Source organism: Micromonospora sp. MW-13, assembly GCF_003434305.1.
Taxonomy (GTDB): domain Bacteria; phylum Actinomycetota; class Actinomycetes; order Mycobacteriales; family Micromonosporaceae; genus Micromonospora.
The window spans coordinates 1-57,671 of record NZ_QKKX01000078.1 but is presented as its reverse complement, the minus strand read 5'-3'; the positions used below and the strand labels follow the sequence as shown (position 1 = coordinate 57,671).

The following is a 57,671-nucleotide window of genomic DNA, read 5'->3' as shown; positions in this document are numbered from 1 at the left end:
ACCTGGGTCGACACGGAGGGCGACGAGCAGGGCACGGAAGCGTATTGCCGCTGTGTACGGGGCGCTGCCACGATCGGCCCCATGGTCGACACAGTGGACATACGGCAGGGAGCCCGGGCACAGGCCGGGACCATGGTGGACCGACTCCGTCAGCTCGTGCACCAGGAGTCCCCACCCGGGGTGGTGCGGCAGCTGCACGCCTGCGCCGACCTGTTGGAGAGCTGGATCAGCCCGGTGCTGGGCCGGCCCGCCGTGCGGGTGGTGCGCGACGGGCTGCCGCACCTGCTCTGGCCGGCCGACGACCAGCGGGTGCTGCTGCTCGGGCACTACGACACGGTGTGGCCGGCGGGGACCACGCGGGACTGGCCGTTCGCGCTCGCCGACGGCATCGCCACCGGCCCCGGGGTGTGCGACATGAAGTCCGGCATCGTGCAGTTGGTCACCGCCCTGTCGCTGCTGCCCGACACCTCCCGGGTGGGCGTGCTGCTGACCTGCGACGAGGAGAGCGGGTCGCCGACGTCCCGGCCGCTGATCGAACAGCAGGCCCGGCGGTCGCGGGCGGTGCTGGTGGGCGAGCCGTCCACGGAGACGGGCGCGCTCAAGGTCGCCCGCAAGGGCGGTTCGAGGTACGAGATCACCGTACGCGGCCGGGCCGCGCACGCGGGCGTGGAGCCGCACCGGGGGGTGAACGCGGCCGTGGAGCTGGCCCACCAGGTCCTGGCGGTACGGGCGTTCGCCGCCGAGGGCACCAGCGTCACGCCGACCGTGCTCAGTGCGGGCACCATCAGCAACCAGGTGCCCGAGTCGGCGACGTTCTGCGTCGACGTGCGCGCCTGGACCCGGGAGGAGCTCGACCGGGTGGACCGGCTGATCCACGCGCTGACCCCCCGGCTGGCCGAGGCCGCGCTCGTGGTGGGCGGCGGGATCAACCGGTACCCGTTGCAGGAGGCGGTGGCGCTGCCGCTGCTGCGGATCGCCCAGCGGGCGGGCCGGATGCTGGGCCTGCCGCCGCTGGAGGCCGCGCACGCCGCCGGGGCGTCCGACGCGAACTTCACCGGGTCGCTGGGGGTGGCCACCCTGGACGGCCTGGGCGGGGTGGGCGGGGGGTCGCACGCCCGCAGCGAGTGGGTGGACGTCACCCAGTTGTCCGACCGCGCCGCCCTGCTCGCCGCGACGGTCGCCGGCGTGCTCACCCAGCCGCGCCGGGACCCCGTCGCCGCGGGCCGGGGCGTTCCCGCGCGCCTCTGACGCGCGTCGCTGCTCCCGACTGGCCGATACACCGTCCATAATGGTGCGTCTAGTCGGCGCGCCGCCCGGTCCCCGCGCCGCTGCCCATCCGCCGGCGGGTCCACGTTCGTGGCCGCCGGCGCAGCGAGCGGGAGGACGACCGCCCCATGACCCTCACCACGCGCCAGCCCACGTCCCCGCCACGCTTCGGCGTGGAGGAGGAGTTCCTGGTCGTCGACGCCGCCACCCGGGCCCCGGCACCCCGGGCCGCCGAGGTCGTCGGGGCGGCGTCCGCGCTGCTCGGGGAGCGGGTCTCCGGGGAGATCACCACCCTGCAACTGGAGACCCGCACCGACGCCTGCGGCACGGTCGGCGAGCTGGCCGCCCAGCTCGCCGAGGCCCGCAAGGTCGTCGCCGACTGCGCGCGGTCGGCCGGGCTGCGGGTGGTGGCCACCGGCACGGCCCCCGTCGCCGGGGTGGTGCCGCCGCCGATGACCGTCGGCCCGCGCCAGAGCAGGGGCACCGAGACGTACCGGGGCCTGCACGACGAGCTGGCACTGTGCGCGCTGCACGTGCACGTGGAGATGCCGAGCCGGCAGCAGGCGGTGCTGGTCGGCAACCACCTGCGGCCGTACCTGCCGCTGCTGCTCACCCTCACGGCGAACTCGCCGTACTGGGACAACCGCGACTCCGGGTACGCGAGCTGGCGCACCACCGTCTGGGGGCGGTGGCCGGTGGCCGGCCCGCCGCCGGTGTTCGACTCGGCGGAGCACTACGACGAGGTGGTGCAGCGGCTGCTGGACACCGGCGCCCTCGTCGACCGGGCCACCATCTTCTGGGACCTCCGCCCCTCGGAGCGGCACCCGACCCTGGAGGTCCGGGTCGCCGACTCCGCCGTCACCGCCGAGGAGTCGGCGCGGTACGCGGCGCTGGTGCGGGCGCTGGTGGTGCACCTGTCAGCGGCGGTGGACGCCGGCGAGCCGGCCCCGGACGTCGCCGGCGAACTGCTGCGGGTGGCCTACTGGCGGGCGGCGCGCGACGGCCTGGACGGCGCGGGCCTGGACCCGCGCACGGGCCGGCTGCGGCCCGCGGCGGCGCTGGCCCGCGACCTGCTGGACATGGTGGAGCCGGTGCTGCGCGCCCACGGCGAGCACGACCTCGTCGCGGGGTGGCTGGAGCGGCTGGGAGCCGAGGGCACCGGGGCGCGGCGCCAGCGGTCGGTCGCCCGCCGGGGCGGGACGCTCGCCGACGTCGTCGACCACCTCGCGGAGCAGACGGCGGGCTGACCCGGCCGGCCGATCTGGGCAATTCCGCGCAACCAGCGGCGGGCGGCGTGGGTGATGCTGGAGAAGCCCCCGACCTGCCGATGGAGGCTCTCCGTGAACCAGATCACGACCACCCCGTTCCACCTGGACCGGCTGGAACCCACGCTGATGAACCGCACCGCCCGGGCGTTCGCCGACCGGATGTCGGCCCGCCGGTCGGTGCGGCAGTTCTCGGCCGAACCGGTGCCGCTGGACGTCGTCGAGGAGGCCGTGCGGGCCGCCGCGACCGCGCCCAGCGGCGCCAACCTGCAACCCTGGCGCTTCGTGGTGGTCACCGACGCCGAGCGCAGGCGCCGGCTGCGGGAGGCCGCCGAGGCCGAGGAGATCGAGTTCTACAGCCGGCGCGCCTCGGACGAGTGGCTGGAGGCGGTGGCCCCGATGGGCACCGACTGGCAGAAGCCGTTCCTGGAGACCGCCCCCGTGGTCATCGTCGTGTTCGAGGTCCACCAGGGCCCGCACACCCCGAAGCCCTACTACGTCAAGGAGTCCGTCGGCATCGCCGTCGGCGTGCTGATCACCGCCCTGCACCTGTCCGGGCTGGCCACGCTCACCCACACCCCCAGCCCGATGCGGTTCCTCAACGAGATCTGCGAGCGCCCGGCCGAGGAGCGCGCCTGTGTGGTGATGCCGGTCGGCTACCCGGCCGAGGGGGTCACCGTCCCGGAGCTGACCCGCAAGCCGCTGTCGGAGGTCATGGTCCGCCGGTAGGCGTCACCGTCCCAGGTCCGCGGTGAAGAAGTCGAGCAGGGGCTGCACGTGCCGGTCCGGCCGGCGCCACTCGGCCAGCAGGTCCTCCAGCAGGTGCAGCTCCTCGACCAGTTCCCCGCCCCGGTACCGGCGCACCACCGGGTGGATGAAGGCGCTCTCGGCGGCCCGGTCCGGCTGCGGGTGCCGCTCGATGGCGAACACGTCGGCGTACGCGTCGCGACCCCAGCGCAGCGAGAACGTGTAGTAGTGGCTCTCGCCGCCGAACCGTTGCACCGCGTGGTCCTCGGGCAGGTCCTGGTAGTGGCGGACCCCGCCGGCACCGGGGTCGACGACGAGGACGTCGCAGAGGAACTCGAACTGGGTCCACAGCGCCGAGCTCCAGTTGACCCGGTCCAGCACCACCCCGGTGAGCGCCTCGGCGTCCGCCTCCACCTTCTCGTGCAACAGCGGCGCGCCCTCGTACCGCTCGCGCAGCAGGGCGGTGAGCGTGCGCAGGTTGTAGCGGAACCCGTCGATGAAGGCCGACGACGCCTTCTTGAAGTCGCGGTCCTGGGCGAGGGTGCCGGCGAAGTAGAGCCCGTCGACGTCGACCGACTGCCAGTCGTGCCGGGTGACGGGCAGCCGCCCGCTGGGCACCATGGCGGGGCGGCAGTTCTCGGCGAAGACCGAGGTGTCCATGGCGAAGCCGGTGCAGCGCAGCACGGTCTCGTACTCCATGACGGCCGTCTCGCCGTCGGCGTGGGTGTAGGTGAGGTGCACCTCGTACCGGTCGCCGACCGGGCGGATCTCGTCGATGACGCAGTCGAGCACCGAGTGCAGGGTCTTGAACTGGTAGCTGTCCATGACCGCGCCGTGGTGGCCCCGCACGTCGCCGGGGTGCTTGGTGTTCCAGGCCAGCCGCATGGGGCGCGGACTGGCCAGGTGGACCATGGCGGCGTGCCCGAGGATCGCCGAGGCGGTCTCGAAGGCGGAGTTGCCCTTGCCGAGGATGAGCACCCGCTGGCCGGCGTAGTCGGCCGGGTCGGTGCTCATGTCCTCGTAGCCGACGGCGTGCTCGATGCCCCGCACGTCGGGGACGTTCGGGGGACCCCAGCCGGCGGCAACCACGACACAGTCGGCGTGCAGCAGCCGGTCGCCGGCGTGCACGAGGAAGCCGTCTTCGGTCTTCTCGACCCGTTCGACCGTGGTGTCGTAGCGGATGGCCAGCCGGTGGTGCCGGGCGAAGTCGCCGAGGTAGCGGACGAGGTCGTCGGCGGAGGGGAAGTACTCGCGGCTGTAGTCGGAGAACGGCAGGTCGGCCGGCTCGTGCAGCAGCGAGTTCCAGTCCCACCGCAGCCGGATCTCCGGGTCGGTGCTCGTCGTGTGCACCTTGTTCAGGGAGATCAGCCGGCGGTGCCGGGGAAACCGGCGGAAGAACTCGCCGGGGCTGGTCGCGCGTTCCAGCGTCAGGTAGTCGCTGCCGGCCTGCTGGAGGTAGTAGCTCAGCTGTAGGCCGGCCGGACCTGCGCCGATGATCAGGTAACGGTGGTGCTCGATGCCTTGTGGCAGTTCGGTCATGGGTGCTCCCGCGTCGAGTACCCAAGACCATTGATGATAAATGCACTTAAGTCAATACATATCCGGGTTGAAGCGCGGAGCCGAAGGGCCGAGGCGCGACGCCCGGGCGGCGGTCCCACCCGGCGGCCGGGCGGCAGTCCCACCCGGCGGCCGACCGCCCCCGCGGGACGGACCCGGGGGCGGACGGCCGGCGCGGGCGGCGACTCAGGCGGGCTGGGTGGCCGGCTCGCGGTGGCCGCTGACCTTCGCGGCCGGCATCGGGCCGCCGCGGGCGGTGCCGGTCATCTCGTCGCCGTCGACCGTCACGTCGAAGACCAGGTCCATCCGCATCGGCCTCTTGATGGACTGGTACCACGACAACCGGTTGCCCTCCAGCTGGAGGTCGTTCAGGGTGAGCGTCTCCTTCTCACCACGGGAGATGCCCTGCAGGACACCGTCCTTGCTGAACAGCTCCAGCTCGGTGCGGCGGACGCCGAACGGGGTGGCCACGGCCACCTTCCAGAATCCCTCGACAGACACGGCGGCTTCCTCTCTTCCCGGGTCCCGGGCGGGGGTGATCCCTGAGCGGCGCGCCCGGGCGGCGCCTCGGGCGGCGCCGCCACCCACGCTAGCCATCGCGCGGTCGGCAGATAGTCGCCATATTGCCGTCTTCGGCCCGCCGGCCGGACACAGCGGGTCAACACGGCGAGATTGACCTAAATGGATTCGATGCGTCAAATCGTCCGCTAAACGTGAACTAAACCGTCGCCATCCTGCGAAAACCTCGGGAGCAATGTGAAAGAAGCGCAGTCCGGGGCCACCGTCGCACGATGAACCTGGGCCGGATCCGACCGCCCTAATCCGCTTTCCCCGCCCGTCGCAGGAGGAAACCAGGCACGCCAGGAATCACATTCGCCACGTCGGCGAAACGGCCGGACAACCGCTCACCGCCGGCCCGGCCCGACGCGCCGGCGAAACTCGCCCCATCAGGCGACACTCCCCCATCCCTTACCGCGCACCGCCCACGGCACCGCCCGTGGAACACCGCCGCGGTGCCGCCGTCTGCCCTGTTCACGCCATCGGCTTTGGCAGAAGCCGATGGCTCCGTCGTAAGGAGACCTTACCGTGCTGGGTCAACGCGCACGCTCGCTCAGTCCCGGAATAGTCGCGATTCTACTCGCGGCCTCGCTGTTTTTCATCATCGACAGCCGCGTGTCCGTCGCCGGTGCCGAGCAGGCCGCCACACGATACCGCTTCACCGAGCAGCCCATCGCCTATCCGGACGGCTACGACCAGCTACCCAAGAGAACGATCCGGGACGTCAACCCGTCGTACTACAAGATCCGGGCCTGGATCTCGTCCGTCGGCGCGAGCATCGCGCTCAACGACCTCACCGACCACGGCCGGGCCAACAGCCTGTGCTTCGTGGACGTGCGCACCAACCACGTGGTGGTCACCTACGCGCCCACGGCGCCGAAGGAGGACCAGTTCGCGCCGTTCACCCTCGACGCGGCGCCGCTGCCGATCGACGACACCATGGCGCCGATGGCCTGCGTCCCGGGCGACTACAACCTCGACGGCCGGATGGACCTGATGGTCACCTACTGGGGCCGGGTGCCGATCCTGTTCCTGCGTAAGGCTGACGCCACGACGGTGTCCAACGCCACGTACCAGCGCCAGGAGCTGCTGCCGCAGAGCTCGCCGGACGGCCGTTACCACGGGCCCAAGTGGCACACCAACGCCTCCCTGGTCAGCGACCTCGACGGCGACGGCAAGCCGGACGTGGTCATCGGCAACTACTTCCCCGAGTCCGACGTGCTCAACACCCGGGGCCAGGACAACGTCGAGATGAACGACACCCTGTCCAGCGCCACCAACGGCGGCGGCCTGCATGTGCTGCGTTGGCACTCGGCGACCAGCGGCGACAACCCGTCGGTGAACTTCGTGGCCGAGCGCGGGGCGGTCCCGTTCAAGAAGTCCACCGGCTGGACGCTGGGCCTGGGGGCGGCCGACCTGACCGGGCGGGGGTTGCCGGACGTCTATGTCGCCAACGACTTCGGCCACAACCACCTGCTGCACAACATCTCCGCCCCCGGCCGGATCAAGTTCAAGGCGGCGATCGGGGAGCGCACCCCCACCACGCCCAAGTCGTTCGTGCTCGGCAACGGCTCGTTCAAGGGCATGGGCATCGACTTCGGCGACCTGGACCGCAACGGCAACTTCGACATGATGGTCTCCAACATCACCACGGCCTGGGGCCTGGAGGAGAGCAACTTCGTCTGGATCAACAAGGCCCGCGACGAGCGCGACATGCTCGCCAAGCTGGGCAAGGGCGTCGCACCGTTCACCCAGGAGGCCCGGCCGCTGGGCATGGCCTGGAGCGGCTGGGGCTGGGACGTCAAGTTCGGCGACTTCCTCAACAGCGGCGACCTGGAGGTCGTCCAGTCGCTCGGCTTCGTCAAGGGCAAGATCGACCGGTGGCCGTGGCTGCAGGAGATGGCCATGATGAACGACGACCTGCTGTCCAACCCGGCCATGTGGCCGAACCTGCAGCCCGGTGACGACATCGCCGGCAGCCAGCCGCTGGCGTTCTTCGCCCGCACGGCCAGCGGCGAGTTCGCCAACATCACCAAGGAGATCGGCCTGGACGTGCCGATCCCCACCCGCGGCGTCGCCACCGCGGACACCCGGGGCACCGGGGCGCTGGACCTCGCGGTGGCCCGGCAGTGGGGCCCGCCGGCGTTCTACACCAACGACGCGCCCAGCAAGGGCAACTTCCTGAACCTGCGGCTGTACCGGCCGGCGGTCGGCGCCCCGGCGGGCCAGATGCTCTGCACCCCGGCGTACGGCGCCACCGTCACGGTGACCACGCCGGACGGCCGCAAGCAGATCTCCCAGCTCGACGGCGGCAGCGGACACGCCGGCAAGCGGAGCTTCGAGGTCCACTTCGGCCTCGGGGACAGCAGCGGCCCGGTCACCGTCGACCTGCGCTGGCGCGACATCAACGGCCAGCAGCACAGCACCAGCCAGCAGCTCACCGCCGGCACGCACACCCTCGTGCTGACCGACCGCGTCGAGGAGGTTCCGAACCGATGACCACGATCGCCCCGCCCCCCAGCATCAACACCGCGCCCGCGGCCCCCGTCGTCCCCGCGCCGGCCAAGCCGGAGCCGGACCGCCGCTACCTGGCCCTGCGCAACTTCGCCCTCTCCATCAGCGTCTTCAACATCTTCGGCTACACCCTGCTCGGCTTCGAGCAGCCGTGGCTGTGGCCCATCTTCGCGGTGCTCACCGGTTACGCCGCCGAGATCTCCTTCGAGCTGATCCGGGCCTGGGCCAAGAAGGAGGCCCCGCGGTTCCTCGGCGGCGGCGGCCGCCGGGTGTACGAGTTCCTGCTGCCCTCGCACATCACCGCGCTGGCCTGCAACATGCTCCTGTACGCCAACGACATGTTCCTGCCGATCGCGTTCGCCGTGATCGTCGGCGTCACCGGCAAGTACGTCCTGCAGGCCCCGGTCTACGGCCGGATGCGGCACTACATGAACCCGTCGAACTTCGGCATCACCATGGCGCTGGTCTGCTTCGGCTCCTGGATCTCCATCGCCCCGCCGTACGAGTTCACGGAGAACGCCAACACCTACTTCCGGGTGATGATCCCGATCATCATCGTCACCGCCGGCACCGTGATCAACGCGCTGCTGACCCGCAAGGTGCCGCTGATCGTGGGCTGGCTCGGCGGCTTCGCCATCCAGGCGTTCATCCGGCACTGGATCTGGGACGTCGCGCTGTTCTCCGCGCTCGGCGTGATGACCGGTGTGGCGTTCGTGCTGTTCACCAACTACATGATCACCGACCCGGGGACCACCCCGGCCAAGCCGATGAACCAGTTCATGTTCGGCTCGTCGGTGGCCATGGTCTACGGCGTGCTGATGCTGTTCAACGTCGTCTACACCCTCTTCTTCGCGGTGGTCGTGGTCTGCGGCATCCGCGGACTGGGCTGGTGGGTGGCGCACCTGCGCAAGAAGTCCCGGGAGCGGGCCGCGGCGCCCGCCCGGCTCACCCTCGGCACCCCCAGGAGCATCGCGTGAACCGGTGGGACGGTACGCGCCGCGCGAGCGGGCGCGCCGCGCCGGCCAACCACGTCGACCCCGTCCGGGCGGTCGACGGACGAAGCGAGGACCACAAATGAGCGAACACATCGCGGTCGTCGGGATCGCCTGCCGGTATCCCGACGCCGAGAATCCCAACCAGCTCTGGGAGAACGTGCTCACCGGCCGCCGGGCCTTCCGCCGGCTGCCCGACGAGCGGATGAACTCGGAGGACTACTACTCCCCCGACCCGGCCGCGCCCGACCGGTTCTACTCGGCCAAGGCCGCGGTGATCGAGGGCTTCGAGTTCGACCGGGTCCGGTACAAGATCGCCGGCAGCACCTTCCGGTCCACCGACATGACGCACTGGCTGGCCCTGGACACGGTCGCCCGGGCGCTGGAGGACGCCGGCTTCGCCGACGGCGAGGGGCTGCCGCTGGCCACCACCGGGGTGATCATCGGCAACACCCTCACCGGCGAGTTCAGCCGCGCCAACCTGCTGCGGCTGCGCTGGCCCTACGTGCGCCGCACGGTCGGGGCGGCACTGCGCGAGCAGGGCTGGGACGACGCCGAGGTCGGCACCTTCCTCGACGAGCTGGAGCCACGCTACAAGGCGCCGTTCCCGCCGATCGACGAGGACACCCTGGCCGGCGGCCTGGCCAACACCATCGCCGGCCGGGTGTGCAACCACTTCGACTTCAAGGGCGGCGGCTACACCGTCGACGGCGCCTGCTCGTCGTCGCTGCTCTCGGTCGCCACCGCCTGCACCGCCCTGGCCAACGGCGACCTCGACGCCGCCGTGGCCGGCGGGGTGGACCTGAGCATCGACCCGTTCGAGGTGATCGGCTTCGCCAAGACCGGGGCCCTGGCCACCGGGGAGATGCGGGTGTACGACCGCAACTCCAACGGGTTCTGGCCGGGCGAGGGCTGCGGCATGCTGGTGCTGATGCGCGACGAGGACGCCGTGGCGCGCGGGCTGCGCCGGCACGCCGTCATCGCCGGCTGGGGCTACTCGTCCGACGGCAAGGGCGGCATCACCCGGCCCGAGGCCAGCGGGCACCGGCTGGCCATCCGCCGGGCGTACGAGCGGGCCGGCTTCGGCATCGACTCGGTCGCCTACCTGGAGGGCCACGGCACCGGCACCGCCGTCGGCGACGCCACCGAGCTGACGGCGTTCACCGAGGCCCGGCAGGAGGCCGACCCGGCGGGCGCGCCCGCCGCGATCAGCACCGTGAAGGGCAACTTCGGTCACACCAAGGCCGCCGCCGGGGTCGCCGGGCTGCTCAAGGCGATCCTCGCGGTACGCCAGCAGGTCATCCCGCCGGCCACCGGGCACGTCGACCCGCACCCGGTGCTCGAGGCGGAGCAGCCCGCCGTTCGGGTGCCCGCGACGGCGGAGCTGTGGCCGGCCGACAAGCCGGTCCGGGCGGCGGTGTCCTCGATGGGCTTCGGCGGCATCAACGCCCACGTGGTGGTCGAGAGCGCGGAGAACGGTCGGCGCACCCGGATCGGGGCGTCCACGACCGCGCTGGTGCGCTCGCGGCAGGACACCGAGCTGCTGATGTTCGACGCGCGTACCCCGGAGGAACTGGGCTCGCGGCTGTCGGACCTGGCGCCGTGGGTCGGTCGGCTGTCGTACGCCGAACTGGGCGACCTGGCCGCGGCCCTGGCCGGGAAGCTGGCCGACCGGCCGGTGCGGGCGGCGGTGGTCGTCGCCTCGCCCGAGCAGGCGCGGCAGCGCCTGGAGCGGCTGGTCGAGCTGGTCGACGCCGGCGAGCAGCGGGTGATCGACGCGGCCGGTGGCGTGTTCCTCGGCGCGGCGGGTTCCGCCCCGCGGATCGGGTTCCTGTTCCCCGGCCAGGGCGCGGGCCGACGGGCCGACGGCGGCGCGCTGCGCCGCCGGTTCGAGGAGGTCGACGCCCTGTACCAGGCCCACCAGCCGCCGCCCGGCGCGGACCTGGTGGCCACGGCGGTGGCGCAGCCGCGGATCGTGACCGCGTCGGTCGCCGGCCTGCGGGCGCTGTCGATGCTCGGGGTGCGGGCGACCGGGGCCGCCGGGCACAGCCTCGGTGAGCTGACCGCGCTGCACTGGGCCGGCGCCATGGACGAGGCGACGCTGATCGCGACCGCCGGCGCCCGTGGCCGGATCATGGCCGACGCCAGCTCCGGCGACGGCACCATGGCCAGCATCTCCGCCGCCCCCGAGGTGGTGGAGCCGCTGCTGGCCGGCACGCCGGTGGTCATCGCCGGCTACAACAGCCCGCAGCAGACCGTGGTCTCCGGCCCGGTCGCGGCGGTGGAGCAGGTCGGCGCGCTGGCCGAGCGGGCCGGGCTGTTCTGGACCCGGATCGCGGTGTCGCACGCCTTCCACTCCGAGGCCGTCGCCCCGGCCGCGGTCGCGTTCGCCGAGCACCTGGGCGGCCTGTCCTTCGCGCCGCTGTCCGGCGCGATGGTCTCCACGGTCACCGGGGACGTGCTGCCGGCCGACACCGACGTTCCCGACCTGCTGCGCCGGCAGGTGCTGGACCCGGTGCGGTTCACCCAGGCGGTGCGCCGCCTGGCCGACGACGCCGACCTGCTGCTGGAGGTCGGTCCGGGTCGGGTGCTGCGCGGCCTGGCCGCGGACATCGCCCCGGAGGTGCCGACGATCTCGCTGGAGACCGACAGCCTGTCGCTGGCGGGCCTGCTCAGCGCGGTCGGCGCGGCGTACGCGGCGGGCGCGCCGGTGAACCACTCGGCGCTGTTCCAGGACCGGTTCACCCGGGCGCTGGAGCCGGGCCGGCCGCTGCGGTTCTTCGCCAGCCCCGCCGAGTCGGCGCCGGCCGGGGACTTCGCGGTGGCCCGTACCGGGGCCGAGCCGACCGCCGTCGCGGCGCCGGCCGGCGGGTCGGTCGCGGTCTCCGGGCCCGGCGCGACGGTCGACAGCCTGGAGTTGCTGCGCCGGCTCGCCGCCGAGCGGGCGGAGCTGCCGCTGGAGGCGGTGCGGCCCGACAGCCGGCCGCTGGACGAGCTGCACCTCAGCTCGATCACCGTCGGGCAGATCGTCAACCAGGCCGCCCGGGAACTCAACGTGGCCGCCCCGACGCTGACCTCCAGCTACGCCACCGCCACGGTGGCGGAGATCGCGCAGATCCTCGACGAGGCCGGCGGCGGCAACGGCGCGGACGAGCCGGAGCAGTCGATCGCCGGCGTGGCACCGTGGGTACGGGCGTTCGCGGTGGACCTGGTGCCCACCGAGGTCGGGCCGCGGGCCGGCGCTCCGGTCGACGGCGGCTGGCAGGCGTTCACCGCCGGGCACAGCCCGCTCGCCGAGCCGCTGCGCACGGCGCTGCAACAGGCCCGGGTCGGCGGCGGGGTGCTGCTGTGCCTGCCGCGTGACTGTCAGCCCGAGCACATCCCGGTGATGTTGCGGGCCGCCCGGGCCGCCCTGTCGCAGGGCGGCGCCGTCCGGTTCGTGGCGCTCGGCGACCGGCGCACCGCGGCCGGCCTGGCCAAGACGCTGCACCAGGAACACCCGGAGATCACCACCACGGTGGTCAGCCTGCCGCTGGCCGACGAGCCGTCCGCCGAGGACGTCGCGGCCACGGTGGCGCGGATCGTCGCCGACGTGGCGGCCACCGCCGGGTTCAGCGAGGTGCACTACGACGCCGACGGCAACCGGCACGTGCCGGTGCTGCGGCCGGCGACCCTGCCGCCCAACGGCGGGCCCGGGCTCGGGGTGGAGGACGTGCTCCTGGTCACCGGCGGCGGCAAGGGCATCACCGCCGAGTGCGCCCTGGCGCTGGGACGGGACACCCAGACGGCGGTCGGCCTGATCGGCCGCTCTGACCCGGCGGCCGACGCGGAACTGGCGGCCAACCTCGACCGGCTCACCGCCGCCGGGGTGCGCTTCCACTACGCCCGGGCGGACATCACCGCCCTGGACGAGGTGAAGGCGGCCGTCAACGACATCGAGCGGGTACTCGGCCCGGTCACCGGCGTGCTGCACGGCGCCGGCCGCAACGAGCCGACCGCGGTGGCCAACCTGGACGAGGCGACGTTCCGGCGGACCCTCGCGCCGAAGATCGACGGGCTGGAGGCCGTGCTCGCCGCGACCGACCCGCACACGCTGCGGCTGCTGGTCACCTTCGGCAGCATCATCGGCCGGGCGGGGCTGCGCGGCGAGGCGCACTACGCCACGGCCAACGACTGGATGACCGACCTGACCCGCCGGGTCGGCGAGGACTACCCGCACATCCGGTGCCTGGCGCTGGAGTGGTCGGTGTGGTCCGGCGCCGGCATGGGCGAGCGGCTCGGGGTGCTGGAGGCCCTCACCCGCGACGGCATCGCGCCGATCCCGGTGGAGGCCGGCATCGCCACGCTGAAGGAGGTGCTGGCCAGCCCGTCCGCGCCGCAGGCGCTGGTGGTGATGGGCCGCGCCGACGGCCTGTCGACGGTCACGCTGGAGCGGCGCGAGCTGCCGCTGCTGCGCTTCGTCGACCGGCCGCAGGTGCACTACCCGGGCGTGGAGCTGGTCGTGGACGCCGACCTGACCGCCGACGACGACCTCTACCTGCCCGACCACCTGCTCGACGGGGACCTACTCTTCCCCGCCGTGCTGGGCATGGAGGCGATGGCGCAGGCGGCGGCGGCACTCACCGGGCGCACCGAGGCGCCGGTGCTGGAGGACGTCGAGCTGCTGCGCCCGATCGTGGTGCCGCCCTCGGGCAGCAACACGATCCGGATCGCGGTGCTCGCGGCGGCCGACGGCGCGGTCGAGGCGGTGGTGCGCAGCAGCGACACCAACTTCCAGGCCGACCACTTCCGGGCCCGGCTGCGCTGGGACCAGCCGCTGCGGGTCGAGGCCCGGCCGGGGACCGCCGCGGCGCGGCTGTTGCCGATCGACCCGGCCCGCGACCTGTACGGCCCGGTGCTGTTCCAGGGACGGCGGTTCCAGCGCCTCCAGGGCTACCTGGACCTGGCGGCGACGAGTTGCACGGCGCGGGTGTCCAACCGGCCGGTCGACGCGTGGTTCGCCCGGTACCGCCCCGGCGACCTGGTGCTCGGCGACCCGGGCACCCGGGACACGGTGATGCACGCGTTGCAGTGCTGTGTCCCGGACGCGACCCTGCTGCCGGGGGCGATCGAGCGGCTGCACCTGGCCGACCCGAAGGTCGCCGCCACCCTGGACACCGTCACCATCCACGCGGTGGAGCGGCTGCGCCAGGGCGACACCTACCACTACGACGTGGACGTCTGCGACGCCGACGGCAACCTCGTCGAGCGGTGGGTGGGGCTGCGCCTGCACGCCGTACGCAAGCAGGACGGCACCGGGCCGTGGCTGCCGGCGCTGGTCGGCCCGTACCTGGAGCGGCGGGCCGGGGCGTTCCTGCCCGACGAGCTGCGCTGCGTCGTACGGCCCGACGACCCGGACGCCACCGGTAAGCCGGCCCGACGCCGGCAGACCGCCCGGGCGGTGAGCTGGGCGCTGGGCACGGAGACGACGGTGCGCTACCGACCGGACGGCAAGCCGGAGGTCGACGGGGACGTCCGGGTCTCCGCCTCGCACGGCGCCGGGGTCACCTTCGCCGTCGCCGGCGCCTCGGCGGCGGTGGGCTGCGACGTGGAGCTGGCCACGGCCCGTGCCGCGGCGGAGTGGGAGGGCCTGATCGGCCCGGACGGCGTCGCCCTGGCCACGCTGCTGGCCCGGGAGCAGGGCGAGGACCTGTCGGTCGCCGCCACCCGGGTCTGGGGCGCGGTCGAGTGCCTGCGCAAGAACGGCCACGCCCGGGTCGACCTGGTGGCCGAGCCGAACGGAACGGCCGGCTGGGTCGCCCTGCGGTCGGGGGCGGCGCGGGTCGCCACCTTCGTCACCGCGCTCAACGACATCGCCGACCCGGTGGTGTTCACGATGCTGGCGGAAGGAGGCAGGTGAGATGGAGTCGTACTACGAGTACCGGCACCTGGTGGGTTTCGAGGAGACCAACCTCGTCGGGAACGTCTACTACGTCAACTACATGCGCTGGCAGGGCCGGTGCCGGGAGATGTTCCTGCGGGACCAGGCGCCGGAGGTCCTGGCGGACATCCGCGACGACCTGAAGCTGTTCACGCTCAAGTGCGAGTGCGAGTTCTTCACCGAGATCACCGCGTTCGACGAGTTGTCGATCCGGATGCGGCTGGAGGACCTCACCCAGACCCAGATCGGCTTCGCGTTCGACTACGTGCGGCTGCGTGACGGCTTCGAGGAGCTGGTGGCCCGGGGCCGGCAGCGGATCGCGTGCATGCGCGGCCCGAACACCGACACCCGGCCGACCCGGGTGCCGGACACGCTGCGCGCGGCCCTGTCGCGCTACGCGGTGGCCCCCACGGCTGGTGGCCGGAAGGTGCTCGAAGGCGTCGGGGAGGGCTGAGCCGTGACCAGAGCGGACCAGCGACCGACCGCCGGACCGGCGACGGTGCCCGCCGCGGCCAACCACGCCGAGCTGCGGACGGTGATGGGGATGTTCGCCACCGGCGTGACGGTGGTGACGTCGGGCCGGGACCTGCCGCACGGCATGACCGCGAACGCGTTCACCTCGGTGTCGCTGGACCCGGCGATGGTCCTGGTGTGCGTGAAGCGCAACGCCGTCATGCACGACACCGTCCTGGCCCAGGGCACCTTCGCGGTGTCCATCCTGGCCGCCGACCAGGAGGGGCTGGCGCGGTACTTCGCCAGCTCCAGCAGGCCCCGCGACGAGCGGGAGTTCGAGACGGTGCGGTGCGAGCCGGGCCCGCACACCGGCGCGCCGATCGTGGCCGGGAACCTGGCCTGGGTGGAGTGCAAGCTGGCGGCGGTGTACGACGGCGGCGACCACTCCATCTTCCTCGGCTCGGTGCTCGCCACCGGCCGTGGGGAGAGCAGCGACGCCCTGCTGTTCCACGGCGGCCGGTTCTGCGAGGTCGGCAAGGGCTGACCGGGTCGGCCCGGCGCCCACCGGGCCGACCACCGACGGCCGGGCGGCCACGCACCCCGCGTGGTCGACCCGGCCGTCGCCGTGCGGGCCGGGCGCGGGGAGCACCAGGGCCGCCGCGGGCCGCCGCCCGGTGCGGGAACCACCAGGGCCGGCGCGGGCGGAACGCCCGGAGCCGGCCTCGCGGCGCGCCAGCCCGGCGGCGAACCCCGGGCCCGGCCGGCGGCGAACGCCGGGCCCGGCCGGCCGGACGACCCCGGGGGCCGCGGACCGGCCGTGGCGACGCACCGCCGGCGGCGGCCCGGGCCGGACAGGCCGGCCCCCGGCCGGACACGACGAGGCGCAACCGGCGGAAAGCACCGGTTGCGCCTGGATCGACGGATCGGACGGGTCAGGCCTCGTGGACGTGCATCGGCAGGCCGCCCCGCACCCGCAGGGTCAGCATCGGCTCCGGCACCACCGGGTACCCGGGGCTCAGCGACAGGCGTAGCTGGCGGGCCACGCAGGCGAGGACGAACACCGCCTCCATCAGCCCGAGGTTGTTGCCGACACAGAAGCGCGGGCCGGCGCCGAACGGGATGAAGGCGTACCGCGGTCGGTCGGTACGCCGGTCCGGGTCGAACCGCAGCGGGTCGAAGCGGTCCGGATCGGGCCAGAACTCCGGGTGCCGGTGCAGGGTGTACGGGCACAGCACCAGGTCGGCGCCGGCGGGCACGTGCCACCCGCCGACGGTGTCGTCGCCCTGGGCGACGCGCGGCAGCAGCCACACGGGCGGGTACAGCCGCATCACCTCGTCGACCACCATCGCGGTGTACCGCAGCCGGTGCAGGTCCTCGTACACCGGGTTCCGGTCGCCGAGCACCTCGACGGCCTCGGCGTGCATCCGTTCCCACACCTCGTGGTGCTGGTCGAGCAGGTAGAAGGCCCAGGTGAGGGTGCTGGCGGTGGTCTCGTGCCCGGCCAGCAGCAGGGTGACCAGCTCGTCGCGCATCCGCTGCCGGGCCACCTGCGGGTCGGTCTCCCGGCTGGTCGACTCGATCAGGCGGGACACCACGTCGTCGCGGCCCTCGGTGCCGCCGGGCTGCGCCCGCCGGTGCGCCACCAGCCGGTCGACGATCTCCTGTAGCTCGGCGCGGGCCCGGCGGAAGCGTAGCTGCCGGGGCAACGGCACCCAGGTCGGCACGGTGCTCAGCGACATCATCTCGAAGATCGCCTGGTCCTGTACCGCCTCGAACGCCTCGCCGATCCCGCCGAACTCGCCGAGGTCGGCGTCGAGCAGCGTCCGGCCCAGCACGCCGAGGGTCAACTCGGTCATCTCGTGCCGGATGTCGACCGGGCCGCCGCCGACCATGCGCTGGAGCCGGTCGGCCATCCGCACCGCCTCCTCGGCGACCGCGTCGGCCTGCCGGGCGATGCGGCGCGCCTGGAACACCGGCTGGATCACCTTGCGCTGCTTGGTCCACAGCTCGCCCTCGCTGGTCAGCAGGCCGTCGCCGAGGGTACGGCGGGCGTGCACCAGCCCGATGCCCTTGTGGTAGTTGCCGGGGTTCTCGGCCAGCACGTGCTTGGCGTGGTCGGGGTGGTTGAAGAAGTAGAGCGTCTTCGGTCCCAGGGGCAGCCGGACCGCGTCGCCGTGCCGGGCGGAGACCGCCCGCATGACGTCGAGCCGGTTGCGGGCCATCCGCCCGAGCAGCATCGGCGCCGTCCAGGGCGACGGCCCCGGCGGGCGCAGCCGGCCCCGGTCGGCGACGGCGGTCACGGCTGCACCCTCGCGCCGACCCGGAACCGCTCGGCCACGGCGCGCCGCCACACCTCGTACGCGGGCAGGCCGTCTGCCGCCGGTCCGGCGGGGATCAGCTCGTCGGTGATCCGGCCCGCCTCGGCGGCGGAGGTCCGGCAGAACACCCGGGCCGCCAACTCCGTGTGCGGCACCAGCAGCCCGGCCCGGATCCGGGCCTGCGCCGCGAACGCGGAGGCCTGGGCGACGAACGGGGCGTGCTCGCCCGCCCGGGTCACGAACAGCCGCAGCTCGTCCTCGGTGCAGCCGCCCGCGTACGTGGCCGCGAGGCCGGCGCCGCTGTAGAGGTCCTGGTGCCGCGCCGGCGCGAACCGGTCGATGAGGTCGGCGGCGACCGTCGGGTCGCACCCGGCGACGAACCAGGTGGCCCGGCCGATGCCCTGGTCGATGGCGCGGGCGGCGTACGAGACGGGGCCCTCGGCCGGCCACGGGAAGTCGGTCACCGCGCGCCGGCCGTGCACGTACGCGTCGGTGTGGAAGTACGCCTGGTGGAAGCCGTAGCCGTCGTGTACGAGCCAGCGCAGCAAGGGGTCGGTGGCGGCGGCCAGGGCCCGGCGCCACAGGAACTTCGGTAGTCGGGCGAGCGCCCAGCCGATCCCGACGTACGCCATGTAGACGTGCCGGTCGCCGGTGCCGGCGAGGAACTCGGCGCTGCGCCGGGGGGTGCCCGGGGTCAGCGCGTCGACCAGCGCGAAGCCCATGGCCACGCCCTCGTAGGCGAACCCCTGGAACCGAGTGGGCAGCTCGGCGAGCTCGGTGTCGACGTCGGTCACCCGGCGGGCGCCGGCTGCCGAGGAGAGCCCGGCCAGGAACGACGACCCGACCGTCTCCAGGATGGTGCGGGCCTCCGGCCCCTTGTCGTGGAACCCCCGGGTGGAGACGAGGGTCTCCGAGACGTCGGGGGTGAGGACGCGGCGCCTGAGCGCCCTGATGGTGCCGGCCACCTGCTGCTCCCATTCATCCAGGATTGACGATCCAACTGCCCAATCCTCCCGGCCGTCCGGCGTCCGACACCACTTCCCGATTGCCCTCTGACCTGCGGCGCAACGGCCGGGACGACGGCACGCTGGGAGTAGTTCGCCGCCTGAAGGCGGGGGCACGATCGAGCCGCCCGCCATGCCTGGCAGCCGCGGCGCGCCGCGCGTCCCGCGCCGGTCGCGGGCGGAGAGGAGCTCGCGATGTTGGTACTCGTGACGGGCGGTACGGGCTTCGTCGGCGCGCACACGGTCGCGGCACTCGCCGCGGCCGGACACAGGGTGCGGGTACTGGCCCGCGACCCCGACCGGGTCGACCCGGCCCTGTCGCCGCTGTCCGTGCCGAGCGACGCGGTGCAGGTCGCGGACGGCGACGTCACCGACGAGACGGCGGTGGCCCGGGCCGTCCGCGGGGTCGACGCGCTGGTGCACGCCGCCTCGGTCTACTCCTTCGACAGCCGGTGGCACGAGGCCACCCGGCGCACCAACGTGCGCGGCACGGAGGTGGTGCTGGCGGCGGCCCGCCGGCTCGGGGTGGGGCGGTCGGTGCACGTGTCGACGTTCGGCGCGTTGCTGCCGTCCCCGGCCGGAACGGTGGGCCCGCAGTCGCCGCCGAGCACGGCCCGGGAGACGTACCTGGCGAGCAAGGCTGCCGCGGAGCGGGTCGCCCGGCGGCACCAGGCGCACGGCGACCCGGTGGTGATCAGCTACCCGCCGGCTCTGCTGGGCCCGGACGACCCGAAGCTCGGCGACCAGAACGCGCGGCTGCGCAACGTGCTGCGCGGCCTGATGCCGATGTGGCCCACCGGCGGCTTCCCGGTCGGCGACGTCCGGGACACGGCCACGCTGCTCGCGAAGCTGGCCACCGGCCCGGCCGAGCCCGGCGACCGGCACCTCGGCCCGGGCCGTTACCTGCGCACCCGCGACTACGTCCGGGCCGTGCGCGAGGTGACCGGCCGCCGGCTGCCCACGCTGTTCCTGCCGGCCCGGGCGATGCTGCCCTTCGCCTACGCCACCGACGTGGTGCAGCGGGTGTGGCCGTGGCACATCCCGGCCGAGTACGGCGCCTGCTACGTCTGCGCCTGCGACGCCCGCCCGGAGGAGGCGGCCCGGTCGGCGGGGCCCGAGCCCCGGCCGGTCGTCGAGACGATCGCCGACACCGTGCGCTGGCTGCACCGTACGGGGCGGCTCACGGCGGCGCAGGCCGGCCGGGCCGCCGTACCTGTCGAGCCCGCCGCGCCCGCGGCGGGATCCGTCCGAGCCGCGGCAGCGCCGCGGGAGGAGGCACGACCATGACCGTCGCAGAACCGCACCCCGCCCGCCCGTCCGAGGTCCGCGCCGTCGCGGCCTACCGCCAGGTCCGCGAGGCCACGGCGGCCCTGCTGGCCCAGGGGCCGCCCGGGGTCGGCGCGGAGCCGGTGGCCCACTGTCCGGGATGGACTGTCCGGGACCTCGTCGCGCACCTGGTGGAGATCTGCGCGCGGGTGCACGGCCGGGTCACCGGGTCCACCCCCGGCCCGGTGCCCGACGGCGGACTGCCGGAGCTGCTCGACGAGTGGGAGCGGCTGAGCGGGCCGGTGGAGGAGTTCCTCGCCGGACCGGGCTCGATGGACCGGAACATCCTGGTGATGGACGCGTTCACCCACGAGCTGGACCTGCGTCAGGCGCTGGGCGTGCCGCCGCCGGTCGACCACTCGGCGCTGCCGGTGGCCTCGGGTGTCCTGCTGACGGGGCTCTCCGCCTCGCTCGACGGCCACGGCCTGCCGCCGCTGACGGTCGAGACCGAGCACGGGCGGCACGTGGCGGGAACGGGCGTGCCGGTGGCCACGATGTCCGGCCCGTGGCACGAGGTCTATCTGTCGCTGGCCGGTCGCCGCACCACGGCGCAGATCCGGTCGCTGCGGTGGAGCGCGGATCCGGGGCGCTGGCTGCCGGCGTTCACCTGGGGTCCCTTCCGGGTGCCGGAGTCGGCCGTCGCCGAACCCGCACGCTGAACGCCGGTTCCGCCGTGCGCACCGGTCGGCGGCCCGGCCGGCCGGTGCCCCCGTCCCACCGGCCTGCTCCCCTCCCCCGGGGAGGTCTTCCTGGACGCGTTGCCGGGTCCCGCGCGGCCCGCGTCCTCATCCCCCGATGGCGGCGGTGCCACCGGGCCCGTGACCGCGTTGCGGCGCCGGGCCCCGGCCCGGGGTCCGGGGTCGCGACCGCCCGAGGGCTGCCGTCACGACTTGGCCCCGTGCAGCATCCGCGACGGCCGGCCGGTGCGCCGGTCGGTGCGGGCGAAGCCGTGCCGGGTCCGGCTGCCGGGGGCGTTGCTGTCCAGTTCGGGCAGCGCGATCAGGATGGGCAGGTCGAACACCCCGGTGTGGTGCAGATCGAGATCCACCGTGAGGTCGACACCGGCGGTGACGGTGAGCGCGTCGTGCGAGCCGACCGCCAGGGGCCGGCGCATGGACGGCCGGGCCGCGATGTCGTCGAGCGCGATCGCTGCGGCCCGCAGGTACCACTCCCCCTCCGGCACATCGCGCAACACGTACTCGCCGGAGGCCTCCAGGATGTCGCAGGAGGCCGGCAGGCCCTGCACGATCGGGCTGTCGAAGACGCCGACGTACACCTTCACCGGCACGTCGACCGGGGGCAGGGCGAGGCGTCCGGAGATGCTGGCCCGGCGGCGCGGGCCGGGGGTCCGGGTGCGGGCCAGCTGCGGGATGCCGTGCTCGGCCAGCCAGCGGTAGCGGGCCGGCGAGATGCCCACGCTGCGGGTGAACCGGCTGATGAAGGTGCCCAGACTGTTGTAGCCGACCGCGTAGGCGATGTCGGTGACGCTCATGTCCGTCTCGAGCAGCAGGTTCTTGGCCTTGTAGAGCCGGATCGCGGTCAGGAAGCGGCCAGGCGAAGTGCCCGTCTTCGACCGGAACAGCCGGGAGAAGTAAAAGCGGCTGAGAAAGGCGGAATCGGCCATGGTATCGAGCGACAGTGGTTCGTGGTAACGATCCCACATGATCGAGATGGCTCTTTCGACGGCGTTGTGCACGGCGAATCAACTCCATTCGGTGAACACGTTGGAGACACTCCGGCCGCAACCTGGCACGACGTACCTGCGCGCCGGGTCGCCGGCTGCGGGGTCGCCCCCACGGCCGGCGACGAGATCCTGTCCAGATCGCCACGACACCGTCGTCGCACCGTAGCGGAACAGGTGTTCGACCGCCCCGCGAAAACTGTGAAGAATGACCAGTTCACCGGTGTGGTCGGGTAGCGTAAGTGCGGACCGAAACCTCTCGAACCGCGCTTACTGTGAGTGTCCTAAGTGGTCCGGATGGGTTAGGACGATACCATGCATGGAGATCAATAAGTACGGTAGCTTTCGATGTTCTCACTCGCAGCGACGCAACTTAATCTGACAGTCGCAGCGATTATCCGAATTGTTCGACGATGCGCGTCGTGTCCGGACATGATCAGTGCGAGACCGGGAGCTGGCCACCCAGCCACCGGGCCGCCGCCATCGCCGCCCAGGAGGAGATCTCGACCAGCGTCCGGTCGTCCGCGCCGACCAGCCGGCAGCCGCGCACGACCCCCGGATCCACCTGGTAGGAGGCGAAGGCGACCAGCAGGGCCAGCCGACCGACGGGCCGCTGCCGCTCGGACAGCCCCCCGACGAGATCCTCCACCCAGGCCCGGCTGATCCCCCGCGGACCGCCACGCCAGCCGACCAGGTTGACCAGCACCAGGTCACGGACCGCCTCGGGCACCGAGCGACGGCCGGCCTCGTCGATCGCGGCGCAGGCCCGACCAAAGGCCTCCGCGACCGCCGGGTTGCCGGCCGCCCAGGACAGGTCCGCCGGCAGCGGCGCCGCCGGCAGCAGGTCCAGGGACCGGCCCGGCTCGTGCGGGCGCCGCGACGCGCTCATCATGGCCCAGCCCAGCACCCGCAGCACCATGGGCAGCGCGACCTCCGGCACCCCGGGCGGTAGCGGCACGTCGCGCAGGAACACGTTCACCACCCGGTTGAGGTAGTGCAGCAGCACCGCCACCCCGGCCAGCTCCGGGGTCTGGGCCGCGGGGAACGGCGGCCGGTCCGGCCGGGACCGCCCGTCGGCGTGCATCGCCCAGGCGACGATCCCCTCCAGCTCCGCCTCGCCGGCGTCCCGCTCCGGGTCGGGTCGGCTGGACCCGCCGGCGCCGGCCCCGCCGAGCAGGCCCAACGCGTTGTTGTGAATGGTCGCGCAGTACGGGCAGGAGTTGCCCAGCGAGACCGCGGTGGCCACCGCCTCCTTGGCCGCCCGTGGGGCGGCACCGGGGACGATCAGCGTCTCCCGGAGCAGCATCCACGCCGCGGCCAGCGCCTCGGGCGCCGGAGCGTGCAGGGCCACCGGCGGCGCGAGCACGCCGAAGTCCCTTTCCACCTGCTTGTAGACCTCGGCCACCAGGCCACTCGCCCGCCCCCGACGCACCGCGTCGACGTATCGGATCTGCGTCAACCCGAGCGCACCCAGCACCGGTCGCAGCACACTTGCCGGCATCACGTACCTCATCCATCTCTGTGAATTGACCACAGGTTATCGGCGAAAAGTGCCTTCTTCCAGTACCCAGTACGGTCGAACCGTGCCGCCGGCCCAACCGCAGGACCCTTCCCAGTAGGCAATCTGGGAGAGCACCGGAGCTGCGGCGACATGCCATCATGGGCCAGCGGAATCGCTGCCCGACCGCCGTCGTCGGCGTTTCCGTGTCGCCCCGCAGCCCCGTCGGAGATCGCTGCGGCCAGCACCGACAGCAGCCCCACTTCGCCGTGGAACGCAATGTCGCCCCACTGGCCGGGCATCGCCCGAGCAACGAGGAGAAGGCCCATGGAAACGACAACGAAACAGCCGGGAATCAGAGTCCCGCTGATTGACGAGGATCAGGCCGAGGGTCGCACCGCCGAACTCTACGAAGAAATCAAGGCGGTCACCGGGCTGCCATTCGTGCCCGACATGTTCCGGCTCGCCTCCACCAATCCGCGGCTGCTCGCGGTGGTGGTCGCCGGATATGGCGGAATCTTCGGCGGGGACACCCTGCCCCGGCACCTCAAGGAGCTGATCTCGGCCTGGACGTCCAAGCTCAACGGCTGCCCGTACTGCGTCGGGACGCACAGTTGGTTCCTGAGCCAGTTCGGCGGCAGCGACGAGCTGCTGGAGGCGGTGTCGAACGCGAACACCGCCGAGGAGCTGCCGGTCGACGAGCGCACCATGCCGCTCATGCAGTTGGTGACGAAGGTGAGCACCGGCGCGTACAAGATCACCGACGCGGACTGGGAGAAGGCCGCCGCGGCCGGCTGGAGCGACGCGGAGATGCTGGAGGCGGTCTTCTGCGCCTGCCTGTTCGCGTTCATCAACCGGCTGGTCGACGCCACCGGACTGGGCTCCTCCGTGGACCGCAGCCGCATCGCGCGGCTGGCCGACGAGTGAACCCCGGCCGGAAAGGGATCCCATCATGACCCAGTCACGCGCCATCCTGCTGACCGGCGCCTCGTCGGGCACCGGCATGTCCTCGGGCAGCGGCAAGGCCACCGCGCTGCGGCTGCACCGGGCCGGCTGGCCGGTCTACGCCACCGGACGCAACGTGGAGGCCCTGGCCGACCTCGCCGACGAGGGCATCACCGTGCTCTATCTCGACGTCAACGACGAGGAGTCGATGGCCGCGGCGGTCAAACGGATCACCGACGAGCACGGCGCGGTCGGCACCCTGATCAACAATGCGGCGTACAGCCTCAACGGCACCATCGGCGAGACCCCGATGGACCAGGTCCGCGCCCAGTTCGAGACGAACGTCTTCGGACTGTGCCGGCTCACCCAGATGGTCCTGCCCGGCATGCGCGAGCAGGGCGGCGGCCGGGTGATCATCATGTCGTCGATCTTCGGGATGTTCGCCACCCCGGGCCGGGGCTACTACCAGGCCACCAAGCACGCGCTGGAGGCCATCGGGGACTCGCTGCGCCTTGAGGTGGCCCCCTTCGGCATCAAGGTGGTGCTGCTCCAGCCGGCGCCCATCCTGGGTGGCTTCGTCCCGGACAGCGTCGCCGACCTGGGCATGGACTCGCACGAGAACCCCGCGCTGTACCGGGACTTCTGGGAGCACTTCGTCGACTGGCACCAGGCGTACCGGCTCAGCGACAACCCGCCGCTGCGCGGCAAGATCGCGGTCCGGGCGGAGAACGTCGCCAAGGTCCTCGAGACGGCGGTCTCCACCCCGAACCCGCGCATCCGTTACCGGCTCGGCATGCCGCCACGGGTGCTGCCGAAGATGCGGGCAATCATCGGTGAGCGAGGGTGGGAGAAGTTCGTGCGCGCGTTCTTCCCCATCCCCTGATTGCGAGCACGAGCGGCGCCGACGGATCTCGTCGGCGCCGCTTTCCGTCGTCCGGGATGCTGTCACGTCGTGCCCGCCCGTCAGGTCTGTGGGTCGACGCGCAGGGACATGGGCCGCCCGCCGCGCGGACGCAGCCACAGCAGGGCGAGGGCCACGGCCAGCACCGCGCCGTCGATGACCAGCAGGAAGGCGCTGAAACCGTCGATGCCGTGCCCGTGCGTGGCCACCGCGTCCGTGCTGGCCCGGCGGGCGGCGTCGTCCAGCGGGGCCGGCGCGACGCCCGTGCCCACGCTGAACCGGTGCGCCCCGGTGGCGGTCGTGCCGTCGGTGAAGGTGACGTGGTAGGCGATCGTGTAGTCGCCGGCGGCGCCGATGCGCACCGGCAGCCGCAGCCGCGTGGAGCCGGCCAGGGTCGGCTCGGCGTCGGTGACCGCCCTGCTCCCGGCGTCGAGCACCGCGGCGTGCGACTGCCCCTCGTCGATGCCCGCGCCGAAGTCCAGGGTCACCTCGGCCGGCGCGGTGGTGAGCACCGCGCCGGCCGGTGGGTCCGCGGAGACCAGGGCGCCGTCGGCCCGGGCCGCGCCGGGGGTGAGCGCGAGCAGTCCGGCGACCGCCGCGACCACGGCGGCGACGGCCGCCCGTCGACGGCCGCCGGACGGGAGGCTCAGCTCACGCGGCATGGGGCACGACGGACTGGCTGGAGACGCGGTGCCCGACGCAACTGCACGTCATCAGCTCCTGCTCGCGCCGGCTCGGCCGCAGGTGCAGGTACATCGCGACCACCATCGGGACGAACACGATCGAGTTGTAGAACAGGTGCAGCTCGACCCGCGGCAGCACCAGCTGAAGGATGCTGGTCGGCACCTTCTGGCCGAAGAACATGGTGCCGCTCTGCACCTGCCACAGCAGCAGGAAGTGCTCGATGTGGTGCCAGAACTGGATGGCCAGCGCCACCATCCACCAGGTACGAGCGCGGCCGACGAAGCCGCGGCGCAGCGCGAAGAGGAAGACCAGCATCACGATGGCGTAGCCGTAGTGCAGCCACTCGGAGGAGACCAGCCAGGGGTAGAACTGGCCCAGCACGCCGCGCGCCTTCGGCCGCGCCATGCCGAGCACCCAGATCTGGTACGCCTGGACCAGGTGCTCGGCCCAGTGCGCCAGCACGACGACGAGGAAGCCGTTCAGGGCCGCCTTGTGATGGGCCCCGTTGAGCCGCGCGAGCAGCCCTGACGAGGGAGCGGCGGCGAGGGGTTGAGTCATCTTCGGCACCTTCCGTGAAAACGCGGGGGAGTCCGCCGCGCCCTGCGGGGAGACGGGGAGAGCGGCTTGCCGCGAAGCTAACCGGCCGTCCTGTTCCATGGTTCCTCCAGATTGCCCAGTTGCTGTCGGTAATCTGCCACCCCGGTGCCCCCGGGGTGGCGGCTCAGGACACGAGCCAGTTGGCGTGGAATCCACTGGGCACCCGGCCCGGCAGGTGCACGACGGCGACCGGCGGGCCGGCGAAGTCGCCGGCGTCGAGCACGACCAGGTCGCTACGGTCGGTCCGGCCGTCGTAGACGTAGGTCAGCAGCCATCCGTCGTCCTCGGCGGACAGCGGCCCGCGCGGGACGAACACCGCCTCACCCGCCTCGCGGTACGGCCCGAAGTCGTGCACCGCGACCGAACGGCGCACCAGGTCGTGACGCAGCAGCGCCGAGCCGCCCAGCACCCCGGCCCCGGACTGCATGGCCACGGTGTAGGCGTACCGGTGGGGCATCGTCTTGCGGCGCTCGTCGATGCGGGGGAACTCCTGCGGGATGTCGTCGAGCTGCTCGGCGCCGACCGTGCCGCGGGTCAGGTCCAGCGTCCACCGCCACAGCGTCGGGGCGGACTCGCCCGGGGCGTGCAGGTCGCGGTCGAAGACCCGTTCGTAGCGCACCACGTCGACCACGCACCGGTCGTCGACCTCGTAGGCGTTGACGGGGTGGAAGACGTAGCAGGGGTCGACGTCGAACCAGCGCACGTCGGTCCCGCGCCCCTCGCGTGGGAGCAGCCCGAGCCGGGCCGGCCGCTGCGGCGACCACGCGTACGGGAAGCGCGAGCCCGCCCGGGCCAGTGCCGGGTTGAAGGTGACCGGCAGGTCGAACAGCACCGAGTGCCGGTCGGTCAGCGCCAGCGAGTGCATCAGCGGCGGGCCCGACACCTCGATCCGCTCGCTGCGGCGCACCCGCCCCTCGGGGGTCAGCACGAGGTGCTCGACGTACGGCAGCTCGTGGTAGTAGGCGACGGCGAACAGCTCGCCGGTGACCGGGTCACACTCGGCGTGCGCGGCGAAGCCGTGCGGCAGGGTGGCGTCGAAGTCGATCCGGGCCACGGAGTCCAGCTCGTCGTCCAGCTCGACGGGCAGCACCCCCGCCTCGCCGAGGGCCAGGGTGCGCCCGCCGTGCCGGATGACGTTGGCGTTGGCGTTGTCGGACAGCCCGTGCCGCGGGCCGGGCAGGGCGAGTTCGCCCAGGGCGCGGGTGGTGCGGTCGGTGCGGATCCACCGGTTGCGGTACCACAGCGCACGGCCCTCACGCAGGCGCACCCCGTGCGCCATGCCGTCGCCGACCAGGGCGTGACCGGACCGGTCGCCGCCCATCGGGTTCGGCCCGATCCGGACGAAGCAGCCGTCCAGCTCGGCGGGCAGCCGTCCGGTGACCACCAGGTCGAGCTCGGTCGCCTCGGCGGCGACGGGGCGCCGGTTGTCGTGCTGGGGCAGGGTCTGGGGGGCGAGGGCGACGACGCTCATTGGGGCCTCCACGAGCTGGCGCGATCTTTTGGCGTATCGCAGTTACGTAACAGCGTTACTTCATCGAACGTACGCCGGGCATGAGATCATGTCAATGTGAGTCCGCGCCGGATCGACCCGAAGTTGGCGACCACCCTGCTGGAGGCCGCCGCCCGACTGCTGGCCGAGGAGGGTGCCGCCGGCCTCACCACGCGCCGTCTCGCCGCCGCGGTGGGCACCTCGACCACCGCCGTGTACACGCACTTCGGCGGCATGGACAACCTGGTCCGGGCGATGGTGCACGAGGGCTTCGCGCGGCTGCACCGGCGGATGTCCATCGTGCGGGCCACTCCCGACGCGGTCGCCGACGTGATGGCCCTCGGGTACGCCTACCGGGCCAACTCGCTCGACCACCCGCAGCTCTACCAGGTGATGTTCGGCAGCGCGGCGCTCGGCGGGTTCGCCCTCGCCGAGGGCGACCGGCAGCACGGCAAGTACACCCTCCAGCCGTTGGTCGACGCCGTGGCCCGGGCCACCGAGCAGGGCCGGTTCCGCACCGGTGACCCGCTGCTGGTCGCGCAGAACATGTGGATCGCCCTGCACGGGCTGGTCAGCCTCGAACTCGGCGGCTACCTGATCGACCCGTACGACGCCGACGTGTGCTTCGAGGCGCAATTACGCTCGCTGATGGTCGGCGCGGGCGACGGGTACGAGGCGACGGCGGCCTCCCTCGCCCGGGCCCGGCGGCGGCGCTCCCCCCGCACCTGAGGCGTCGACGCCGGCACGAAGCGGCGCGGTGGCATAGCGCGGCCAGCGGGGCGGCGGGGCGGCGGGGCGGCGGGGCGGCGGGGCGGCGGGGCGGCGGGGCGGCGGGGCGGCGGGGCGGCGGGGCGACCATCCCTGGTGGAAACGCGCCCTACGGCAGCGACCGGGGCCGGTGAGCAACGGCGGAGAAGCGACGGGCGGAGCCCGGTGTGATGCTCGTGGCGGGTCCCGAGCACGTCCGCAATGGAAGCGCATCCACTCCTGTGGGTCAGTCCGACAGGATCGCCAACCCTCCACGTACCGAAGGACGCCGATGATGCACGGAATCGATTATCTCGTGGTCGGGTCCGGCTCCGCCGGAGCAGCGCTGGCCGCCCGGCTGAGCGAGGATCCCCACCGCAAGGTCCTGCTGCTGGAGGCAGGCCCCGACTTCGCCACGGTCGCCGACACGCCACCCGACCTGCTCAACGGCAGCGCGATGTCGATGGACATCCACGACTGGCACTTCAAGGCCGAGATCACCGACCGCCGGCGGATCATCTACCCGCGCGGGAAGGTCACCGGCGGGTCCTCCGCGGTCGGCGCGACCATCGCGCTGCGCGGCAATCCGGAGAACTTCGACGAGTGGGCCGAGATGGGCAACCCGGCCTGGGCCTGGGACGAGGTGCTGCCGTTCTACAAGCGGCTCGAGGACGACCTGGACTTCGACAACGAGTACCATGGCAAGGGCGGCCCCATCCCGATCCGGCGGTTCACGGGCGACGAGCTGACCCCGGTGCAGCAGGTGTTCCAGGACGCCTGCCTCAAGGCCGGCTTCCCCGCCATCGAGGACCACAACCACCCGGAGGCCAGCGGCGTCGGCCCGATGCCGTCGAACCGCCGCGACGCCCGCACCCGGTTCTCCACCGCCATGGGGTACCTGAGCGAGGCCCGCGGCCGGGAGAACCTGGAGATCCGGTCCGGGGTCCAGGTCAACCGGGTGCTGTTCGCCGGCAACCGGGCGCGCGGCGTCGAGGTGGCCAAGCCCGGCGGCGGCACCGAGGTGATCGAGGCCGGCACCGTCGTGCTGGCCGCCGGCGCGGTCAACTCCCCGGCCATCCTCATGCGCTCGGGCATCGGGCCCGCCGGCGACCTGCGGCGGCTGGGCATCGACGTGCTGCTGGACCGCCCCGGGGTGGGCGCCGACCTGATCGACCACCCGCGCACCGGCGCGTTCATGGTGCCCGAGCCGGGCACGTTCAACACCGACGACGCCTTCCTGCAGATGCTGCTGCGCACCACCGCACCGGGGTCCACGGAGTTCAACGACCTCCAGTACTACATGATCAACCACTTCGACCTGACGCTCTTCCCCGAGCTGCAGATGCTGGCCGCCGCGAAGACGATCTTCGGGGTGATGGTCGTACACCAGCGGCCGGAGTCCCGGGGGCGGCTCACCCTCACCTCGGCCGACCCCACCGCACCGCCGGACGTCGTGCTCAACTTCCTCGACACCGAGCGCGACATCCAGACCCTCATCGCCGCCGTGCGCCAGTGCTGGCAGTTCATGCAGACGGCGGGCATCCAGGACAAGGGCCAGCGGTTCGTCGTGCTCGGCGAGGAGATGGCCGAGGACGACGAGCTGATGCGCCACTACGTCCGGCTCAGCCTGGACAGCGGCTACCACCCGGTCGGCACCGCCCGGATGGGCGCGACCGGCGACGAGGGCGCGGTGGTCGACGAGCGGCTGCGGGTGCACGGCATCGAGGGCCTGTACGTCTGCGACGCCTCCGTCATGCCGTCGATCGTCAACTGCAACACCAACCTCACCTCGATCATGATCGGTGAGCGGCTCGCCGACTGGCTCAGGCAGTCCTGACCGGCCGTACCGGAGACGGGCGTCCCGCGGTGCTGAACCCCGCGGGGCGCCCGTCGCACTGTCCGGCCCGCCGGCCGCGCAGGCGCAGAGCGCCGCTCCCGGCGGGTGGCGGCAGTCGGCGGGGGCCGGGTGGGCGCTACCTCGGCGGCAGGGTCCGGGCGTACCCGAGGCCCCGGTCGACCCACCGGCGCAGGTCCTCGTCCTCGGCGCAGGCGTCGGGCGCGACCAGGAACCAGCCCCGCATCGGCCGGCCGGTGACGTCGAACGGGCGCACCCCCGGCTCGACGCCCAGCAACTCCTCCTGCGCCGGGTCCGCCCGGACGATCAACTCGTCGCCCCACACCCCCACCGCGATGTTGCCCTCGACGAGGACGGCCAGGCCACCGAACATCCGCCGGTCGGTCAGCCCCCACTCGTCGGCGAGCAGTTCCCGGAGCCGGGCCGCGAGGCCCTCGTCGTACGCCACCCGGTCATCGTGGCACGCCCGGTCCGGTCGTCCGGGGACCGGCGCGGGCGCCTGGGAAGGCCGGCACGGGTGCCGTGCCACCGGCCCCGGGCGGGACAGGTCCCGCACCGCAGCCGCCGCAGGCGCGCGTCGGATGCCCAACGGGCCGCCCGCCAGGTGGCGGACGGCCCGCGGAGGCGGACGTACGGCGCACGGAGCCCGCAGCGGCCCCGGGGAGGCGGGTGGACCATTCGGCCGGCTCAGTGCACCGGATCCGGGGGCGCCCCGTGGGTGGCGGCGTTGACCTCGACCGGCGGCGGGAACCGGGTGATGAAGTCGCACACGGTCACGTGGGTCGGCACGATCGTGACCAGGGCCATCTCTCTCGTGTGCTCGCGCTTGCTGCGCTCCCACTCCGGCACGTTGTGCTCACCGATCATCCGGCGGGACGCGTCGATGTGCACCTGGGGCAGCCCCTGCTCGACCTCGATCGAGGCCGTGCCGCGGACCAGCATCATCAGCGGCGTGTAGTCGGCGACCGGCGCCCCGAGCACCGCCGCGACCTTCTCGCGCGGCTCAGCCGCCATGGTGTCGACGGTGAAGGACACCTGCGGATGCGCCGCGATCGCCCTGACCTTGTACGCCGTGGTCGGGCTGGCGAAGACGAAGGCCCTGCCGTTCCACACGTAGGCGACCGGGATCGAGCGGGGATGGCCGTCCAGTCCCACGTACCCGAGCCGCATCAGGATCGGTGCCGCCAACAGGGTCTGCACCACCGGATCGGTGTTCACCAGGTGCACTATCTCCGGGTAGTCCATGGGTGCCCCTTCTGTACGAGCGGAGCTGCGGCGGCGGATACCACGCCCACTCCGTCACGGTGCGCACCGTCCGCCACGGTCCGATTCCCGCGCCGTCGGGTTGACATATTCGCTCTCACCAATTCTCGCAAGGGGCGGAAGGCCCCCCTTCTCTGAGCGTGCTTATCTGGCCACGGCCCCGGCGGCCGGCTCGGCGGCCGGCCCCCGGGGCCACGACAGCGGCGAGGCCCCCGGCGGGTGGCCATCATCGTCGATGAACCATCCACCGGAGACCTCGCCGGTCACCGGCCCCGGCGCCCGGCCGAGGATCGAGAGTGGAGAGTGGATCAGCCGCTACGGCAGACCCTGGTACCGGCCCTAGACCGGGTTCTCGCTGACGTTGCGCGGCACCGGCACCGGCGCGGGCTGCTGCGCCTCGACGGTCAGCTCCGGCTCCCGCCGCTCGGTGGCCGACGGCCCGGCGGCGGCGCCCCGGTCACGCAGGCCGACCCAGATCAGCGCCACGGACAGCAGGATCACGACGATCTGCACCTGCATGGCGAGGTGCAGACCGTCCAACACGTCGGTGCGGGTGGCGACGATCGCCCCGAAGATCGGGATACCGATGGTGACGGCGATCTGCTGGGCCAGGGTGGCCAGGCCGGTCGCCAGGCCCTGCTGCGAGTCGTCCAGACCCGAGGTGGCGGTCACCGTGTAGGCGACGACGGCCGTGACGTGCCCGAAGTACATCAGGAACAGCGACGGGACGATCAGCAGGAGGCTCGGCGTGGCCGAGGTACCGGTCAGCAGCAGCGGGACGGTGGTCAGCCCCTGCACCAGCAGGCCGATGGCGAGCACGTTGCGGTAGCCGTAGCGCCCGATCATCCGGCCGGCGATGACGCCGGCGACGACGGCCACCAGGCCCGGAACGCCGAACACCAGACCGGTGGTGAACGGCTCCAGCTTGAGCACGTCCTGCATGTAGAGGGTGAGGCCGAAGTTGATGCCGCTGGCCATCACGAAGGCGACCATGCCGCCGTAGTTGCCCCACTTGATGTTCGGCCGGTTGAGCAGGGTCAGCGACACCAGGGGCGCCTTGGCCTTCAACTCGACGAACCAGAAGGCGCCGATCAGCACCGCACCGACGACGAGACCGATCCAGCTCTGCATGCTCACGCCGTACACCAGGGCGAGCAGGCCGGCGGTGACCGTGACGGCGCCGGGGACGTCCAGCTTGACCCCGGTGGGGCGGACGCTCTCCTTGATCACCAGCGGGGTCAGCACCATGATGGCCACCGCCACCGGCACGTTGATCCAGAACGCCCAGGGCCAGTCCAGGGCGCTGACCAGGCTGCCGCCGACCAGGGCGCCGACGGTGAAGCCGCCGGAGAGCAGCGCGCCGTTGAGGCCGAGCACCCGGGCGCGGGCCCGCTCGTCGGACACGGTCGTGATCAGCAGCGCCATCGCGGCCGGGATGGCGATCGCGTTGGCGAAGCCCTGCAACACCCGGGCGCTCAGCAGCATCGTGGCGTTGGTCGCGAAGCCGCCGAGCAGCGAGGCCACGGTGAGCAGCGCGATGCCGGTCAGGAACAACCGCCGCCGGCCGAACAGGTCGGCGATCCGGCCGAACAGGAGCGTGAAGCCGGCCGCGGGCAGCGCGTACGCGCTGGCGACCCAGGGAAGGTCGGCCAGGCTGAGCCCGACGCCCTCGCCCATCCGCGGAAGGGCCACATTGAGAATGGAAAAGTCGACCGACAGCATGAACTGCGCGCCGAGCAATACGAAGAGGGCAAGTTTCTGCGCGGAGCTGAGCTGCTCCGACGTGCTCTGGTTCTCCGCCATGACCACGAACACTAGGTAGCCGCGGTCGGGGTACCCATCTCCCTGCCGTGCGTACCACTGGCAGTGGCACCCTGAGCACCCGCCGTGTGGGCCCATCCAACGCTACCCCGCCCCGCCCAGCCCGAGCCTGCTCTATTTCTCACATGGTGCCGAGAGGCGGGCGCCGGCCGCCCGGGCTACGTCGCTCCCGGGCGGCCGGCGCTCGGTCAGTCGACGAGGACTCCACACCCGACGGTGGTGATCGACCCGGTGAGCCCGCTGGACAGGTCCGAGGCGAGGTACACCGCGGTGCCGGCGACGTCGGCCAGGGTCACCGCCCGGCCCAGCAGCGGGTCGGGCATGCCGGGCTTGGCGGCCAGCATGTCCTCCAGCGTCGCCCCGTTCGCCTCGGCCGCGCGCCGCCACGTGTCTCGGACGTACGAGCCGTGCTGCACGCTCTCCGGGATGGCGTCGGGCCGCAGGCAGACCACCCGCACCCCGAACGGGCCCACCTCCCCGGCCAGTTCCCGGGAGAGCGACTCGATGCCGGCGCAGGCCACGCCGAACCCGCCCGAGGGCATCGGCGCCCGGGCCGCCGACGTGGAAAGGACGACGATGGAACCGGAGCGCTGCTCGACCATCCGCCGCGCCGCCGCCGTGGCGGTGAGGAACTGGGTACGGACGAAGGTGTTCATCGGCATCAGGAAGTCGTCCAGGTCCAGCTCGCGCAACGGGACGCCCTGCACGTGGTCCAGGCCGACGGCGTTGAACGAGACGTCGATCCCGCCGGCCCGCTCGGCGACCAGCGCCGCGTGCTCGTCGACCGACTCCTGGTCGAGCGCGTCGACCTGGTGGGCGTACGCCCGGCCGCCCTCGGCGGTGATCTCCTTGGCGAGCATTTCGACCCGGTCGAGGTGCCGCCCGGCCAGATAGACGGTGGCGCCCTCCCGGGCGAAGGCGCGCGACACCGCGCCGCCCAGCGCGCCCGCGGCGCCGTAGACGATCGCGGTCCTGCTCTCCAGCAACATGTCTGATCCCCTCGTCGTGGTCCGGGCCGGCGGCACCGGACCGGGTTCGTCAGACCGACGGGCAGCCCTTGGGGAAATATACATTTTCTGGTGCTTTATTTTGCTTGGTCCCGGGATGGACCGGTCACCTCCGCCAGCCGTACCCGCAGGTACCGACGCTCGGCGTCGTTGCCGGCGAGGTCGAGCGCCCGCCGGTACGCCCCGGCCGCCTCCGGGCGCCGGTCCAGCCGGCGCAGCAGGTCGGCGCGGACGGCCGGGACGAGGTGGTTGCCCGCCAGCTCGCCCGAGCGCTCCACCTGTTCCAACAGCGCCAGGCCCCGCTGCGGGCCGTGCGCCATCCCGACCGCCACCGCCCGGTTGAGCTGCACCACCGGCGACGGCGTCAGCCGCGCCAACTCGGCGTAGAGCCCGGCGATCTGGGCCCAGTCGGTGCGCGCGGCGTCCGGGGCGGTGGCGTGACAGGCGGCGATCGCCGCCTGGATCTGGTAGGCCCCGGGCCGGCCGCGACGCAGCGCCCGGTCCAGCAGGCCCACCCCCTCGGCCACCCGGCCCCGGTCCCACCGCCGGCGGTCCTGCCGCTCCAGCGGCACCAGGTCGCCGTGGGCGTCGGTCCGGGCGTCGCGCCGGGCCTCGTGCAGCACCAGCAGCGCGAGCAGGCCGAGCGTCTCCGGGTCGTCGGGCAGCAGCCGGGCCAGCAGCCGGGCCAGCCGGACGGCCTCCGCGCACAGCCCGCGCCGCACCAGGTCCGCGCCGGCCGTGGCGGCGTACCCCTCGGTGAACAGCAGGTACAGCACCGCGCGCACCGCCGTGGCCCGCCCGGGCAGCTCGGCGGCCGGCGGCAGCTCGCAGCGCAGCCCGGCGTCGCGGACGCCGCGCCGGGCCCGCACCAGCCGCTGGGCCAGGGTCCCCGGCGGGACCAGCAGGGCGCGGGCGATCTCCGCCGGGCCCAGCCCCACGACGGTACGCAGGGTCAGCGCCACCTGCGACGGCAGCGACAGCGCGGGGTGGCAGCAGGTGAAGATCAGGCGTAGCTGGGCGTCCCGGATCAGCGGCGGCACCGGCGGCTGCTCGTCGTACGCCGGGAGGGTGGCCGCCGCCTCGCGCAGCCGGGCGGCCCGTACGGTCTCGTGGCGCAGCCGGTCGACGGCCCGGTTGCGCGCCACGGTGGTCAGCCAGGCCCCGGGCCGGCGCGGCACCCCCTCGCGCCGCCAGCGCTCCAGCGCGGCGGCGAACGCGTCCTGCACGCAGTCCTCCGCCAGGCTCCGGTCCCGAGTGAGGTCGACGAGGCTGCCGACGAGCTGGCGGTACTCCCGGCGGAACGCGCCGGCCACGGCGGCGTCGACGGTGAACGTCACCGGGTCCAGACCGGCCTCACCTCGATGGCGCCCAGCTCGGCGAACGGGTGCAGGGCGGCGAGTTCGGTGGCCTCGTCGAGGTCCGCGCAGCGCAGCAGGACGAACCCGCCCACCTGTTCCCGGGCCTCGATGAACGGCCCGTCGGTGACCAGCGTGCCCCCGGCCCGGGTGCGGACGGTCCGGCCGGCGCGGCCTGGGCCCAGCCGCTGCCCGCCCGCGAACGCCCCCCGCCGGCGCACCTCGTCCAGCCAGGCCCGGTGCCGGGGGTGCTCGTCGATCTCCGCCGGGCTCAGTTCGCCGGCCTCGTCGTGAAAGATCACCAGTGCGTACTCCACGGTCCCCCTCCCAGGTCCGCGCAATACAACGACGGGGAGACCGGGACAGACGCGACCACCCGGTCTTTCACCAAATCGAGGGACATCCCGGTCGATGCCCCACGTGGGGCATCAAGTTGTGGTAGGGCAGCACGCACGAAGAAGCGGGGCATGGTCGGCTCGGCCAGTCTTGGATCAATCCATGCCCGCCGAGGAGGCACCCCATGCGTCAATCACAGGTCACCGTCAACGGTGTCGACATCGCATACCGTGAACTGGGCGAGGGGCCGCTGGCCCTCCTGGTGCACGGCTTCCCGTTCACACCCAACTCGTTCCGGCACCTGATGCCGGCGCTGGCCGACGCCGGCTACCGGGCCGTGGCCCCGTGGACGCGCGGCTTCGCCCCCAGCTCGGTCCCGCCGCCCGGCCGCGAACACCTCCGGGACATGGCGGCCGACGTCAACGCCCTGCACCAGGTCCTGGGCGGGGACGAGCGGGCCGTGCTGATCGGGCACGACTTCGGGGCGGCCAGCTGCTGGGCCGCGGCGGTGCAGGAGCCGCAGCGGTGGTCGCGGCTGGTCGCCTGCGACGTGCCGCCGTTCCAGTTCTTCGGCGAGTACCTGCTCGACCCCCGAGGCATCAACATCCAGGCCCACTTCTGGTTCTTCCAGATGGCCGCCGCCGACGAGCTGGTCGCCGCCAACGACCTGGCCTTCCTGGAGTTCATGCTGCACAAGTACTCACGGGACGGCTACGACGTCACCCAGGACCTGGCCGACATCCGGGCCGCCCTCGGCACCCCGGAGAACCTGCACGCCGCACTCGGCATGTACCGCACCAACTTCCCCGCCACGACGTTCGGCAGCCCCGAGTGGGCGGCCGAGCAGGGCGCGCTGTGGGGGGCCCTGCCGAGCCAGCCGACGCTGAACATCTTCGGCGTCCAGGACGTCGCCTTCGCGATGAACGAGGAGAAGCTCGCCCGGATCGTCGAGGCGCTGCCGAAGGGCTCGGCCGGCGCGCTGGTCCCCGACTCCCGGCACGTCCCGCTCACCGAGCAACCGGAGATCACCAACGGCCACATCCTGCGCTTCCTGGCCGAGACGGCCTGACCGGTCCGGACGGCTGATCGACCCCGGCCGGGCGCGGCGGACTCCCCTCCCCGCCCGGCCGGAAACGGTTGGTACTTCCACGGTGGGTACCACTGACAGTGTCATACTGGTCCGTCATACTGAGTCGCATGAATCCGCTGGGCGAGTTCCTCCGGTCGCGACGCGGCGTCATCCGGCCGCAGGACGCCGGCCTGGCCCGCTACGGCGAGCGCCGACGGGTCTCCGGGCTGCGCCGCGAGGAGCTGGCCCAGCTCGCCGGGGTGAGCGTCTCCTACTACACCCGGCTGGAGCAGGGCCAGGCGCACAACGTGTCCGACGAGGTGCTCGACGCGGTCGCCCGCGCGTTGCAGCTCGGCGGCGACGAGCGGGCGCACCTGTTCACGCTGGCCCGCCCCGGCCGGACGGCGCCCGAACGGGCCGTCCGGGCCAGCTCCGCGCCGCCGGCCCTGCGCCAGATGCTCGCGATGATGCCCGACGTGCCGGCGATGGTGCTCAGCGCCTCGACCGACGTGCACACCTGGAACCCACTGGGCCACGCCCTGCTCGCCTGGCACCTCGACGAGGCGCCCAACATGAGCCGGTCGGTCTTCCTCGATCCCCGGATGCGCGCGCTGTACGCCGACTGGCCGGGCAAGGCCCGTTCGGTGGTGGCGTACCTGCGGATGGCCGTGGGCCGCTACCGCGACGACCGCCGGGTCGTCGGGCTGGTCGAGGAGCTGCTGTCCCGCAGCCCGGAGTTCGCCGGGATGTGGGCCGAGCACCCGGTCAGCACCTGCGAGACGATGACCTACGACATGACCCACCCGGTGGTCGGCGCGCTGACGGTCAACCAGCACACGCTGCGGCTGGAGGAGACCCCGGACCTGATGCTGGTGACCTTCACCGTCGAGGCCGGCTCGCCGTCGGCGGCGGCGCTGCGGATGCTCGGCGGCATTCCCCGGCGCGCCGCGGCCCCGGTGCCGGCCCAGCGGCACAGTGTCGCCGTCCCCTGATCCCCCGCGCCACCCGGCGCACGGCCCGAACGGCTCCCGATCCGGGCGACGCACGGCCCGGGCGACGCGCGGTCGCGGCGACCGGGCCCTGGCCGTCCTGCCCCCACGCACGACGGCGGCCGGCTCCCCGGCGACGGCCGAAGCCGCCGGACCGGGAACCGGCCGCCGCGGACGGTGGGATGCCGCCGCACCCCACCGTGCCGCCGTCACTGCGTTCCGGCCTCCGTCGGCTGCGCGGCCGGGCTCTCGTGGCGTACCTGCCGCACCTCGAACTTGTTCAACCCGGTCCACCAGTTCTCGCCCGGGTTGGGGGCCTGCTCGGCGTCGTAGCGGTCGTGGTGCCGCCACCAGTCCCACGGGTGCGCCAGCCCCTCCTCCTGCCGGCCCAGCGGGGTGACGTCGAGGTAGTTGTAGGTGTTGATGAACACCTCGCCGCCCCGGTCGAACACCGAGCTGGCGTGGAAGATCTTCTCGCCGTCGCGGATGAAGGAGCTGACCGCCGGCAGCTCGCCCTTCTCCATGGTGACATTGAAGTCGTAGTTGAAGTCACTGCCGTACGACGACACCCACGGGATGTGCGCCCAGCCCATCCGGGCCTTGAACTGCTCGATCTTCTCCAACGGGGCCCGGGCGATCATCACGAACGAGGTGTCCCGGGCGTGCATGTGCGACAGGTCCCCGACGTTGTCGGCCTGCATCGAGCAGCCGACGCAGCCCTCCTTCGCATCCGGGGCGAACATGAAGTGCCGGACGAGCAGCTGGCGACGCCCCTGGAACAGGTCGAGCAGCGTCACCTCACCCGTGGGCGAGGCGAACACGTACTCCTTCTCCACCGGCACCACGGGCATGGCCCGGCGCGCGGCGCTGAGCTGGTCGCGGGCGCGGGTCAGCGCCTTCTCCTCCTCCAGCAGCCTCTCCCGGGCGGTGGTCCATTCCTCACGCGAGACGACCTGCGGAAAACTCATCGTTCCTCCCTCAACGGTCGCCGCCGGCCCACACGAAGACCGGGCGACACCTGCGACCATGACACGGCCCCGGCGGCACCGACTTCTCCACTCGTGCCCAATTCCTCGCCCTGAGCTGCACGGACACCGAGCAATCCAGAAGAGGTCGCGGTAGTCGGGATGTGACAACGTCAATGGCGCTTGACCGATATGACTCCGGTCGATCCGGTCGCCCGTTGAGGAGGACACGTGCCCACGACCACCGAAGCACCCACCCGCGAGGAGCTGGTCCAGCGCGCCGCGGATCTCGTGCCGCTGATCCGCAAACACGCGGCGTGGCAGGAGGAGAACCGTCGCCTCCACGACGAGACGGTAGCGGCGATCGAGGAGGCGGGGCTGTTCAAGCTCCGCACCCCCCGCCGCTACGGCGGGTACGAGGTGGACACCCGCACGCTCGTGGCGGTCGCCACCGAGCTGGGCCGGGGCGACGCCAGCACCGCCTGGGTCACCTCCGTGCTGTGGATCCCCACCTGGCTCGCCGGCCTGTTCCCCGACGCGGCCCAGGACGAGGTGTTCGGCACGCCCAACGCCCGGGTCTGCGGCACCAACAGCGTCGGCGGCACGGCCGTCCCCACCGACGGGGGCGTCGTCGTCAACGGAAGCTGGCACTTCATCAGCGGGGCACACCACGCGCAGTGGCAGGAGATCGCCGCGGTCGTGCTGCGCCCGGACGCCGAGCCGGAGCCGATCATGGCGCTGGTGCCGATCGGCAGCCTGGAGATCGTCGACGACTGGTACACCACCGGCCTGACCGCCACCGGCAGCGTCACCACCGTGGCCCGGGACCTGTTCGTCCCGAACAGTCACATCATTCCGATGAGCGCGGCGATGATCCCGCAGGGCCTGTCCCAGGGCAACGCCGACTCCCCCGTCTGGCGTACCCCGGCAGCGCTGAACGCGGCGGCGTCCGGCGTGGGCGCGGCGGTCGGCGTGGCCAAGGCCGCGCGGGACGAGTTCCTCGACCGGCTCCCCGGCCGGAAGATCACCTACACCGACTACGAGAACCAGAGCGAGGCGCCGGTCACGCACCTGAAGATCGGCACCGCGCTCATGAAGATCGACCAGGCCGAGTTCCACGCGTACCACGCCGCCGACCTGGTCGACAGCAAGGCGGCCAGCGGCGCGGAGTGGACGCTGGAGGAGCGGGCCCGGGTCCGCGCCGACCACGGCTGGGCCACCCGGCTGGCCAAGGAGGCGGTGGACATCTTCGCCTCCGCCAGCGGCGGCTCGTCCATCTACCGCGACGTGCCGATCCAGCGGATCGCCCGGGACGTCAACGCGATGAGCCTGCACGGGCTCATCAACGCCGACACCAACACCGAGCTGTACGGCCGGGTCGTCTGCGGCCTGGGCCCGAACACCCTCTTCATCTGAGCCTTCCCCCGACGTGGCGAGCCGCCCGGCGCAACCCCCCGCCGGGCGGCTCGTCGCACCTGTTCGTGGTCAGCCCAGCGCGGCGACCCGGGGCCGGAACTCGTCGATCAGCTCCGGCGGCGCGGCGAGCACCCGGCTGCCGCGCACCTCCACGGCCGCGCCGGCCTCGGTGGCGATCACCAGGCCGGCCGCCCAGTCCCAGCGGAAGGTGCGATCCTCGACGTACGCGTCGCAGCGCCCCGCCGCCACCCAGCACAGGGCCAGCGCGGTGGAGCCGAGCATCCGCACCCCGCGTACGTCGCCGGCGAGGTCGGCCACGACGGCCGCCTGCACCCTGCGGTGGGCGACGTCGTACGCGTAGCCGCTGGCGAGGATGACCTCGTCGAGCGCGGTACCGGCGGGCCGGGCCAGCGGGGTGTCGCCCAGGTACGCGCCCCGGCCCCGGACGGCGTGGAACAGCTCGTCGTGCACCGGGTCGAGGACCACCCCCACGACCGGCCGCCAGCCGTCGGCCGTCTCCTCCTCGCAGGCCACGCTGACGCACCAGAACGGCATCCCGGACACGTAGTTCACGGTGCCGTCCAACGGGTCCAGCACCCAGCGCAGCCCGGAGCTGCCCGCCTGGCCGCTGCCCTCCTCGGCCAGGATCCCGTCGGCGGGCCGGCGGGCACGCAACAGCTCGACGACGCGCGCCTCGCTGGCCCGGTCCGCCTCGCTCACCGGGTCGGTGGACGCTGTCTTGTAGTCGACCCGGCCGTGGTCGCCGAAGCGCCGCAGCAGCTCCCGACCGCCGAGGCGCGCCGCGTCCTCGGCGACCCGCCGGCAGTCGTCCAGTTCGGCGTCACTGACCATCGCGCTCTCCTCGCCAGGTTCGGGGACGGTCATGATCGTTGCACCGCAGCGGGCCGGGCACCACTCACCCTCCCCCTTCAGCGGCGCGGGCGGCGGGCGCAGGGGCCGTCGTGGTCGGCGCGCAGCAGGCAGCGCCCGCCGCCGCCGGGCACCCGCCGGTCGCAGAAGACCCGGTGGCGTACGTTCTGGTCGTCCTCGGCGGACACGGTGGTCTCCCCCGGGTCGGCGTGCGGCAGCACGAGCAGCCACCGCGCCCACCGGATCGCCCCGCTGACCTGCCAGCTCAGGAGCGCGCCCGGCGAGACCGTCGGTCGCCACCTCCTACCGGGTACATGACGGCGGCCCGTGGGTACCGTACTCACGGGTGCGACACCGGCACGGTGTGGAGGATGCTGTGGACGAGCTGACGACCAGGGTACGAGCGTTCGCCGAGGAGCGGGACTGGCAGCAGTTCCACACACCGAAGAACCTCGCCATGGCCCTCGCCGGCGAGGTCGGTGAACTGCTGGCCGAGTTCCAGTGGCTGACGCCCGAGCAGGCCGCCGCCGTGATGGACGACCCCGAGGCCGGCGGCCGGGTCGAGGCGGAGATCGGCGATGTGATGATCTACCTGACCCGCCTCGCCGACGTGCTCGGTATCGACCTGTCGGAAGCGGCGCTGACGAAGCTGGACGAGGTCGCCGCCCGTTACCCCGTCGCCGAGGCCAGGGGGTCGGCCGCCAAGCGGTAGCCGATAGGGCCGTAGTCATCGGGCCACCCGAGCTCAGAGCCGCGTTCGCACACCTGGCCCGCCGCTACGCCTACGCCGCAACCGACGCACCCGCCAAGCCGACAGGCGACGTGGACGCCGACCGTGCTCTGGACGGATGAGCGTGCGCGTGCGGAATATCGAAGGACAGCGAAGCGGCGTCCCAGGCCCGCGCCGAAGCCGAACGGGAGTCCGGATCCGGCGCGGGCCAGCGGGTCACACCCTGCTGGGAGTCGCCAACCGCTCGGTGCCCCCGGTCCCGGCCCGCACCCGGCGGGAGACGATGATGCCGAAGACGGCGGCGGTGAAGAACATGACGAAGCCGTACGTCACCGACGGCATCGCCATCGTGGAGTTGTCGAGCAGCGTCGGGCTCATCCCGATGGTGATGGCCAGGCTGGCGTTGTGCAGGCCGATCTCGAACGCCGAGGCGATCGACTCGCGCTCGCCGACCTTGAGCAGGCGCGGGCCGAAGTAGCCGAGCGCCATACTGATCAGGTTGAACGCCACGACCGCGAGGATGATCTCGGCGAGGATGTCGAACACCTCCTCGCCGAGGCCGGCGATCACGCTGGAGATCATCAGGAGCAGCGCCACGACCGACAGGATCTTGACGGCGCGCTCCATACGGATGGCGGCGTTGGTGAACTTCGCGCGGACGGCCATCCCGATGGCGATCGGGATCAGAACCAGGGCGAAGACCTGGATCACCTTGTCGAACTGGAGGCCGATGGAGCTGTCCGATCCGGCGAAGGCCGACACCGACAGGTTCACGATGATCGGCAGCGTGAACAGCGCCAGCACCGAGTTGACCGCGGTCAGCGAGATGTTGAGCGCCAGGTCGCCCTTGAACAGGTGGCTGTAGAGGCTGGCCGTGCTGCCGCCGGGCGAGGCGGCGAGCAGCATCATGCCGACCGCCAGTTCGGGGCGCAGGTTGAACGCGACCACCAGGCCCAGGCAGATCGCCGGCAGGATCAGCATCTGGGAGACCAGGCAGACCACCATCGCCTTGGGGTATTTCACCACCCGGCGGAAATCCTCAAGGGTCAGGGTGAGGCCGAGGCCGAGCATGACGATGCCCACAACGATGGGAAAAAGTATGAGGACCGAATCGCTACTCATGATCACTCTGCCTTCTGGTCGTAAGAGATCCATGAGTTTCACATCGGCGATCGACGCCGTACTTCTCAGAACTTGCCCTGTGCGGCGCCGGTATCCGCGCCAGGTGCACAGTGGACCATGACCATGTAAAACGGCAGGTGCCGCTGGTCGACATCCTCCCGCAGAGGGCTACTCACCCCGCCCTCGGAGCCCGCAGCGGACCCGCAGCGGCTGTGCGCCGGACAAGAACTGGACGCGCTACCCGTAGAGGTCGCGACCGACCCTCGTCGTGCGCGGCTCGACCGGCCCGCCCGCTGACTCGTACCACCTCTGGCGTCCACGCACGATCGACAGCGCCGATGGCGACAGTTTCTTAGCGACTTGTATAAAGTCGCCAAGAAAGTTGCCGCGTTGTGTTGACATGCCGCAGCGTCGACGTGTTTCCTCCTTGTCACAGGCGTCGATGGATCCGGCGCGGCACAGCACCCACCTCCACCCCGGCGACCCGCCAGTCGACGTCGGGCCGGACGGTCATGCCCGCCCACCGGTGACCGGCCCCCCGACCGTCCCAGAACAGGAGTCTCAGTTGTCAAGATCGAAAAACATCAGGTGGCGTACGGCGCTGCTGGCGCTCGGCGTCACCGCCGCGGCCGTCGGCACGACCGGCGCGGTCACCATGACCGCCGCGTCCGCCGCCAGCAGCGGCCGGCTCACCAGCGCCGCCAACGGCAAGTGCCTCGACGTGACCGACGGCTCCACCGCCAACGGCAACCAGCCCCAGATGTGGAGCTGCGCGACCGGCCCCAACCAGACCTGGACCCTCGCCGACAACGGCTCCGTGCAAGGCCTCGGCAAGTGCCTCGACGTCGCCAACGGCTCCACCGCCGACGGCGCCGTGGTGCACATCTGGACCTGCTACGACAGCGTCGCCAGCCAGAAGTGGCAGCTGACCTCGGCCGGCGACCTGGTCAACACCGCGTCCGGCAAGTGCCTGGACATCAAGGACAACAACCTCGCCGACGGCGCCAAGCTGCAACTGTGGTCGTGCGCTGGCACCGCCAACCAGAAGTGGACGTTCGGCGGCGGCAGCACTCCGACCCCGACCCCGACCACGACCGGCGTGCCGAACAACCCCAACAACCCCGACCTCGGCCCCAACGTGTCGGTGTTCGACCCGTCGATGACGCAGGCCACCATCCAGAACCGGCTCAACACCGTATTCAACCAGCAGGTCACCAACCAGTTCGGCAACCAGCGCTACGCGTTGCTGTTCAAGCCCGGCACGTACAACGTCAACGCCAACGTCGGGTTCTTCACCCAGGTCGCCGGCCTCGGCATCAGCCCCGACTCGGTCGTCATCAACGGTGCCGTGCACGCCGAGGCGGACTGGTGGCCGGACGGCTCGCAGAACGCGACGCAGAACTTCTGGCGGTCCGCGGAGAACCTGTCCGTGACCCCGACCGGTGGCCTGGACCGCTGGGCGGTGTCGCAGGCCGCGCCGTACCGGCGGATGCACGTCCGGGGCAACCTCGCGCTGTCCGACGGCGGCTGGTCCTCCGGCGGATGGATCTCCGACAGCAAGATCGACGGCCAGATCCAGTCCGGTTCGCAGCAGCAGTGGATCACCCGCAACTCCGCGATCGGTAGCTGGAGCGGCAGCAACTGGAACCAGGTGTTCGTCGGCACCAGCGGCGCGCCGGCCAACAGTTTCCCGAGCCCGCCGTACACCACCGTCGGCACCACCCCGGTCGTGCGGGAGAAGCCGTTCCTGTACGTCGACTCCACCGGCGCCTACCAGGTGTTCGTGCCGGCGCTGCGGACCAACTCCAGCGGCAACAGCTGGCAGAGCGGCACCACGGCCGGCAGCTCCCTGCCGATCAACCAGTTCCACATCGTCAAGGCCGGCGCCACCGCCGCGAGCATCAACGCGGCCCTCTCCGCCGGACAGAACCTGCTCTTCACGCCCGGTGTGTATCACGTCAACGACACGATCCGGATCACCCGGGCCAACACGGTCGTGCTCGGCCTCGGCCTGGCCACGATCGTGCCGGACAACGGGGTCACCGCGATGAGCGTCGCCGATGTCGATGGCGTGAAGGTCGCCGGCATCCTCTTCGACGCCGGCACGACCAACTCGCAGGTCCTCATGGAGGTCGGCCCGTCCGGCTCCACCGCCGACCACGCCGCGAACCCGACGTCGCTGCACGACGTGTTCTTCCGCGTCGGCGGCGCCATCGCCGGCAAGGCGACCGTCAGTCTGCGGGTCAACAGCAACAACGTGATCGGCGACCACATGTGGATCTGGCGGGCCGACCACGGCAACGGCGGCACCGTCGGCTGGAACATCAACACCGGCGCCAACGGCCTCGTCGTCAACGGCAACAACGTCACCATGTACGGCCTGTTCGTCGAGCACTACCAGCAGTACCAGACCATCTGGAACGGCAACGGCGGCCACACGTACTTCTACCAGAACGAAATCCCGTACGACGTGCCGAACCAGGCCAGCTGGTCCAGCGGCGGCGGGGCGCAGGGCTGGGCCGCGTACAAGGTCGGCGCATCCGTCACCAGCCACGAGGCGTGGGGGCTGGGCAGCTACTGCTACTTCTCCACCAATCCCAGCGTCGTGCTCGGGCACTCGTTCGAGGTCCCGGTGACCCCGAACGTCAAGTTCCACAACATGGTCACCGTCTCCCTCGGCGGCACCGGCACGATCGCCCGCGTCATCAACAACACCGGCGCGACCGTCAACAGCGGCAATCAGGTCGCCTTCCTGGTCAACGGCCCGTAACCGCCCCGACCGAAGGTGCGGCGCCGTCCCCGGTGGCGACGCCGCACCGCGACCTCACAAGAAATCGAGACGGAGAGGCCCAGGCACGCGACGACGACGAGGCAGATGATGACGGTGAGGGTGCGGTAGGCGGGTCAGTTCTCCGACCACCAGGCCGAGGCACCGTAGACGGTGGGAACCAGCAGGAGGAGACTGAGCCCGATGAGCGGGATGGCGATCCTCCAGCGGCTCCACACGCTCGTCAGCGCTACGGGTAGATGGTGCCGATCATCGAAACGCACCACTCGCCCTCTACCAGGGCGGCCTCCACGTACATCTCCCAGCCAGGTTTCACGAGGTCGCTGATCTCCTGCGGGACAGACACGTCGACGAGCCGGTCAGGGGAGTAGGCAGCGAAGCGGACCAGACCAGGTTCGACGGCGCTGACGAACAGAAAGTCCTCGACGGCATCCTCGACCTCCGACTCGCCGAATTCGCGCTCGGCGTCGCACAGCTCGTTCCATCTCCGTTGAACTTTCTCGGCGGCCGGCAAGGCGTACGCGGCGGCGTCGGCGTGCTCCAGCATGGGCTGCACGTCCGCCGTCGTGATGCCGTAGTCCCGGGTGGTGAGCCAGTATCCGAGCTCGCGCACGACGGGCCCGGCCGCCCGGCGGGCCGCCTGGCTCAGGATGGCCTTCGGAACGTAGGAGCCGAGGAACCCGCCGATGTTCCCGGGGATCTCCTCCGGCCCGTACAACCGGCAGAACCCACCGCCGCCCTCGCGGCTCTCGTCGTACGCGCCGTACAACTGGCGGCTGTTGTCGGTCAGGCTCTCGTAGCCGCGCCAATTCAGGCAGCCGAGCAACAGTTCGATGACGGATCTGTAGTTCGCGAAAGCGCGCTTGGAACGGCGCTCGCGCTGCTCGGCGAGGAACTTGTCCAGCGCCTCCACGATGTTGTCCCCCCGCAGGCTTATGGCCCGCTCCTTCGCGGCCGCCTCCTCCCGCGTGGCCAGTTCGAGGGCCCGTTTGTTGTCGTCGTCGTTCAGCGGCTCGTCAGGCGGAGCCCACACCACCTCGTGGCGTTCACACTGGGCGGCGAGCCGACTCAGCAGCGCGGGATTCACCTTGGACGACGCCTTGATCTCCGGCTCTGCGTTCGGCGCGTACACGATCACCCGCACCGGCCGGGTCAGCGCCTCCAGCCCGTTCACCACCGACAGCATCACCAGGTCGTCCAAGGTCCAGTCCAGCTCCATCCCGTGCAGTTCCCGGGTGTGCTCCCGGTACCGAAGCACGGCCACCCAACTTCCCGGCCCCGGCTCGCCTTCGTCGTCTCGCACCCCGTACGCGTGCATGATGACCGGCGCTGAGCTGGAAACCTTGGAATCACCGGGCATGAACGCACTCCTCGATCATGCGGAAGGGTGTCGACACAGCCGTACATTAGTGCGCCGCGACCCGCGCCACCACCCTGCGGGATACGACAGGGATTGACATTCGAGGGCCGTAAACCGAAAGGCATGTAACAAAACGCAACGTGGAGAGGGGCGGGAGCGGATGGCCGAAGATATGGGATCGACAGTCCTCCGGCGGCAGCTCGGGCGGCCGTAGGCGACGGCAAGGACCCGGCCGGCCCCCCGCCCTCACCTTCTCCCCCACCGCCTGGACCAGCTTCCTCCAGGCCACCTGGACTTCACGCTGAGGGCACACTCCGGCAGGCGCGGGCGAGGTTGCGGGCAACGAGCTGGCGCCGGCGCTGCGCCGGCTGCACACCGCCCTGCTCGACCGCCTCGTGGACGGCTCGGGATTCAGTGCCCCGTGAAGCGGGATGTGACGTCAACGCCGAGGGGACGCCGTCCGGGTGGCCCGTCACGGGATCAGGCTGCGGGGCGGGGTGTTCGCGGCGCGGGGGACGGCGGTAACGTTGCGCCCCATCATGCCCCGCGCAGCGCTCGTCGGTGGGGCCTGAGATCGCCGATCGTATGGAGGATGCCGGAATGTCCACCGGGGAGCCGTTCGCGGTACGCAACGAGCTGAGCGGGCGGCCGAGCTTCGAGCAGGCGCTGCGCGGCTACGACAAGCGGCAGGTCGACCGGTACGTCGAGCAGGTCGACGGCGCCGCCGCGACGCTGGCGGCCGAACGAGACCGGGCGCAGCACCAGTTGCGCAACCTCACCCTCCAGTTCCAGCAGCTCCAGGCGGAGGTGTCCGAGCTGCGCCAGCGCCCGACGCAGGTGGACCGGGCGTCGTTTCGGGACCTGGGACCGATGGTCGACCAGATCCTCGCGCTGGCGGAGAAGCAGGCCGGGCTGATCGCCGAGACCGCCGCGCAGCGGGCCGGCGAGTTGCAGGGCGAGGCGGAGCGGGTCCTGGTGGAGGCGCGGGAGCACGCCGCCCAGGCGCTGCACGACCTGGAGTCGGAGCTGTCGGCGCGGCGGGCCGAACAGGACAAGGCGTACGAGGAGCGGCGCGCGGCGGCCGAGGCGCAGCTCGCGGACATCCAGGAGCTGGTGGAGCAGTTGCGGGTGGACGGCGAGGCCGCCCACGAGCACGCCCAGCAGGAGGCGAAGCGGATCAACGAGCTGACCGCCCAGCAGGTGGAGCAGGCCCGCGCCGCGGCCGAGGCGCTGACCAAGGCGGCCCGTGCGCAGATCCAGCAGGAGGTCCAGGCGGCGCGTGCGCAGAGCCAGCAGGAGCTGGCCCAGTGGCGGGTCAACGTGGAGCGGGAGATCAACGAGCGGCGGGCGGCGGCCGAGCAGGAGCTGGCCGAGCACCGGGCGGCGGCCGAGCGGGACGTCGCCGGCCAGCTCACCGCCGCGGAGGAGAAGATCGCGACGCTGATCGCCGAGGCGCAGCAGTACTCGACGGAGGTGCGCAAGCGCGCCGACGAGCAGGCGACCCTGCACCAGGAGCAGCTCACGGCGGTGCAGCAGGAGGTCGGCAGCCAGCGGCAGGCGCTGACGCAGTTGCACGCCGAGCTGGACAACGCCCAGCAGCAGCTCGCCCGGGTCCGCCAGGAGGGGGCGGCGACCGAGCAGGAGGTCCACCGGTTGCAGCAGCGCCTGACCGAGATCCGCCAGGAGCTCACGGCCGAGGCGAACCGGCTGGAGGAGGCCCGCCGTTCGTCCGACTCGGCCGAGCGGCACGCCAAGGACGTTCGGGCCCGGGTCCAGCGGGAGGCGAAGCGGGTGGCCGACCTGGCTGCCGCCGCGGTGATGGCCGCCGCTGCCGGGGGCGCCGAGACCGCCGAGTACCCGACGGTGCGGGTCCGGTCGGACTCGGACCGGCCGGCCGAGGATGCGGAGGGGACGCCGGTCGACCAGGCCCCGCCGGTGGCCTCACCGGCCTGACGCACGGCCCGCCCTGCGTCCGACGCCGACGTGGCGAGGACATGACGGAGAGCCGGCGATCTGTAGGCTGACCGGGTGCACGTGCCCACCGCGGACATCTATGTGACCTTCCGGTGCAACATGCGATGTCGGCACTGTTTCGTCGGGCCCGCGCTCGACCGGGGGACGGATCTACCGAGGGACGCGCTGATCGGCTTCCTCCGCACCGCGTGGTCGGACTGGAGCACCCGGGAAATCTCGTTTCTCGGCGGTGAGCCGACGCTACATCCGGACATCGACCTCGCCGTCCGGGCCGGACGGGAGATCGGATTCCGCATTCGCGTCGTGTCCAATGGCGGGCCCGCGCTGCTGCGCATGATGCCTCTTCGGATCGTCCGGCCCGCGTCCGCGCTCCCACCGGCACACCCGTCCGGTGACGGCGGTACGCCACGGCGTGTTCTGCGGTCGATCCTAGACCGGCCCCGCCCGACGCACGCGCCACCGGCAGGCGGTCAGCAGCCGCAGGTGTAGAAGAGGATGTCCCAGTGGCTGCCTTCCTTGGTGTACAGGTTCCCGGAGGCCGCGCGGTACTGGTAGCCGAAGCCGGAGATGTACCCGACGTAGGTGTAGTACGTCGAGATGTAGTTCTGCACACACGTGCTCAGGGCGATGTCCAGCTTGTAGCCGGTCCAGTGGCTGTAGGTGCCGTCGGTGTGGCCGACCTCGGTGCCGGCGGTGACCGTGACCGCGCAGCCGCTGGCCCGCTTGAACGTGATGATGCCGTCGATCGTCGCCTGCCGGACGCCGTCGAACGACGTGCAGGTGGCGGTGTAGCGGTCGCTGCAGTTGCCGCTGGAGGTCCAGGAGATGCCGGCGGCGGCCAGCTGTGCGGTGGCGCTGGAGTGTGTGATCGCCAGGGCGGGGCTGGCGAGACCGAAGGTGACGCCGATGGCGGCGAGCGAGGCGACGAGCAGGGTGACCGCTCGGCGGCGCAGCGTGGGGCGGGTCGTGGACATGGTTTCTCCCGGATAGCCGTGGGGGTCGGATAACTACGGTTCAGGGGCCGGCCTTGCAGAATTTCTACCAGGCATCGATACCTATGACTAGATGTGACGACCCTGCCTAGCCCTGCCTAGCCCTGCCACCGGCAGGATCCGGGTCCGACTGCCGACCATCGGTGATCTTCCTGTCGGTGCGAGCTGTTACGGTCGCGCCGCCGCTGAACCAGTCGAGCCGGAGGTTGGCGTGATCCGCTCCCATCTGTCGTCGTTCGCCGGGCTGCCCGTGCTGCCCTTCACCCCCGGGATGGCCCTGCCCGACGATCCGTCGGCGGTCGCCTGGCGGCTGGAGGTGGAGGACTTCGAGGCCGACCCGGAGGAGTTCGCCGCCCTGGTCACGGCCCTGCGCGACGAGGTGCCCGCCGACGCGGTCCGGGCCCTGGTGATCGGCGAGTGGGGCTCGGCGTACGAGCGGGCGCTGCCGGTCGACCTGCTGGTCGCGGTGGCGGAGAAGTGGACGTCGCTGCGGGCGGTCTTCCTCGCCGACCTGGTCAGCGAGCAGTGCGAGATCTCCTGGCTCACGCACGGTGACATCACCGGACTGCTGGCGGCGTACCCGTCGCTGGAGGTGCTGTGGGTGCGCGGGGCCAACGAGCTGCGCCTCGACCCGGTGCGGCACACCGGGCTGCGGGAGCTGGTCTTCCAGACCGGCGGGCTGCCCGGGTCGGTGACCGCCGCGGTGGGCGGGTCCGACCTGCCCGCGCTGGAGCGCCTCGAACTGTGGCTCGGCCGAAGGGACTACGGCGGCGACACGACCCCGGACGACCTGGCCGACGTGCTGGCCGGCACCCGGCTGCCGGCGCTGCGCCACCTCGCGGTGAGCAACGCCGAGCACGCCGACCAGATCGTGGCGGCGGTCGCCGCCGCGCCGGTGGTCCGCCAGCTGAAGGTGCTCGACCTGTCCAAGGGGGTGCTCACCGACGCCGGCGCGGAGGCACTGCTGGCCGGGGAACCGCTGACCCACCTGCGCCGCCTCGACCTGCACCACCACTTCCTCTCCGATTCCGCGCGGGAGCGGATCGTCGCCGCCCTGCCGGGCGTCGAGGTCGACCTGTCGGACCCGCAGGCCGCCGACGTGTACGACGGCCGCGAGTACCGCTTCACCGCGGTCGGGGAGTGAGCGGAACATGACCGAATCCGACACCGACTTCTTCGCCGGCCGCACGATCGTCGAGGTCCCCGCCGACGGCCCGCTGCCCGACACCGACGGCCCCACCGCCTGGCGGATCGCCACGCACGACTGGGACAACCGCACCGACCACAAGCTCTCCCCTGAGTTCCGCGACGCACTCGAACGGTTCGTCGACCGGGCCGGCGAGTCCGTGGAGGCACTGGTGATCGGCTCGTGGGGGTACGCGGCGTTCAACGTCGCCCCGATCGCCCAGCTCTGCGCGGCCGCGCCGCGCCTGCCCAACCTGAAGGCGCTGTTCCTCGGCGACATCGGCAGCGAGGAGTGCGAAATCTCCTGGATGCAGGTGGGCGACGTCAGCCCGCTGCTGACCGCCTACCCCGGCCTGGAGGTGCTGCGGGTACGCGGCGGGGAGGACTTCCGGTTCTCGCCGGTGCGCCACCAGCGGCTGCGCCGGCTGGAGGTGGAGAGCGGCGGGTTGCGCCCCGCCTTCGTCCGGGCGGTGCTCGACTCGGAGCTGCCCGCCCTGGAGGAGTTGGAGCTGTGGCTGGGCACCCCCGACTACGGCGGCGACACCACCGTGGCGGACCTGGCCCCGCTGCTGGCCGGGGAGCGGTTCCCCGCGCTGCGGCGGCTCGGGCTGTGCAACTCCGCGATCGCCGACGACCTCGCCGAGGCCCTCGCCGCCGCGCCGGTGGTGCGGCGGCTGGAGACGCTGGACCTGTCGCTGGGCACCCTCGGTGACCGGGGCGCCCTCGCCCTGGCCGGCGGGCAGCCGCTGACCCATCTCGCCAAGCTGGACCTGAGCCACCACTACGTCTCCGAGGACACCGTCGCGGCGGTGGAGGCGGCCCTGCCGGGCGTGGTGGACCTGTCCGACCCGCAGGAGGAGGACGAGGACGAGGACGAGACGTACCGGTACACGGCGGTGTCGGAGTGACATGCGGCTGACCGTCGTCGGCAACCCGGACAACCGGCGCGTCGGCCTGTTCACCCGCGCGGTGCTGGCCGCCGGCCTGCCCCGGCCGGCGGTGCTGCCCTGGGTCGACGTGCTCACCGGCGCGGCCCCGCCGCCGGCGGGCGCCCTGGTGCGCGTCGACTCCCCCGGCGAGGACCCCCAGGTGGACCGGCTGCTGCGTCGGGCGGCCAACCCGGCCCGGCACGGCGAGCTGATCGGCCTCGCCGACACGTACGCCGGCCTGGTCGACGGCCTCGGCCGGGTCGCCGCCGGCGGCGCGGAGCTGCTCAACGACCCGGCCGACGTGGCCGCGCTGTGCGACAAGCGCCGCTGCCACGCGCGGCTGTCCGCCGCCGGGGTCCCGGTGCCGGGCGCGCTGCCCCCGGTCGGCGGGTACGCGCAGTTGCGCGCGGCGATGGCGCGGGCGAGCTGGGCGCGGGTGTTCGTCAAGCCCGCGCACGGCTCCTCGGCGGCCGGGGTGATCGCCCTCGCGGTCGGCCCCGGCCGGGTCCGCGCGGTCACCCCGATCGAGGTGGCCCCCGACGGGCTGTTCAACTCGCTGCGGGTGCGCCAGTACGACGACGAGGCCACCATCGCCGCGATCGTCGACCGGCTCGCCCCAGAGGGGCTGCACGTGGAGCGGTGGCTACCCAAGGCGGGGCTCGGCGACCGGGTGGTCGACCTGCGGGTGGTGGTGATCGCCGGCCGTCCCACCCACGCGGTGGTGCGCGCCGCCCGGGGGCCGATGACGAACCTGCACCTGGGCAACGCGCGCGGCGACCTGGCCGAGCTGCGGGACGCCGCCGGGCCGGCGTCCTGGGCGGCGGCGATGGAGACCTGCGAACGGGCCGCCGCGTGCTTCCCGCGCAGCCTGCACGTCGGCGTCGACCTGATGTTCCTGCTCGGCTGGCGGCGGCACGCGGTGGCGGAGGTCAACGCGTTCGGGGACCTGCTGCCCGGCGTGCTGGCCGACGGCCGGGACACCTACGCCGAGCAGGTACACGCCCTGACCAGCGGCCGGTGGGACGACTGGCGGGCGGCCGGGGCGCGGGCCGGGCGGCCGGCGGGGCAGCCGGACCGGACCGGGCGGGAGGTGGTCGCGTGCGGAGCCTGATCGGCGGCCACGACGTCCTGATGGTCACCCTGGACACGCTGCGCTGGGACGTGGCCGACCGGCTGGCCGCCGCCGGGCGCACCCCGCACCTGGCGCGGGCGCTGCCTGGCGGCCGGTGGGAGCGCCGGCACTCCCCCGCCAGCTTCACCTACGCCGCGCACCACGCGTTCTTCGCCGGCTTCCTGCCCACCCCGGTCACCCCGGGCCGCCACGAGCGGCTGTACGCGGCGGCGTTCCCGGGCAGCGAGACGTCGGGCTCCGACACCTGGGTCTTCGACGCGCCCGACCTGCCGACCGCCCTGGCCGGGGAGGGCTACCACACCCTCTGCCTGGGCGGGGTGGGGTTCTTCAACCGGCGCAGTCCGCTCGGCGCGGTGCTGCCCGGCCTGTTCGCCGAGGCGCACTGGGAGCCGGAGTTCGGGGTCACCTCCCCCACCTGCCTGGACGCCCAGCTCGACCGGCTGGCCGAGGTGCTGCCCCGGGTCCCCGCTGCCCGGCCGCTGTTCACGTTCCTCAACGTCGCGGCGCTGCACCAGCCCAACCGGCACTACGTCCCCGGCGCCGCGCACGACGACCCGGCCAGCCACGCCGCCGCCCTGGAGTACGTCGACAGCCGCATCGGCCGGCTGTTCGCCCTGCTCACCGGGCGCGGCCGACCGGTGTTCACGATCGTCTGCTCCGACCACGGCACGGCGTACGGGGAGGACGGCCACACCGGCCACCGGATCGGCCACGACGTGGTGTGGACCGTCCCGTACGCCCACTTCACCCTGCGACCGGGAGAATGGTGACCAGCACCGACACGGGCCTCGACGGCTCGCCGTACCAGCAGTACCTGTACGCGTACCCGCACAAGACCTCGTACCGGGCGCTGCGGCCCCGGCCGCTGCTGGCCGACGTGTGGCGGACGCAGGCGCGCGACGCGCTGTTCCTCTACGTCCACCTGCCGTTCTGCGAGATGCGCTGCGGGTTCTGCAACCTGTTCACCCGGGCCAACGCGCCCGCCGAGCAGGTCACCGCGTACCTGCGGCAGCTCCGCCGGCAGGCCCGGCGGGTGGCCGACGCGCTCGGCGGCGACGCCGGGTACGCCCGCACGGCGCTCGGCGGCGGCACGCCGACCTACCTGACCGCCGACGAGCTGACCGAGCTGTTCGACATCGCCACGGCCACGCTCGGGGCGCGGCTGCCCGGCGTACCGCTGTCGGTGGAGACCTCGCCGGCCACCGCGACGGCGGACCGGCTCGCGGTGCTCGCCGCGCACGGCACCACCAGGGTGAGCATCGGGGTGCAGAGCTTCCTCGACGCCGAGGCCCGCGCGGCCGGCCGGCCGCAGCGCCGCACGGAGGTGGAGGCCGCCCTCGGCGCGATCCGCGACGCGCGGATCCCGGTGCTCAACATCGACCTGATCTACGGCATCGACGGGCAGACCGCCGACACCTGGCGGGAGAGCCTGGACGCGGCGCTGGCCTGGCGGCCGGAGGAGCTGTACCTGTACCCGCTGTACGTGCGACCGTTGACCGGGCTGGGCCGGCGGGCGCACGGCCGGGCGGACTGGGACGCGCAGCGGCTCGCCCTGTACGAGCAGGCGGTGGACGTCCTCGGCACGGCCGGGTACCGACAGGAGTCGATGCGGCAGTTCCGCCGGGCCGACGTGCCGGCGCCCGACGGCCCGGACTACTGCTGCCAGGACGACGGGATGGTGGGGCTGGGCTGCGGCGCCCGCTCCTACACGACGGAGCTGCACTACTCGTTCGACTACGCGGTGAGCGTGTCCGAGGTGCGGGCGGTGCTCGACGACTACCTGGCCCGCCCGGCCGACGACTTCCGGTTCGCCGAGTTCGGGTTCACCCTCGACGACACCGAGCAGCGCCGCCGCTGGCTGCTGAAGTCGCTGCTGCGCGCCGAGGGGGTGGACCCGGTCGCGTACCGGGCCCGGTTCGGCCGCCCGCCCGGCGAGGACTTCCCCGAACTGGGGCGGCTGGTCGACCGGGGCTGGGCCACCGACGGCGGGCTGCGGCTCACCCCGGCGGGGCTGGCCCGCTCCGACGCGGTCGGCCCGTGGCTGACCTCCGCGCGGGTGCGCCGCGCGATGACCGGGTACGTGCCGCGGTGAACCCGGCCGATCGGTGCGGCGGGGCAGCGGACCTCGCGATCCTCTACCGGGGACCCCTGACGAGCTGCAACTACGACTGCCCGTACTGCCCGTTCGCCAAGCGGCACGACCCGCCGGAGCTGCTGGCCGAGGACCGGTCGGCACTCGCGCGGTTCACCGGCTGGGTGGCCGCCACCACCGACGTGCGGCTGTCGGTGCTGTTCACCCCGTGGGGCGAGGGGCTGACCCGCCGCTGGTACCGCGAGGCGATGGTGACGCTGTCGCACCTGCCGCACGTCGACCGGGTGGTCATCCAGACCAACCTGGCCGCCCGGGTGGACTGGCTCGCCGACGCCGACCCGGCCCGGGCGGCGCTGTGGACGACGTACCACCCGGGGCAGGTCACCCGGGAGCGGTTCCTGGCCCGCTGCGCCCGGCTGGCGGAGCTGGGGATCCGGTTCTCGGTCGGGGTGGTCGGCCTGCCGGAGCACCTGGCCGAGGCGCGGGCCCTGCGCGCGGCGCTGCCACCGCAGGTGTACCTGTGGGTGAACGCCGCCGAGGGCCGCCGCTACGACGCCGCCGAGGAGGCGACCTGGACGGCGCTGGACCCGCTGTTCGGCTACAGCGTGCGCCCGCACCTGTCGCTGGACCGGCCGTGCCACGCCGGGGAGACCGCGATCTCCGTGCTCGGCGACGGCACGGTGCGCCGCTGCCACTTCGTCCCGGAGCCGATCGGCAACCTGTACGACGGGTCGTGGCGGGCCGCGCTGCGCCCCCGCACCTGCGTGAACGCGGTCTGCGACTGCCACATCGGGTACGTCCACCTCAAGCCGCTCGGGCTGCGCGACGTGTTCGCCGGTGGGCTGCTGGAACGCATCCCGGCCGCCTGGCCGCGCGGCTGACCTGGCCGCCCGCCGCGCGGCCAGGATCCTCGTTCTGCACCGCGTCGGGACCAGCCGCAACTCAGGATGAAAACAGCACACCAGATCGTCGGTATTGCCGTCGGTGCATTACACTCGCCGCGTGGTCCCACCCGGATACCAGGCACCGGCCCGGCCGCCGGTGGTTCGCCCGCTCTGGGTGTTTGCCAGCCCAGCGTTTGGTGCGCTACTCGCGGCCGGACTGCTCACCGCGCCCATCGGACCGCTGGCCAGCGCGATCCAGCGCGACCTCGGACTGTCCACCGTGGCCATGACAGCAACCTTGTTTGCACCGTACGTGGTAGCAATGGCGGCCCTGGTCGCGCCCGGCTACCTGCTCGGCGGGCGGTGGCCTACGGCAACCGGGGTGCCGGCGCTGGTACTCCTGATCGTCGGGAGCGTGGTGAGCGCGTTCGTGCCGGGTGCGGCGCTGATGGCGGTTGGGCGGGTGGTCGTCGGGCTGGGTGCCGGAACTCTGGTCGGCATCGCCCTCGCCCTGTCCGGTCAGCTGGGCCGCTGGCGTTCCCAAGCCCGGCTTGTGCTCGGCCTCGCACTCGGTGCCGCTCTTCTGCTCGGACCTGTCGCGAGCGGCTTGCTGACGCAGGCGCTGGGTTGGCGGTGGGCGTTCCTGGTTAACGTGCCGATGGCCGCAGCCGCGCTGGCCGTCGCCGTAGCGAGCGGCATCGCCATGTCGGTCCTGGGTGCGTCCCGGCCTAGCCCGCCGGCCGCCCCTGCTACGACAACGCCGCTCCCCAGCGAAGCCCCGTTCGGCGGCCCAGTGCGCTGACGATCCGCCAACGTGACAGACGGCGGGCCGGGTTGCGAGATCCGAGAGCGGCGCGGAATGATCAAGGCTCAGGTCTGGCCCGGACAGGTGCACTGGGGATTCCCGGCCGGACGGCCGGAAGGCGCTGAGACCTTCCGGGAAGCGCTAGGCTAACAACCTCGTGCATGATTGCGGATCCTTGAGCATTGATGGTCGTTGTTCATGCCATGGTGGGTGCTGCGATCATGCGGCTAGGGGTGTTCCCGGACCACGGCGGATTAGTTGGGTTACTAG

Annotated in this window: 49 protein-coding genes; 28 read left to right on the top strand and 21 right to left on the bottom strand. The window is 72.5% G+C overall.

Annotated features, from left to right (window positions below):
- The first annotated feature begins 81 nt into the window (after positions 1-81).
- The 3 genes from C5N14_RS28895 to C5N14_RS28885 all read left to right on the top strand — a co-directional run bounded on the left by C5N14_RS28895 (position 82) and on the right by C5N14_RS28885 (position 3,260).
- On the top strand, positions 82-1,248 hold the full coding sequence (locus tag C5N14_RS28895) for a M20/M25/M40 family metallo-hydrolase (RefSeq protein ID WP_117672681.1): 1,167 nt from the start codon (positions 82-84) through the stop codon (positions 1,246-1,248).
- A 146-nt stretch (positions 1,249-1,394) separates the two neighbouring features.
- A complete protein-coding gene (locus C5N14_RS28890; RefSeq protein WP_117672679.1) occupies positions 1,395-2,513 on the top strand; it encodes a glutamate--cysteine ligase in 1,119 nt (372 codons plus the stop codon).
- 147 nt (positions 2,514-2,660) lie between these two features.
- Complete coding sequence (locus tag C5N14_RS28885; RefSeq protein ID WP_207892913.1) at positions 2,661-3,260, top strand: nitroreductase family protein; 600 nt, start codon at positions 2,661-2,663, stop codon at positions 3,258-3,260.
- Positions 3,261-3,263: 3 nt separating this feature from the next.
- Here C5N14_RS28885 and C5N14_RS28880 read toward each other — a convergent pair whose 3' ends face one another.
- Entirely contained in the window at positions 3,264-4,817 is a 1,554-nt protein-coding gene (locus tag C5N14_RS28880) for an NAD(P)-binding domain-containing protein (RefSeq protein WP_117672677.1), read from the bottom strand.
- A 204-nt stretch (positions 4,818-5,021) separates the two neighbouring features.
- A complete protein-coding gene (locus tag C5N14_RS28875) occupies positions 5,022-5,336 on the bottom strand; it encodes a hypothetical protein (RefSeq protein WP_117672676.1) in 315 nt (104 codons plus the stop codon).
- A gap of 585 nt (positions 5,337-5,921) precedes the next feature.
- Here C5N14_RS28875 and C5N14_RS28870 point away from each other — a divergent pair.
- The 5 genes from C5N14_RS28870 to C5N14_RS28850 all read left to right on the top strand — a co-directional run bounded on the left by C5N14_RS28870 (position 5,922) and on the right by C5N14_RS28850 (position 15,816).
- Positions 5,922-7,892 (top strand): CRTAC1 family protein, encoded by a 1,971-nt coding sequence (locus C5N14_RS28870; RefSeq protein ID WP_117672674.1) that lies wholly within the window; start codon positions 5,922-5,924, stop codon positions 7,890-7,892.
- On the top strand, positions 7,889-8,884 hold the full coding sequence (locus C5N14_RS28865; protein WP_117672672.1) for an enediyne biosynthesis protein: 996 nt from the start codon (positions 7,889-7,891) through the stop codon (positions 8,882-8,884). The genes C5N14_RS28870 and C5N14_RS28865 overlap by 4 nt, the downstream gene beginning before the upstream one ends.
- Before the next feature lie 97 nt (positions 8,885-8,981).
- Complete coding sequence (locus tag C5N14_RS28860; protein WP_117672670.1) at positions 8,982-14,798, top strand: type I polyketide synthase; 5,817 nt, start codon at positions 8,982-8,984, stop codon at positions 14,796-14,798.
- A gap of 1 nt (position 14,799) precedes the next feature.
- The gene (locus C5N14_RS28855; protein WP_117672668.1) at positions 14,800-15,273 is read left to right on the top strand and encodes a thioesterase family protein; all 474 of its coding nucleotides are present in this window, start codon (positions 14,800-14,802) and stop codon (positions 15,271-15,273) included.
- 84 nt (positions 15,274-15,357) lie between these two features.
- Complete coding sequence (locus C5N14_RS28850; RefSeq protein WP_207892912.1) at positions 15,358-15,816, top strand: flavin reductase family protein; 459 nt, start codon at positions 15,358-15,360, stop codon at positions 15,814-15,816.
- 388 nt (positions 15,817-16,204) lie between these two features.
- Here the strand turns inward: C5N14_RS28850 and C5N14_RS28845 are convergent, their stop codons facing one another.
- Positions 16,205-17,572 carry a cytochrome P450 gene (locus C5N14_RS28845; protein WP_117672666.1) on the bottom strand — a complete coding sequence of 456 codons (1,368 nt, stop codon included), beginning with the start codon at positions 17,570-17,572 and terminating at the stop codon, positions 16,205-16,207.
- Positions 17,569-18,555, bottom strand: coding sequence for a DUF1702 family protein (locus C5N14_RS28840; RefSeq protein ID WP_117672664.1), 987 nt, complete (start codon positions 18,553-18,555; stop codon positions 17,569-17,571). Before C5N14_RS28840 ends, C5N14_RS28845 begins: the two co-directional genes overlap by 4 nt.
- A 234-nt stretch (positions 18,556-18,789) precedes the next feature.
- Here C5N14_RS28840 and C5N14_RS28835 point away from each other — a divergent pair, with 234 nt between their 5' ends.
- Entirely contained in the window at positions 18,790-19,881 is a 1,092-nt protein-coding gene (locus tag C5N14_RS28835; protein WP_117672662.1) for an SDR family NAD(P)-dependent oxidoreductase, read from the top strand.
- Positions 19,878-20,579, top strand: coding sequence for a maleylpyruvate isomerase family mycothiol-dependent enzyme (locus C5N14_RS28830; RefSeq protein ID WP_117672660.1), 702 nt, complete (start codon positions 19,878-19,880; stop codon positions 20,577-20,579). Before C5N14_RS28835 ends, C5N14_RS28830 begins: the two co-directional genes overlap by 4 nt.
- 224 nt (positions 20,580-20,803) lie before the next feature.
- Here the strand turns inward: C5N14_RS28830 and C5N14_RS28825 are convergent, their stop codons facing one another.
- Together C5N14_RS28825 and C5N14_RS28820 are read right to left on the bottom strand one after the other, a co-directional pair.
- A complete protein-coding gene (locus C5N14_RS28825) occupies positions 20,804-21,583 on the bottom strand; it encodes a helix-turn-helix transcriptional regulator (protein WP_256371565.1) in 780 nt (259 codons plus the stop codon).
- A gap of 454 nt (positions 21,584-22,037) precedes the next feature.
- Positions 22,038-23,102 (bottom strand): carboxymuconolactone decarboxylase family protein, encoded by a 1,065-nt coding sequence (locus C5N14_RS28820; protein ID WP_117672656.1) that lies wholly within the window; start codon positions 23,100-23,102, stop codon positions 22,038-22,040.
- Between the two features lie 324 nt (positions 23,103-23,426).
- Between C5N14_RS28820 and C5N14_RS28815 the strand changes: the two genes are divergently transcribed.
- A complete protein-coding gene (locus C5N14_RS28815) occupies positions 23,427-24,026 on the top strand; it encodes a carboxymuconolactone decarboxylase family protein (protein ID WP_165878267.1) in 600 nt (199 codons plus the stop codon).
- A 25-nt stretch (positions 24,027-24,051) separates the two neighbouring features.
- Positions 24,052-24,927: an SDR family NAD(P)-dependent oxidoreductase gene (locus C5N14_RS28810; protein ID WP_117672651.1), complete on the top strand. Its 876-nt coding sequence runs from the start codon at positions 24,052-24,054 to the stop codon at positions 24,925-24,927.
- Between the two features lie 80 nt (positions 24,928-25,007).
- On the opposite strand, the gene C5N14_RS28805 is transcribed toward C5N14_RS28810, so the two are convergent.
- The 3 genes from C5N14_RS28805 to C5N14_RS28795 all read right to left on the bottom strand — a co-directional run bounded on the left by C5N14_RS28805 (position 25,008) and on the right by C5N14_RS28795 (position 27,697).
- Entirely contained in the window at positions 25,008-25,607 is a 600-nt protein-coding gene (locus tag C5N14_RS28805; RefSeq protein WP_117672648.1) for a copper resistance CopC family protein, read from the bottom strand.
- Entirely contained in the window at positions 25,597-26,187 is a 591-nt protein-coding gene (locus C5N14_RS28800; RefSeq protein WP_117672646.1) for a hypothetical protein, read from the bottom strand. The genes C5N14_RS28805 and C5N14_RS28800 overlap by 11 nt, the downstream gene beginning before the upstream one ends.
- 163 nt (positions 26,188-26,350) lie before the next feature.
- Positions 26,351-27,697: a carotenoid oxygenase family protein gene (locus C5N14_RS28795; RefSeq protein WP_117672644.1), complete on the bottom strand. Its 1,347-nt coding sequence runs from the start codon at positions 27,695-27,697 to the stop codon at positions 26,351-26,353.
- A 96-nt stretch (positions 27,698-27,793) separates the two neighbouring features.
- Here C5N14_RS28795 and C5N14_RS28790 point away from each other — a divergent pair, with 96 nt between their 5' ends.
- The gene (locus C5N14_RS28790; RefSeq protein ID WP_117672642.1) at positions 27,794-28,444 is read left to right on the top strand and encodes a TetR-like C-terminal domain-containing protein; all 651 of its coding nucleotides are present in this window, start codon (positions 27,794-27,796) and stop codon (positions 28,442-28,444) included.
- Between the two features lie 313 nt (positions 28,445-28,757).
- Complete coding sequence (locus tag C5N14_RS28785; RefSeq protein WP_165878266.1) at positions 28,758-30,299, top strand: GMC family oxidoreductase; 1,542 nt, start codon at positions 28,758-28,760, stop codon at positions 30,297-30,299.
- Positions 30,300-30,435: 136 nt separating this feature from the next.
- On the opposite strand, the gene C5N14_RS28780 is transcribed toward C5N14_RS28785, so the two are convergent.
- From C5N14_RS28780 to C5N14_RS28755, 6 genes are all read right to left on the bottom strand, one after another.
- A complete protein-coding gene (locus C5N14_RS28780) occupies positions 30,436-30,765 on the bottom strand; it encodes a TfoX/Sxy family protein (protein ID WP_117672638.1) in 330 nt (109 codons plus the stop codon).
- Between the two features lie 239 nt (positions 30,766-31,004).
- Positions 31,005-31,562, bottom strand: coding sequence for a pyridoxamine 5'-phosphate oxidase family protein (locus C5N14_RS28775; RefSeq protein WP_117672636.1), 558 nt, complete (start codon positions 31,560-31,562; stop codon positions 31,005-31,007).
- A 357-nt stretch (positions 31,563-31,919) separates the two neighbouring features.
- Entirely contained in the window at positions 31,920-33,383 is a 1,464-nt protein-coding gene (locus tag C5N14_RS28770; RefSeq protein WP_243640156.1) for an MFS transporter, read from the bottom strand.
- Between the two features lie 206 nt (positions 33,384-33,589).
- The gene (locus C5N14_RS28765; RefSeq protein ID WP_117672632.1) at positions 33,590-34,390 is read right to left on the bottom strand and encodes an SDR family NAD(P)-dependent oxidoreductase; all 801 of its coding nucleotides are present in this window, start codon (positions 34,388-34,390) and stop codon (positions 33,590-33,592) included.
- 95 nt (positions 34,391-34,485) lie between these two features.
- A complete protein-coding gene (locus C5N14_RS28760) occupies positions 34,486-35,745 on the bottom strand; it encodes an RNA polymerase sigma factor (RefSeq protein WP_117672630.1) in 1,260 nt (419 codons plus the stop codon).
- Positions 35,742-36,080 (bottom strand): YciI family protein, encoded by a 339-nt coding sequence (locus C5N14_RS28755; protein ID WP_117672628.1) that lies wholly within the window; start codon positions 36,078-36,080, stop codon positions 35,742-35,744. Before C5N14_RS28755 ends, C5N14_RS28760 begins: the two co-directional genes overlap by 4 nt.
- A 203-nt stretch (positions 36,081-36,283) precedes the next feature.
- Here C5N14_RS28755 and C5N14_RS28750 point away from each other — a divergent pair, with 203 nt between their 5' ends.
- Positions 36,284-37,168, top strand: coding sequence for an alpha/beta fold hydrolase (locus tag C5N14_RS28750; protein WP_117672626.1), 885 nt, complete (start codon positions 36,284-36,286; stop codon positions 37,166-37,168).
- A gap of 128 nt (positions 37,169-37,296) precedes the next feature.
- The gene (locus C5N14_RS28745) at positions 37,297-38,160 is read left to right on the top strand and encodes a helix-turn-helix transcriptional regulator (protein WP_305792083.1); all 864 of its coding nucleotides are present in this window, start codon (positions 37,297-37,299) and stop codon (positions 38,158-38,160) included.
- Between the two features lie 206 nt (positions 38,161-38,366).
- On the opposite strand, the gene C5N14_RS28740 is transcribed toward C5N14_RS28745, so the two are convergent.
- Positions 38,367-39,125 (bottom strand): DUF899 domain-containing protein, encoded by a 759-nt coding sequence (locus C5N14_RS28740; protein WP_117672624.1) that lies wholly within the window; start codon positions 39,123-39,125, stop codon positions 38,367-38,369.
- 228 nt (positions 39,126-39,353) lie between these two features.
- On the opposite strand from C5N14_RS28740, the gene C5N14_RS28735 reads away from it, so the two are divergent.
- Positions 39,354-40,538, top strand: a complete 1,185-nt coding sequence (locus C5N14_RS28735) for an acyl-CoA dehydrogenase family protein (protein ID WP_117672622.1) — start codon at positions 39,354-39,356, stop codon at positions 40,536-40,538.
- A 69-nt stretch (positions 40,539-40,607) separates the two neighbouring features.
- Here C5N14_RS28735 and C5N14_RS28730 read toward each other — a convergent pair whose 3' ends face one another.
- Positions 40,608-41,390 (bottom strand): inositol monophosphatase family protein, encoded by a 783-nt coding sequence (locus C5N14_RS28730; RefSeq protein WP_165878265.1) that lies wholly within the window; start codon positions 41,388-41,390, stop codon positions 40,608-40,610.
- 77 nt (positions 41,391-41,467) lie between these two features.
- Positions 41,468-41,677 carry a hypothetical protein gene (locus C5N14_RS28725; protein ID WP_117672717.1) on the bottom strand — a complete coding sequence of 70 codons (210 nt, stop codon included), beginning with the start codon at positions 41,675-41,677 and terminating at the stop codon, positions 41,468-41,470.
- 107 nt (positions 41,678-41,784) lie between these two features.
- Between C5N14_RS28725 and C5N14_RS28720 the strand changes: the two genes are divergently transcribed.
- Positions 41,785-42,120, top strand: coding sequence for a nucleotide pyrophosphohydrolase (locus C5N14_RS28720; RefSeq protein ID WP_117672618.1), 336 nt, complete (start codon positions 41,785-41,787; stop codon positions 42,118-42,120).
- A 234-nt stretch (positions 42,121-42,354) separates the two neighbouring features.
- Here C5N14_RS28720 and C5N14_RS28715 read toward each other — a convergent pair whose 3' ends face one another.
- A complete protein-coding gene (locus C5N14_RS28715) occupies positions 42,355-43,260 on the bottom strand; it encodes a bile acid:sodium symporter family protein (RefSeq protein ID WP_117672715.1) in 906 nt (301 codons plus the stop codon).
- Between the two features lie 655 nt (positions 43,261-43,915).
- On the opposite strand from C5N14_RS28715, the gene C5N14_RS28710 reads away from it, so the two are divergent.
- A complete protein-coding gene (locus C5N14_RS28710; RefSeq protein WP_117672616.1) occupies positions 43,916-46,030 on the top strand; it encodes an RICIN domain-containing protein in 2,115 nt (704 codons plus the stop codon).
- A gap of 247 nt (positions 46,031-46,277) precedes the next feature.
- Here C5N14_RS28710 and C5N14_RS28705 read toward each other — a convergent pair whose 3' ends face one another.
- Positions 46,278-47,408, bottom strand: coding sequence for a hypothetical protein (locus tag C5N14_RS28705; protein ID WP_128763688.1), 1,131 nt, complete (start codon positions 47,406-47,408; stop codon positions 46,278-46,280).
- 600 nt (positions 47,409-48,008) lie between these two features.
- On the opposite strand from C5N14_RS28705, the gene C5N14_RS28700 reads away from it, so the two are divergent.
- Positions 48,009-49,361: a hypothetical protein gene (locus tag C5N14_RS28700; protein WP_117672612.1), complete on the top strand. Its 1,353-nt coding sequence runs from the start codon at positions 48,009-48,011 to the stop codon at positions 49,359-49,361.
- 75 nt (positions 49,362-49,436) lie between these two features.
- Entirely contained in the window at positions 49,437-49,871 is a 435-nt protein-coding gene (locus C5N14_RS28695) for a radical SAM protein (RefSeq protein ID WP_117672610.1), read from the top strand.
- Here the strand turns inward: C5N14_RS28695 and C5N14_RS28690 are convergent.
- Positions 49,853-50,356 (bottom strand): hypothetical protein, encoded by a 504-nt coding sequence (locus C5N14_RS28690; RefSeq protein ID WP_117672608.1) that lies wholly within the window; start codon positions 50,354-50,356, stop codon positions 49,853-49,855. The two genes, C5N14_RS28695 and C5N14_RS28690, sit on opposite strands and share 19 nt — an antisense overlap.
- Positions 50,357-50,585: 229 nt before the next feature.
- On the opposite strand from C5N14_RS28690, the gene C5N14_RS28685 reads away from it, so the two are divergent.
- The 7 genes from C5N14_RS28685 to C5N14_RS28655 all read left to right on the top strand — a co-directional run bounded on the left by C5N14_RS28685 (position 50,586) and on the right by C5N14_RS28655 (position 57,398).
- A complete protein-coding gene (locus C5N14_RS28685; protein WP_117672606.1) occupies positions 50,586-51,518 on the top strand; it encodes an STM4015 family protein in 933 nt (310 codons plus the stop codon).
- A 7-nt stretch (positions 51,519-51,525) separates the two neighbouring features.
- Positions 51,526-52,467 carry an STM4015 family protein gene (locus C5N14_RS28680; RefSeq protein WP_117672604.1) on the top strand — a complete coding sequence of 314 codons (942 nt, stop codon included), beginning with the start codon at positions 51,526-51,528 and terminating at the stop codon, positions 52,465-52,467.
- A 1-nt stretch (position 52,468) separates the two neighbouring features.
- Positions 52,469-53,599, top strand: a complete 1,131-nt coding sequence (locus C5N14_RS28675; RefSeq protein ID WP_207892906.1) for an STM4014 family protein — start codon at positions 52,469-52,471, stop codon at positions 53,597-53,599.
- Complete coding sequence (locus tag C5N14_RS28670; RefSeq protein ID WP_117672713.1) at positions 53,587-54,390, top strand: STM4013/SEN3800 family hydrolase; 804 nt, start codon at positions 53,587-53,589, stop codon at positions 54,388-54,390. Before C5N14_RS28675 ends, C5N14_RS28670 begins: the two co-directional genes overlap by 13 nt.
- Positions 54,387-55,712 (top strand): STM4012 family radical SAM protein, encoded by a 1,326-nt coding sequence (locus tag C5N14_RS28665; protein ID WP_243640154.1) that lies wholly within the window; start codon positions 54,387-54,389, stop codon positions 55,710-55,712. The genes C5N14_RS28670 and C5N14_RS28665 overlap by 4 nt, the downstream gene beginning before the upstream one ends.
- Positions 55,709-56,593, top strand: a complete 885-nt coding sequence (locus tag C5N14_RS28660; protein ID WP_117672600.1) for an STM4011 family radical SAM protein — start codon at positions 55,709-55,711, stop codon at positions 56,591-56,593. Before C5N14_RS28665 ends, C5N14_RS28660 begins: the two co-directional genes overlap by 4 nt.
- Before the next feature lie 121 nt (positions 56,594-56,714).
- Positions 56,715-57,398, top strand: a complete 684-nt coding sequence (locus tag C5N14_RS28655) for an MFS transporter (protein WP_165878264.1) — start codon at positions 56,715-56,717, stop codon at positions 57,396-57,398.
- The last annotated feature ends 273 nt before the right edge of the window (positions 57,399-57,671 follow it).

Excerpts from the sequence above, each read along its gene's own strand:
- C5N14_RS28890 (WP_117672679.1), top strand. The coding sequence starts at position 1,395 with ATGACCCTCACCACGCGCCAGCCCACGTCCCCGCCACGCTTCGGCGTG.
- C5N14_RS28795 (WP_117672644.1), bottom strand. The coding sequence starts at position 27,697 with ATGAGCGTCGTCGCCCTCGCCCCCCAGACCCTGCCCCAGCACGACAAC.
- C5N14_RS28880 (WP_117672677.1), bottom strand. The coding sequence starts at position 4,817 with ATGACCGAACTGCCACAAGGCATCGAGCACCACCGTTACCTGATCATC.
- C5N14_RS28750 (WP_117672626.1), top strand. The coding sequence starts at position 36,284 with ATGCGTCAATCACAGGTCACCGTCAACGGTGTCGACATCGCATACCGT.
- C5N14_RS28885 (WP_207892913.1), top strand. The coding sequence starts at position 2,661 with ATGAACCGCACCGCCCGGGCGTTCGCCGACCGGATGTCGGCCCGCCGG.
- C5N14_RS28765 (WP_117672632.1), bottom strand. The coding sequence starts at position 34,390 with ATGTTGCTGGAGAGCAGGACCGCGATCGTCTACGGCGCCGCGGGCGCG.
- C5N14_RS28865 (WP_117672672.1), top strand. The coding sequence starts at position 7,889 with ATGACCACGATCGCCCCGCCCCCCAGCATCAACACCGCGCCCGCGGCC.
- C5N14_RS28850 (WP_207892912.1), top strand. The coding sequence starts at position 15,358 with ATGGGGATGTTCGCCACCGGCGTGACGGTGGTGACGTCGGGCCGGGAC.
- C5N14_RS28815 (WP_165878267.1), top strand. The coding sequence starts at position 23,427 with ATGGAAACGACAACGAAACAGCCGGGAATCAGAGTCCCGCTGATTGAC.
- C5N14_RS28800 (WP_117672646.1), bottom strand. The coding sequence starts at position 26,187 with ATGACTCAACCCCTCGCCGCCGCTCCCTCGTCAGGGCTGCTCGCGCGG.
- C5N14_RS28745 (WP_305792083.1), top strand. The coding sequence starts at position 37,297 with ATGAATCCGCTGGGCGAGTTCCTCCGGTCGCGACGCGGCGTCATCCGG.
- C5N14_RS28895 (WP_117672681.1), top strand. The coding sequence starts at position 82 with ATGGTCGACACAGTGGACATACGGCAGGGAGCCCGGGCACAGGCCGGG.
- C5N14_RS28710 (WP_117672616.1), top strand. The coding sequence starts at position 43,916 with ATGACCGCCGCGTCCGCCGCCAGCAGCGGCCGGCTCACCAGCGCCGCC.
- C5N14_RS28810 (WP_117672651.1), top strand. The coding sequence starts at position 24,052 with ATGACCCAGTCACGCGCCATCCTGCTGACCGGCGCCTCGTCGGGCACC.
- C5N14_RS28835 (WP_117672662.1), top strand. The coding sequence starts at position 18,790 with ATGTTGGTACTCGTGACGGGCGGTACGGGCTTCGTCGGCGCGCACACG.
- C5N14_RS28700 (WP_117672612.1), top strand. The coding sequence starts at position 48,009 with ATGTCCACCGGGGAGCCGTTCGCGGTACGCAACGAGCTGAGCGGGCGG.
- C5N14_RS28805 (WP_117672648.1), bottom strand. The coding sequence starts at position 25,607 with ATGCCGCGTGAGCTGAGCCTCCCGTCCGGCGGCCGTCGACGGGCGGCC.
- C5N14_RS28705 (WP_128763688.1), bottom strand. The coding sequence starts at position 47,408 with ATGCCCGGTGATTCCAAGGTTTCCAGCTCAGCGCCGGTCATCATGCAC.
- C5N14_RS28830 (WP_117672660.1), top strand. The coding sequence starts at position 19,878 with ATGACCGTCGCAGAACCGCACCCCGCCCGCCCGTCCGAGGTCCGCGCC.
- C5N14_RS28785 (WP_165878266.1), top strand. The coding sequence starts at position 28,758 with ATGCACGGAATCGATTATCTCGTGGTCGGGTCCGGCTCCGCCGGAGCA.
- C5N14_RS28825 (WP_256371565.1), bottom strand. The coding sequence starts at position 21,583 with ATGTGGGATCGTTACCACGAACCACTGTCGCTCGATACCATGGCCGAT.
- C5N14_RS28730 (WP_165878265.1), bottom strand. The coding sequence starts at position 41,390 with ATGGTCAGTGACGCCGAACTGGACGACTGCCGGCGGGTCGCCGAGGAC.
- C5N14_RS28675 (WP_207892906.1), top strand. The coding sequence starts at position 52,469 with ATGCGGCTGACCGTCGTCGGCAACCCGGACAACCGGCGCGTCGGCCTG.
- C5N14_RS28820 (WP_117672656.1), bottom strand. The coding sequence starts at position 23,102 with ATGCCGGCAAGTGTGCTGCGACCGGTGCTGGGTGCGCTCGGGTTGACG.
- C5N14_RS28855 (WP_117672668.1), top strand. The coding sequence starts at position 14,800 with ATGGAGTCGTACTACGAGTACCGGCACCTGGTGGGTTTCGAGGAGACC.
- C5N14_RS28690 (WP_117672608.1), bottom strand. The coding sequence starts at position 50,356 with ATGTCCACGACCCGCCCCACGCTGCGCCGCCGAGCGGTCACCCTGCTC.
- C5N14_RS28860 (WP_117672670.1), top strand. The coding sequence starts at position 8,982 with ATGAGCGAACACATCGCGGTCGTCGGGATCGCCTGCCGGTATCCCGAC.
- C5N14_RS28770 (WP_243640156.1), bottom strand. The coding sequence starts at position 33,383 with ATGGCGGAGAACCAGAGCACGTCGGAGCAGCTCAGCTCCGCGCAGAAA.
- C5N14_RS28715 (WP_117672715.1), bottom strand. The coding sequence starts at position 43,260 with ATGAGTAGCGATTCGGTCCTCATACTTTTTCCCATCGTTGTGGGCATC.
- C5N14_RS28740 (WP_117672624.1), bottom strand. The coding sequence starts at position 39,125 with ATGAGTTTTCCGCAGGTCGTCTCGCGTGAGGAATGGACCACCGCCCGG.
- C5N14_RS28775 (WP_117672636.1), bottom strand. The coding sequence starts at position 31,562 with ATGGACTACCCGGAGATAGTGCACCTGGTGAACACCGATCCGGTGGTG.
- C5N14_RS28680 (WP_117672604.1), top strand. The coding sequence starts at position 51,526 with ATGACCGAATCCGACACCGACTTCTTCGCCGGCCGCACGATCGTCGAG.